This window comes from Salmonella sp. SG203, assembly GCF_013350575.1.
GTDB lineage: Bacteria > Pseudomonadota > Gammaproteobacteria > Enterobacterales > Enterobacteriaceae > Salmonella > Salmonella enterica.
The window spans coordinates 172,299-219,173 of the sequence record NZ_SNMT01000009.1 but is presented as its reverse complement, the minus strand read 5'-3'; the positions used below and the strand labels follow the sequence as shown (position 1 = coordinate 219,173).

Below are 46,875 nucleotides of genomic sequence, written 5' to 3'. Positions count from 1 at the left end.
AGCGCGGTGGTCCCACCTGACCCCATGCCGAACTCAGAAGTGAAACGCCGTAGCGCCGATGGTAGTGTGGGGTCTCCCCATGCGAGAGTAGGGAACTGCCAGGCATCAAATTAGAAGTATGGCATTAACTTTCGGGGCAGTTCACTACTCGACAGAGAGTAGGACAAAAGCGAAAGCTTTTGAACGTTGCGAAGCAACGGCCCGAAGGGTGAATCACGAAGTGATTCATAAACTGCCAGGCATCAAATTGCAGTAAACCGGGATGAAAATCCGGGTTGTGACAAAGAAATTCGGTGGAGCGGTAGTTCAGTTGGTTAGAATACCTGCCTGTCACGCAGGGGGTCGCGGGTTCGAGTCCCGTCCGTTCCGCCACTTATTAAGAGCCCTGAGCATTAGCTCAGGGCTTTTTCTTTGCCTGCGATTTAATTATTGCTCAATTCGCAAAAATCCTCTGCATTTCTCGCTCTTTTTCTACAAAGCGCTGAAGGTCATAATCCCCTCAGTTAACGAACATAGTGATTAAAAAGAGGAATTCTATGACTATCCCTGCATTCGGTTTAGGTACTTTTCGCCTGAAAGACGACGTGGTTATCGCTTCTGTGAAAACGGCGCTTGAACTGGGCTACCGTGCTGTCGACACTGCGCAAATCTATGATAATGAAGCGGCTGTTGGACAGGCGATTACTGAGAGCGGCGTACCACGTAGCGAGCTGTACATCACCACCAAGATCTGGATTGAAAACCTTAGCAAAGACAAGCTAATCCCAAGCCTGAAAGAGAGCCTGAAAAAACTGCGTACCGATTATGTCGATCTGACGCTGATCCACTGGCCATCTCCGGGTGATGCTGTGTCTGTCGAAGAATTTATGCTGGCATTGCTGGAAGCTAAAAAACAAGGGCTGACTCGCGAAATTGGCATTTCAAACTTCACCATTCCGTTGATGAAAAAGGCTATTGCCGCGGTGGGCGCAGACAATATCGCCACCAACCAGATTGAGCTATCTCCGTATCTGCAGAATCGTAAGGTGGTTGACTGGGCGAAAGCGCACGGTATCCACATCACCTCTTATATGACGCTGGCATACGGTAAGGCGCTGAAAGATGAAGTGATTGCGCGCATTGCGGCTAAACATAATGCGACCCCGGCGCAGGTTATTCTGGCATGGGCAATGGGTGAAGGTTACTCCGTGATCCCTTCATCCACCAGGCGTGAAAATCTGGCAAGCAACCTGCTGGCGCAGGATCTGCATCTGGATGCCGAAGATAAAAATGCGATCGCGGCACTGGACTGCAACGATCGTCTGGTTAGCCCGGAAGGACTGGCTCCTGCCTGGGATTAATTACCCGATCCTTTGTACCTTTACCCCTCTTTCACAGCTCCTGCGGGAGCTGTTCTTATATATTCGCTCAAAAAGTCGATAAATGCCCGAATGCGTGTGCTGACGGCGCGATCGCTGTAGTAAACGGCGCTGAAAGGCATTTCTACCGGCAGACGTTTATCGGCCAGCAGTTCCACCAGTTCTCCCCGCGCGATCTCTTTATCAATCATATAATCTGAAAGACATGCAATGCCGTTACCGTTCAGGCAAAGTTGTTTTAACGTTTCCCCGCTATTGGAAGAAATCCCACATTTGATCTCATGGAGCTGCCCGTCGCTACAGGCAATCGGCCAGGTATTGAGCGAAACAGGTTCTGAGAACCCCAGGCACAGATGCCGTTTTAACTCTTCAACGGTCTCTGGCTTGCCAAAACGGGCAATATAATCCGGTGAGGCGATAATCTTACGATAACTGGTAAATAACGGACGCGCGCGCAGACTTGAATCTGTCAACGTGCCTGCGCGTATCGCAACATCCACTTTTCGTTCAATAAGATTGATGAACGTTTCTGAGGAGACAAGAGACAACGTTATTTCCGGATACCGTTCACGAAAAGGTTTAATCAGCGGCATCAGGAAATGCAGCATTACCGGCGTTGCCGCATCGATACGCAGTAAGCCGCGCGGGGTATTACGCGACTCCATGATTTCCGTTTCTGCGGCGGCCATTTCTTGCAGTATCTGCTGCACGCGCCTGAAGTATCGCTCTCCTTCTTCAGTCAGGCTCAGCTGTCGGGTCGTACGATTAAGCAGACTGACGCCGAGCTTCATCTCCAGCTTTTTAACTGCCCGGCTGACAGCGGAATTGGCCTGTCCAAGCTGCTCTGCCGCCCGGCTGAAGCTGCCGCTTTCCACGACAGCGACAAAAATTGCGAGTTCTTCGGAGGTGGCTTTCATTTTTGCTCCTGAAGCAAAATTAAATTGATATTTTGGCTATTTTTGTCATTAAAACATCCAGGCATACTGCGTGTCATCTGATTACTGCTGTTATGGAGTTATGTATGCCTCTCGCTTTATTTGCACTGACAATAAGTGCTTTCGCTATCGGTACGACTGAGTTTGTGATTGTCGGCCTGGTGCCGACCATTGCTCAACAACTGGCTATCTCGTTACCTTCCGCCGGAATGCTGGTTTCAATCTATGCGCTGGGTGTGGCTATTGGCGCGCCGGTGCTAACCGCGCTGACCGGACGCCTGCCGCGTAAACAGTTACTGGTCGCGCTGATGGTCTTGTTTACGGCGGGGAATTTGCTGGCATGGCAGGCACCGGGCTATATGACATTAATCGTCGCCCGTCTGCTGACGGGCCTGGCGCACGGCGTGTTCTTCTCGATTGGATCTACCATCGCGACAAGTCTGGTGCCAAAAGAGAAAGCGGCTTCTGCGATCGCTATTATGTTTGGTGGTTTAACGGTAGCGCTGGTCACGGGCGTGCCGCTGGGAACATTTATCGGTCAGCATTTTGGCTGGCGTGAGACCTTCCTTGCGGTATCACTGTTAGGCGTGATTGCGCTGATGAGCAGTCAACTGCTGATCCCGGCCAACATTCCCGGTCGGGCGGCCGCCAGCATTCGTGACCAGGTGAAAGTACTGACTCATCCTCGTCTGTTGCTGATTTACGCCGTTACGGCGCTGGGCTACGGCGGGGTATTCACGGCATTCACCTTCCTGGCGCCAATGATGCAGGATCTGGCGGGATTCTCCCCGGCAGCGGTAAGCTGGATCTTACTGGGGTATGGCGTATCAGTGGCTATCGGCAATATCTGGGGCGGTAAACTGGCGGATAAGCATGGTGCCGTGCCGGCGCTGAAATTCATTTTCGCCGCGCTGTTTGTTCTGCTGATGGTCTTCCAGGTGACGGCCTCCACGCAGTATGCCGCGCTGGCTACCATCCTAGTGATGGGGATCTTTGCCTTCGGTAACGTACCGGGGTTGCAGGTCTATGTGGTACAGAAAGCGGAACAATTCACGCCTAATGCGGTAGATGTGGCGTCAGGTCTGAACATTGCGGCGTTTAACATTGGTATTGCGCTGGGCTCCGTGATTGGCGGGCAAACGGTGGAGCATTACGGTTTGGCGCAGACGCCGTGGATTGGCGCCCTCATTGTTCTGGTGGCTTTCCTGCTGATGGGTATCAGCGGACGTCTTGATAAACCTGTACGCATTGCTCTGGAGTAAATTATTGATGTAAGCGCCTACTTACAAAACAAACTGCAATTGTTCGTTGAAAGTGAGTGCTAAAATCCCTATAACAGAAGAACCAGTCCGGTTGAGGACTGGTTGACGTTACAGAGGTTTGAAAGTCAAAAGTGCGAAAAAATACCTATGCGATGCGCTATGTTGCCGGACAGCCCGCCGAGCGGATTTTGCCGCCAGGGTCGTTTGCGAGCATCGGCCAGGCATTGCCCGCCGGGGAACCGCTAAGCAGTGAAGAGCGGATCCGTATCCTCGTGTGGAATATATTCAAGCAGCAGCGAGCCGAATGGTTATCGGTGCTGAAGAACTACGGCAAAGATGCGCATCTGGTCCTGTTGCAGGAGGCGCAGACGACGCCTGAGCTGGTACAGTTTGCCACCGCTAACTATCTTGCCGCCGACCAGGTTCCCGCTTTTGTATTACCTCAGCATCCGTCTGGCGTCATGACGCTGTCTGCCGCCCATCCTGTTTACTGCTGCCCTTTACGGGAAAGAGAACCAATTTTACGTTTGGCGAAATCAGCCCTGGTGACGGTATATCCCTTGCCGGATACCCGTTTATTAATGGTAGTAAATGTTCATGCGGTAAATTTTAGTCTGGGCGTGGACGTATACAGTAAGCAGTTACTTCCGATCGGCGACCAGATTGCGCACCATAGCGGCCCTGTCATTATGGCGGGGGATTTTAATGCCTGGAGCCGCCCACGTATGAATGCGTTGTACCGCTTTGCACGTGAGATGTCGCTGCGCCAGGTGCGTTTCACTGACGATCAGCGCCGTCGTGCGTTTGGACGACCGCTGGATTTTGTTTTTTATCGTGGGTTAAACGTGAATGAAGCCTCCGTACTGGTGACGCGCGCTTCCGATCACAATCCGCTACTCGTTGAATTCAGTCCCGGCAAACCTGAGCAATAAAGGTGCGTCAGGTCTGCCGTGGGGCAGGCCTCTTCGGGTGCTGCCCTCTATTTTTCTCATAACAGAAGGGCACTACCATGACAACGCATTCCCATCATGACAATGTTGAAAAGCAGTTTGGTTCACAGGCGAACGCCTATTTACATAGCGCCGTTCACGCATCGGGTCGTGACTTAGCGCGGCTGGCGCAAAGGCTGTCTGATTTTTCCCACGCGAACGTACTGGATATGGGATGTGGAGCTGGACACGCGAGTTTTGTCGCTGCGCAACATGCCAACTCGGTCGTGGCATACGATTTATCCGCCAGCATGCTTGAGGTTGTCGCTGGAGCGGCGGAAGAAAGACATTTAAGTAATATTACTCTCCGCCAAGGCTATGCCGAAAAACTGCCCTTTGAAGATGCATCGTTTGAGGTGGTGATTAGCCGCTATTCCGCGCATCACTGGCACGACGTTGGTCAGGCATTGCGTGAGGTTTATCGTGTATTAAAACCCGGCGGCGTGCTGATTATCATGGATGTCATGTCGCCTGGACATCCTGTACGCGATATCTGGCTGCAAACGGTGGAGGCGTTACGCGACACGTCGCATGTCCGTAACTATTCCAGTGGCGAATGGCTGACGATGGTCAATAACGCGATGCTGGTAACGAATACCGTGATAACCGATCGTTTATCGCTGGAGTTTCGCTCATGGGTAACGCGGATGCGTACGCCAGCGCCGTTGGTTGAGGCGATTCGATTATATCAGGCGAGTGCCCCGGTAGAGGTGAAGCGTTATTTTGAGTTGCAGGATGACGGCTCGTTTAGCAGCGATACTATCATGCTGGAAGCGCATAAAGCGGTATAGCAATTTAAAAGGCGCCGGGGGAAGCGGCGCCTTTTGGCTTTTTCGTCGGACAATATCAGGAGTCTGGCGTGCTATTGTCCTTCACAAACAACGTAAGCTGATCGCCCGGTTGTAGATTATCCGTATCATGGTTCCAACGCATCACATCTTTGATATTCACCCCGTGACGTCTGGCGATACTGGAAAGCGAATCGCCTTTACGGACACGATAGGTAATGCTATCGCTATTGTTTGCCAGTCGTTGCGCGCTGCTGCCAGCGCCCACGGTCAGGCTTTGCCCGATTTTCAGGCGCGAACCACGCAGGTTGTTCCACTGCTGCAAGTCCTTCGTGCTTACGCCAAGCCGCGAAGCAATACCGGAAAGCGTATCGCCAGAGCGCACCTTATAGCTACGGCTATTCAACGGCGTATTGTCGGCGATCAGTTGGGACTGAACGGCGTCAATCTCACCGGAAGCCAGCGACTCACGCAACTGCTCGGCATGCTTTTTGGGCACCATAACATATTGCGGACCGCTTACGCCTAAGGTAGACCCTTTTACACCGGCATTAAACGTCTTCAGCTTGCTGATAGACATGCCCGCCATATCCGCAACCTGCGCCATTTCAACTGGACTGTTTAAACGAACTCGTGCCAGCGCTCGGCTTTCATCTGTTGTTGGCAGACGTACGCCGTAGCGTTTGCTGTTTTTGAGAATTTCACTCAATGCCAGCATCTTAGGTACGTAGAGTTTTGTTTCTCTGGGCAAAGAAAGCGACCAGAAATCCGTCGGTTTTCCACGCGCTTTGTTTGCTTTAATTGCCCGCATAACACGGCCTTCGCCGCTGTTATACGCTGCAACGGTTAACAGCCAGTCGCCGTCAAACATTTTGTTCAGACGCTGCATCATGTCTAACGCGGCGGTCGTAGAGGCTACAACATCGCGACGCGCGTCATAATTACGGGTCTGCTTTAAACCATAATTGCGCCCTGTGCTCGGTATGATCTGCCAGATGCCTGCGGCATTGGCGCCAGACGTTGCGTGAGGATCAAAAGCGCTCTCCACTATGGGTAGTAGTACCAGCTCCATAGGCATGTTACGTTTCTTAACCTGCCCCGCTATCCAGTACATATACGGCTCTGCCCGTAAAGTTACATCGTGGAGATAGCTCTTATTGCGTAAATACTTCTGTTTCTGTTCGCGAATCCGGCTGTTCTCCGGAATTCCCATCTTTAGCTCGTCGCCAATGAAAGCCCACAAGTCCTGATCTGGCGCGATAGACGTTCCGTCGTCCATCCATCGTGCCTGACTCGTAAACTTTCCTGCTTCCCCTTGACCAGCTGCAGAAAGGCTCTGTGCGTGCTGTTGGACGTTGCCAGTGTTCTGAGACGTCTGGCACCCCACAAGCAGGACAGAGGCGAGTAATATCGCTTTTGCCTTCATGTGTGTGTCAATAGTTGCTTAAAAGACGACCGATCATAACGGCGAAGTTAGCGAATGACAAGTAAGAATTATCAGAACGTGTCTTTCTTTGACCTTAACCATGCAAAACGCGCTTCTGGTTGTTGCAATATTGTTTCTTTGTTTATTTCGTTAATTAAATCAATATCTTCAGTTCTTAAAAAAAGATTAATCTTACGCTCATTTTTAAGAATAACGGGTAATGTCATTTGTTTTTTTACACGTAACTCTTTAACTTTACGATAATATTCATTTATGAACGAATCGTGCGGAAGTATGCTCAATGCGAACTTAATGTTAGCTAAAGTGTATTCGTGAGCGCAGCAAATGAGCGTGTCGTCAGGCAGAGAGTTAATTTTCATAAGTGACTGATACATCTGTGATGGCGTGCCTTCAAACAGTCGACCACAGCCGCCAGAAAACAGCGTGTCGCCGCAGAATAAGTAAGGGTGGCTAAAGTAACAGACGTGTCCTAACGTGTGACCCGGCGTGGCAAAAAGAGTAAATTTCTCGCCTAAAACGCGAATAGTATCGCCATCGCCAACAAGATGGGTTGCTCCCTTGTCTTGCGTTTCCGCCGGTCCATAAACCGTCATTTGCGGGAAGTGTTGCAACAGCTCTTTGACTCCGCCAACATGGTCGTGATGGTGATGCGTCAGAAAAATCGCCTCCGGCATCCACTTATGTTCAGCAATGGCCTTTAAGACGGGTGCCGCTTCGCCGGGATCAACAATCACACAGCGGCCTTCATCATTGGTCAGCACCCAGATGTAATTGTCCTGAAACGCGGGAATACTGTTAAGATTCATATATTACCTCTCAAATAATTAGCGGAAGGTTGCGATGAAACCGGCAAGGCTCTCTCAAACTGTCGTTGCGCCCGGATGTTGGGGTGAGTTGCCCTGGGGCAATTACTACCGTGAGGCGCTGGAACAGCAGCTAAATCCGTGGTTTGCAAAAATGTATGGTTTCCATTTGCTTAAAATCGGTAATTTAAGCGCAGAAATCAATTCCGAAGCGTGCGCGGTCTCCCATCAAGTGAATGTTTCATCGCAGGGGTCGCCGATGCAGGTTCTGGCCGATCCGCTACACCTTCCTTTTGCGGATAAATCCGTCGATGTTTGTCTGCTGGCGCATACTTTGCCGTGGTGTACTGACCCGCACCGTTTATTGCGGGAAGCCGACCGCGTATTGATTGATGACGGTTGGCTGGTCATCAGTGGATTTAACCCGCTGAGTTTGATGGGGTTACGTAAACTGGTACCCGTTTTACGTAAAACACCGCCCTATAATAGTCGGATGTTTACCCTTATGCGGCAACTGGACTGGCTGTCTTTACTCAATTTCGAAGTGCTACATTATAGCCGTTTTCATGTCTTACCCTGGAAAAAGCAGGGAGGGCGGCTTTTAAATACGCATATCCCGGCGCTGGGCTGTTTACAGCTTATTGTGGCCCGTAAGCGGACCATTCCGCTTACGCTTAATCCGCTGCGACATAATAAAAGTAAAACCCCTATCCGCCAGACCGTTGGCGCCACCCGGCAATATCGCAAACCGGATGGCTAAGCTTCTGCCTGGTAGCCACTATCTTCCTGCGTGGGATTCATTGCCGCGGCGCGCGCCAGTTCATCACAACGCTCGTTTTCGGGATGGCCTGCATGGCCTTTGACCCATACCCATTTGATCTGATGCTGGCCTAACGCAGCATCGAGACGTTTCCACAGATCGACATTTTTTACGGGTTTCTTTTCCGCTGTTTTCCAGCCGCGTTTCTTCCAGTTATGAATCCATTGGGTAATTCCTTGCCGCACATATTGGCTGTCGGTGCTCAATGTCACTTCGCAATGTTCTTTTAACGCTTCAAGCGCGACGATCGCCGCCATCAGTTCCATACGGTTATTGGTGGTCAGCGTGTAACCTTCACTAAACGTTTTTTCATGACCGCGATAGCGTAAGATAGCGCCATAACCACCAGGCCCTGGATTCCCCAGGCAAGAGCCATCGGTGAAAATTTCTACCTGTTTAAGCATCTCTGGTAGACTTCCTGTAATTGAAATCGATAACAAAACGCAAGTCTGACATAAATGACCGATATGAGCACTGCAATTACACGACAGATTGTCCTCGATACCGAAACCACCGGTATGAACCAGATAGGCGCGCACTATGAAGGTCACAAGATTATTGAGATCGGTGCGGTTGAGGTGATAAACCGTCGTCTGACCGGCAACAATTTTCATGTTTACCTGAAGCCGGATCGGCTGGTGGATCCGGAGGCGTTTGGCGTACACGGTATTGCCGATGAGTTTCTGCTGGATAAGCCGGTTTTTGCTGATGTGGTCGATGAGTTTCTTGATTATATCCGCGGCGCGGAGCTGGTCATCCATAACGCATCGTTCGATATCGGCTTTATGGATTATGAGTTTGGTCTGCTTAAACGCGATATTCCTAAAACCAATACTTTCTGCAAAGTTACCGATAGCCTGGCGTTGGCGCGGAAAATGTTCCCCGGCAAGCGTAACAGCCTTGATGCGCTGTGTTCGCGTTATGAGATAGATAATAGCAAACGTACTTTGCACGGCGCATTGCTCGATGCCCAGATCCTTGCCGAAGTGTATCTGGCGATGACGGGCGGGCAAACGTCCATGACGTTTGCGATGGAAGGAGAGACGCAACGGCAGCAAGGTGAAGCGACCATTCAGCGAATCGTTCGCCAGGCCAGCCGGTTACGGGTCGTTTTTGCCTCTGAGGAAGAGCTGGCTGCGCATGAATCGCGGCTTGATCTGGTGCAGAAAAAGGGCGGAAGTTGCCTTTGGCGGGCGTAATTTATTCCTTTTTAGGCTATAAAAATCATCCTTCGGGCGATTTTTGCAGCAACTGATTCAAAAGGTGAGAAAAAGCGTTGACGGGCGACACCGCAAACCGTAATATTCGCCTCGTTCCCAGCGGGAACATCACGGAGCGGTAGTTCAGTTGGTTAGAATACCTGCCTGTCACGCAGGGGGTCGCGGGTTCGAGTCCCGTCCGTTCCGCCAGATACAAATCTCAGGGTGTTTTTATACATCCTGTGAAGTAAAAAAAACCGTATCACTGTAAAAGGGATACGGTTTTTTTTCGTCTTCAAGAAGTTCCACCGTCTATCGTGGAATCTGGCGCAAATGGGCCTACGCCTGGATGACGAACAGGATATTACCGCCACTTCTTTCACTGTCATGGTTATTTTGTCCCACTGACATTTAAGGCGCGGCCTCATGGCGGTGCTTAACCGGGATCGGGACATGTTCAGCGCAGAAGCAGACTGCGTAATGTTGATGTCACTCAGATAATCACGGAGAACCGCCAGACATGCGCATCATCACTCCAGGGCATCCCACTTCTCCAGCAACTCCACCGGGATCTCATTGATCACCTCCGAGAACCGTTTTCCCACCAGTCTTTCAGCCTGACGTAACAGTGGGATGGTCGGGCTGCTGGGTTCACTGCTCTCAAACCAGCGACGAATGCACCGCAGGCGCTCCAGCGCATCATTACGATCGCGAATTGGCCCCGGTTCAGCATTGTGTGGGAGGGATATACCGGGTGGCGCGTTGACAGGCGGCACATCCTCTGCCCGTGCCGGAACGGCATTATCCATAACCGTGCCTGCGGGGTCTGGCACTGGCGCTGGCGACGGAGGGATTTCCGGTGTGGTTGTCTGTACCACGTCAGGCAGCAGCGCTAACAACTGCCGCAGGCGTGAAAAATCTGGAGCCAGATCGCCTAATGTCTCACGCGCCCACACTTGCAGGCGTTCTGCGCTTTCCTGCGCTTCGCGAAACGCCGCCAGCGGTAATGCCCCACGGGCTTCGAGGTCGGCCAGTTGCTGGCGGACGGATTCGGGGGCCAGCGCATCAGCCGGGCGAGGGGCGGATAACGCGCGCTCGACATCCCGTACCTGCAGGCGCAGGACGGCACTGTTTGACAGCGTGATACCGCGAATGTCTGCCATCACGCCTTCGTGATCCAGCAGCGCCGCCAGGGCATTACTGCGCGCTAGCGCCGCATCTTCAATAGATTCTGCGGGTGCGCCTTCGCCGGTAAGCAGCTGTGGATGGAGTGCATCGGACCAGATTACGCTCAGTTCTGCCAGTTGCGTGAGCATTTCCGCCAGTCCCTGTGCGCCAGCCTGCTGGATGCGACTGCGCAGCAGCAGGATCAACACCCGGATATCCTTACTGCGCGTGAGCAGACGGCGCGCATCACGCTCAATTTCCGGCCAGTTCACGGCTTCCGGCGTACTGACAAAATCACCATATTGCGCCTCCGCCTGAGGGGCGGCGCGGCTGAACAGCAGCAGGTATTCCGGGTCGTACTCCGGATCGGGGCCGCAGGGTTGTTCCGCGCTTACCGGTTTAGTCAGGGACATATCCATATCATTACTCTCAGTGGGTTAAGCCGTGTTCAGGTTCAAAAATCATGCCGGTCACCGGACGGTCATGCATGGCTTTACCTGCCCAGGCCGTCCAGCCAAGCCGCTGCGCGCCGCCGATCACCGCAGGCGGTGCGGCATGAGGCTTCAACTGCAGCTCAATTTCCCAGCAATATTCAAAACCGATGAACGTACGCACCAGTTCTGTCAGCACGGGCAGATTGTTGCCGCCGGGCAGAAAACGCAGGTAATCCTCCAGCGTGAGCGGGCCGATAATTAGCCGGAATTTGTACTGCATATCCGGTACGGCCTGGCCGATAAGCGCCCCGTTGCCCAGCACCGAAGACTGCGCGGGCGTGCCCAGACGGGTGATTTCATCGTTCGCCACCGTTATCCAGTGCAGGGCGAACTCTTTCACCGCAAAAGGTACGCTGAAATAGTGCGCCAGCGTGGCGGCCAGCCCGTCAGGATTGCGCGATTCGCGTACCAGATGGGCGGAGGCAGCCAGGCGAACATGATCTGACAGCGGGCTTTCGGCGCTTTCCCGTAGATCCTGCCCGCTGAGACTGGCGATATAAAACGCAAAACGGTCGTGTTCCGGTTTGTCCAGCCCGCCACCAGCGGACTGGGCGCTGCGCCATGCCTGCCAGAACTGCGTCAGCCAGCGGTGGTGAAAAATATTGGAAAAATGAACCAGCGTCGGATCGTGACGGCTCTCTGAGCGATTTAGCGCCAGCTCGGTATAGTGCAGCGGCAACGGGCCGTTTGGCCCCCATAGTCCGAGGCTGTACAGGCTCAGGTGCAGGCGTCCATCCTGCCAGCTGACCTGGGCGATTTCCCGTGGCGCAAAGGTCATCGTCGGCGTCTGTCCCAGACGGAATTTTTCCATCCGTGGCTGCCAGATACTGCCTGCCGGAGTATCACAGAGCTGGGCATCCACGCGCCGCATCAGGTTCAGGAATCCGTAACGCCAGGGGGTTTTCTGCGCCTGGTCGAGAGCGCCGGTCATACGCTCCCCCGTTGCCCGGTTCTGACCGGCCAGGTCATGACATGCCCGCGTTGCATCGAGTGCAGCGTCATCTGCGAGAAGGTATTAATGGAAACATGGCGGGCAATATAGTGTTCCAGCACCAGACCGAACAGGTAAGGACTGATACCGGAAAATCCTTCTTCGTCCACGGTCAGTTCGCAACTGACGCCCCGGCCATAGACCAACAGGCCGGAGCCGGGCAGGCGGCGGGTCACCGGGGTGGTTTTGCAGCCAATCAGGCTGCGCACCTGGCGCGACTGCGGGCTGTCGTGAGCCGGGATAAACAGATTCAGCAGATCGCGCAGCGCCTGGCCGCCGGTACGGTGATCCAGATCGGCCAGCGGCAGATAATTAAACGACAACTGCCGGATCAGCCGCCAGGCCATTTCGCGTTCAGCCAGCGGCGGCTGCGGCGGGCGCGGCGGTCTGATAAGACCCACGCCCGCCACCGGAATCGCCGCATCTACGGTCAGATCATCCCGGCCATTACGTGGAATAAGGCAGGGCAGATCGCGGTTAGTCACCATTGCCGTGACGGTGATATGGCGCAGATTTTCCGGGTAGGGCGCTTCATGCTGATCAACCAGCGAGAGGAAGACTTCCGAGCCGGTATAGGGGGTTCGGGTGCCATAGCGGCGGGCGCTTTCTGACGATCGGCGCGGCTCACGACGCAGTGAAAAATAACGCCCGTGGTTGCCTTCGTCATTATTACGGGTGTGATACAGCGGACGAAAAATCATCTTCCGTGTGGTTTCCGCTTCCAGGCCTTCGACTTCCTGGACAGAAAACACCTCGTAATCCAGCGGACGGGTACGATCCACCACCAGATGCTGTTCCGTCACGCTGTGAGTGACTTCAATCCGGGTGGTGGTGCGAGGAAACAGGTTGATCACCGGCGTACAGAACAGGCTGAACTGTGCAGCGTCCGTCTGATGAATCAGCCAGTCCGGCGGCAGGCGGTTAAGCAGTATGACAATTTCCGCCACATTGCCCTGCACCTTTTGTAGACCGGCAGACAATCCGGTCGGGGTGAAGAAGTAAAACCGTTCCGGACAGGCGAAAAATTCATGCAGCAGATTATGGCCGTGAAACACGTTCCAGGCGAGCGGCAGCAGCCCCTGCCCTGGCTCCAGCCCTTCGTGCGCCACCGGGTGTTGAAGATTCACATTCAGTTCGCCGTCAAAGTGTCCGGGCTCACCGGCCAGTGTGGCGACGGCGCTGGTATGCAGCAGCTCAAACAGGTGTGACGCAATGCGTTCTTCGCCGCAGAGGTAAAAGGGCAGCCGTGCCGGACCGGCCAGCTCGCTGAAAGTCAGTTCCCCGAAGGTTCGCAGGGTGATGCGCAATGCCCCGGCGACATGAATATTAGGCGGCAGATAGCGGTGCAGGGCGGGCATATCCGGCGGCGCGGCGGTCAGGCGTACCTCCTCGATGGACAGCGGCCACAGAGTGACGTCCTGGCTGCTGCGAAACTGGCAGGCGGTATTTTCACCTTCCGGGATAGGGGAAACGAACGCGGTATCGCGCGGCACGGTGACCCCTTTCGCCAGGTCGCCTTCCTGCGTATCGGGATACAGCTTTACCACTGCCATCGATGGCGTGGGGGTGACGTAATTGGGGCTGACGACTTCCAGTAACCGCTGTGTGAAGCGGGGAAACTCGGCGTCAATTTTTAGCTGAGTGCGGGCGCTCAGAAAGCTGAACGCCTCGATCATGCGTTCCACATACGGGTCGGCAATATCGGTTCCCTGCATCCCCAGCCGGGCGGCAATTTTGGGATGGAGGGTGGCGAACTCAGCACCGGTCTCCCGCAGGTAGCTCAGTTCGCGGTTGTAATACTCCAGTAGCCGTGGATCCATGAATAATGCCCTGTATTAAAAGAACGTAATGCGGCTCAGCTCCATATCCAGCGCGCTGCGTACCAGAAACTCCGTGGGATACGGCTGCGTCAGAATTTGTCCGCGAATTTCAAACTGTAGCGTGTTATAGCTACCCTGCCGGGTTTTATCGAGCAAGGGCGTGACCCTGAGTGTGGCGGCGTTCAGCCGGGGTTCGAAACGGATAATGGCGCGCCGGATCGCCTCGCTGATATCGTCCCACTTATGCTCATACATAAAGCTGCCCGCCAGCGGCGGCAGGCCATAGTTGAGCACTGACGCCGCCGCCTGCGGATAGCGCCGGGCGTCGATGTCACCTTCGTGGCTAATGGTATTGAGCAAAAAGGAGAGATCCCGACGAATGATCTCCTTCAGTTGTACCGGCGTGACGCTGATATCCCGGTCAATTTTCTGATACGGAGCATTGTCACACAGCCGATCAAATAGGGTGGGCAGCAGGTGGTTAGCGGGTGTAAAACGAGACGTGCTCATGCGCCATCGTTTTCCTGAGCATGAAAGGTACAATGGGCCATGTCCAGCAGGCTGATATCGCCGTGGCTGGTCAGCCACACTTTCTGCCCCTGCGCTCGCACGATGGTTTCGCCGGGGCCATCCTGCCAGGCGGTTTCCCGGCACAGACGCAGGGCGTCAGATGCACTTTCCGAACCGCTGTAGCGGGTAAAGAGCCAGGCGCCGTGCGTATCGCCATTCACAAGGGTGATATTAACGGGTTTCCACAGCAGATCGGTCAGGCGCGTCGGTTGCGGCGATTCCAGCGAGCGTATTTGCGAAAACGGCAGCCAGATATACACGCCGCCGGTGACCAGCTCAAGTACCGGGCCAAGGCGGGAATCGCTGTCGCTCGCCCAGTCAAATGCGCCGCCGTTCCACTGCCCGCCCGTGTCTGTTATGGCTTCCAGTGCGGTATTACGGTGTTTATCAACCTCACCGGTATCGTCATGACAGGCGAGTGCCGCCAGCAGTGACTCCACCCAAACGGGCTGCGGCAGAAGAAAACCGGGTCGTTGTTCACCCTGAAAAACGGTGTGGCGGAACATTTCGCAGCGAACCAGCTCCCGGTACAGCCGGGCCTCCTGGGTATAATTGGCCTCCATCCTGGCGCATAGCTGAAGCTGGTGTAGCGCCCGCGACCAGTCTCCGGCCACACACAGCAACTGAAACAGGCTGTGGCGGCAGAGCGCTTTCGCCGGATTTTCCCGAACCTGCTGCTCCGCCATCTGAATCCCCTCCGCAATAGAGTATTCCTGTAGCAGCGCGGACAGGGTAGCAGGAAGCGTGTCAGTTTTTTTCATGGGCGGTATTTCCATTTTTCTGTGTCGGAGTGATTCGGTAGTGGCTATCGATGCCAATAATACGATGCTCGCGGCGGGTCAGATCGGGCAGTATCTCGCTATGTGCGGTTTTCCCCGCCAGTTCCGGTGAGAGCAGTTGCAGGATATCGGGCATTGATTCCATCGCCAGCCAGTGCATTTCACCCTCACCGGTCGTGTCCAGCGTATCCAGAATGGCATCAATACCGGGCGCGCCTGCCACCATATCCTGTAACGTGTCGGTGTCGCCCTTTTTATCGTATAACGACGTCAAGTCCTGGGTGACTGCGTCTTCATTTCGGGGAAACGGTTTAGGACGGAGGGGCTTTTCCTGCCCGGAGGGCCGCAATGCCTGCTGATATTCCTGGTAAAGCTGGTGTAGCGTGCTATCCGCTTCATGGCTGGTGTAAGAGGACGCGGTTTCCCGGACGGGAATAATATCGAACGGGTTCTGCGGATTGAGCTGTTGTTGTTTAAACCAGTCCAGATCCAGGTACTCAGCAACGGATTCAGATGACTGAACCAACTGAGGAAACGAAACATCGGGACGGGACTCATCATTGGTGCGGGCAAGGCACCAGGATGACAGACCCCATTCAATCGTATCTCCATCATTCAGCCGCATACGGTGATGAGGTTCCATCACCTGCTCATTGACGGCACAGCACAGTTCATCCGAGTGATTGACAATCCACCACGCCTCTTCGTGGCGAACAAGACTGAGCGCGATATCGTCTTTCCCATGTTGCTCAAAAAGCGGAATGTAGGGGGCGGCGGCAGTAAATACGATGTATGTCCCTGCGGGATACTGTGCGTTATCCGTTATACCCTGCGACTGTATTTTCCGTAATTCCCACATGTCTTGTTTCATTATGTCCCTTAAATGTATTTATTTTTCTGGAGGAAACGTTTAGGGAGTTTTAATTCATAAATAATTTTAACTAAATTCATAGGGAGTCATTATTGATGACACCCTTTTTATTATTTTCGTCGTGAATGCATTGTTGTATGCATAGATGTCTTTTTTGAAATATTATTTCTTTTAATTCTGCAATTGCGATTTTTATCTTGCTGTTCATTGATTATTTAATATTAACGGCTTAGTTGCTAATTAGTCCCTGATCTGTATCATTGTTTTGTTTCGATATTTTTTCGAGGCTATCAATAAAGAATTGTTTATATATTTATATGCATTGATGCATTATTTTTATGAATTTTTATGTCACAAGGCATAACACATGGAAACTCCTGTTTCACGCAGTGCGTTGTATGGAAAACTGGCCGGCCCACTATTCCGGTCGCTGGAATCGGCAACGGCATTTTGCAAACTACGCTCTAATCCCTGGGTTGAGCTGACTCACTGGCTGCACCAGTTAACACAGCAGCCCGATAACGATATTCTCCACGTTCTTCGGCATTACCAGATCCCTCTTTCTGATGTGGAGAAAGCGTTGCTCCGGCAACTGGATATGCTGCCCGCCGGGGCCAGCGCCATCAGTGATTTTTCTCACCATATCGATCTCAGCGTTGAAAAGGCCTGGATGCTGGCGAGCGTCCGTTACGGCGATAACAAAATTCGCAGCGGCTGGTTGCTGCTGGCCTTGTTGACCACGCCAGAACTGCGTCGGGTACTGAGCAGTATCTGCGCGCCGCTGGCCACGCTTCCGGTTGATGAACTGACGGAAATACTGCCCTCGTTGATCGAAACATCGCCGGAAGCGCAGGAGCGCCCTTACGACGGCTCCGGTCTGGCATCAGCCATTCCCGGTGAAAGCAGCCAGGCGATTCCCAACGGCGTGCAGGACGGTAAATCCGCGCTGGCAAAATACTGTCAGGACATGACGGCACAGGCGCGCGACGGCAAAATCGACCCGGTGACGGGGCGTGAGCATGAAATCCGCACCATGACGGATATTCTGCTGCGCCGTCGCCAGAATAATCCACTACTGACTGGTGAGGCGGGCGTCGGAAAGACGGCGGTCGTCGAAGGTTTTGCCCTCGCGATTGCGCAGGGGGAAGTGCCGCCCGCGCTGCGGGAAGTACGGCTGCTGGCGCTGGACGTTGGCGCTCTGTTGGCCGGAGCCAGCATGAAAGGCGAGTTTGAATCTCGTCTGAAAGGGTTACTGGAAGAGGCCGGGCGCTCGCCGCAGCCGGTTATTCTGTTTGTCGATGAAGTTCACACTCTGGTGGGCGCGGGCGGCGCATCCGGCACGGGCGATGCCGCTAACCTGCTGAAACCGGCGCTGGCGCGCGGCACCCTGCGGACTATCGGCGCCACCACCTGGAGCGAATACAAGCGCCATATTGAGAAAGATCCGGCGCTGACCCGGCGTTTTCAGGTGTTGCAGATTGCCGAGCCGGAAGAGATCCCCGCAATGGAAATGGTGCGTGGTCTGGTGGATACGCTGGAAAAACACCATAACGTACTGATTCTGGATGAGGCGGTACGTGCGGCGGTACAGCTTTCTCACCGCTACATTCCCGCCCGGCAGTTGCCGGATAAGGCCATCAGCCTGCTGGATACCGCCGCGGCCCGCGTGGCGCTGACGCTGCACACGCCGCCTGCCAGCGTACAGTTCCTGCGCCAGCAGCTAAAAGCGGCGGAAATGGAACGGTCGCTGTTGCAGAAGCAGGAAAAAATGGGGATTCAGTCAGATGAGCGGCGCGATGCGCTGACGGCGCGAATTTTCTCGCTCAACAATGAACTGACTGCATCCGAATCTCGCTGGCAGCGGGAGCTGGAACTGGTACATACGTTGCAGGAACTGCGTGTCGCAGAGTCTGATGCTGATGACAAAACCACGCTGCAACAGGCCGAAACGGCGCTAAGGGAGTGGCAGGGCGACGCGCCGGTGGTGTTCCCGGAAGTCAGCGCGGCGGTTGTCGCGGCGATTGTCGCCGACTGGACCGGTATTCCTGCCGGGCGCATGGTGAAAGATGAGGCCAGCCAGGTGCTGGAACTGCCTGCCCGACTGGCGCAACGCGTTACCGGGCAAGACGGCGCGCTGGCGCAGATTGGTGAACGTATTCAGACCGCCAGGGCGGGACTGGGCGATCCACGCAAACCGGTGGGCGTGTTTATGCTGGCCGGGCCGTCCGGTGTCGGTAAAACCGAAACCGCGCTGGCGCTGGCGGAGGCTATCTACGGCGGTGAGCAGAACCTGGTAACCATCAATATGAGCGAGTTCCAGGAGGCTCACACCGTTTCCACGCTGAAAGGCGCGCCCCCCGGCTATGTGGGCTATGGCGAGGGTGGTGTGCTGACGGAAGCAGTGCGTCGCCACCCCTGGAGCGTAGTGCTGCTCGACGAGATCGAAAAAGCGCACCATGACGTCCATGAACTCTTCTATCAGGTGTTTGACAAGGGCGGGATGGAGGACGGTGAGGGAACACATGTCGATTTCAAAAACACCACGCTATTACTCACCACCAACGTGGGTTCCGACCTCATCAGCCAGATGTGTGAAGATCCGGCCTTAATGCCCGATGCTACGGGGCTTAAAGAGGCGCTAATGCCGGAATTGCGCAAGCATTTCCCGGCGGCATTTCTGGGCCGCGTGACGGTGATCCCTTACCTGCCGCTGGACGAAACGTCGCGTGGCGTGATTGCCCGTCTGCACCTTGACCGGCTGGTGGCGCGGATGAGTGAACAGCACGGCGTGACGCTGACGTATAGCGAGGAACTGGTCGCACATATTGTGGCGTGCTGTCCAATGCATGAAACGGGCGCGCGGTTGCTGATTGGCTACATCGAACAGCACATTCTGCCACGACTGTCGCGCTACTGGTTGCAGGCCATGACGGAAAAAGCCGCGATCAGGCAGATTGATATCGGCGTTAATGGTGATGAGCAGATTGTTTTTGAGATCGTTTGCTGAAACCGGCCGTTCGAAGTGTCCGTAGTGCGATTTTAAAAACTGTACCGGTATACCGCTCCCCTTGCGGCAACCAGTTGACTAAAAAGGAAATGAAGGATTATGGCTATCAACAATAGCGCGCAGAAATTCATCGCGCGCAACCGCGCGCCGCGCGTGCAGATTGAATATGACGTAGAGATTTACGGCTCTGAGAAAAAAATCGAGCTGCCGTTCGTGATGGCGGTGCTGGCCGATCTGGCCGGGAAACCGCGTGAAGAACTGCCGCCGGTGACGGATCGCAAATTCCTCGATATTGATATTGATAACTTCAATGAGCGCATGAAAGCCATTGCGCCGCGCGTGGCGTTCGCTGTGCCGAATACGCTGACGGGTGAAGGTCAGTTGATGGTCGATATCACGCTGGAAAATATGGACGACTTTTCGCCGGCACAGATTGCCCGCAAGGTGGACGCCCTGAACCAGTTACTGGAAGCCCGCACCCAACTGGCGAACCTCCAGACCTACATGGATGGCAAGGCCGGGGCGGAAAATCTGGTCAATAAACTGTTGCAGGACCCGACTCTGCTGAAAACGCTGGCGAATGCGCCGAAACCGGCCGCTACCCAGCAAGGTGTGTCAGCGGATAATGAATCAGCGGAATAACGTCGAATTTTTAAGGAATTTTCATGGCAAACAGTAATATGCAGGCAACCGACGCGGTTGCTCAGGATACCGTCTCCGCATCCGGTGAATTTGATGCGTTGCTGAATCAGGCCTTCCGACCCAAGACTACCCAGGCGGCAAAAGCCGTGGAAGCCGCGGTGCAGACGCTGGCGCAACAGGCGCTGGCGAACACGATCACCGTCAGCGATGACGCCTATAAAAGCATCAGCGCTATTATTGCGCAGATCGACTTTAAACTGACCGAACAGATCAAACTGATTCTGCAACATCCCGACTGGCAGAAGCTGGAATCCTCCTGGCGCGGTATGGAGCATCTGGTTTACAACACCGAGACCGACGAAAAGCTGAAAATTCGCTTCATGAATCTGTCAAAAGATGAATTGCGGCGCAACATGAAGCGTTACAAGGGCATCGCCTGGGATCAAAGCCCGATGTTCAAGAAACTGTATGAAGCCGAATACGGCCAGTTAGGTGGCGAACCTTATGGCTGTATCATTGCGGATTACTACTTCGACCATACACCGCCCGATGTGGATCTGCTTGGCTCTATCGCCAAAGTCGCCGCGTCGGCCCATGCGCCGTTTATTGCCGGGGCTTCCCCCTCGGTACTGCAAATGGACTCCTGGCAGGAGCTGGCGAATCCCCGCGACCTGACCAAAATCGTCACCCAGAACCTGGAATATGCGCCGTGGAACTCGCTGCGGGCTAGCGAAGACTCCCGTTATATTGGCCTGACGATGCCGCGTTTTCTTGCCCGCCTGCCGTATGGCGCAAAAACCAACCCGGTGGACGAGTTTGATTTTGAAGAAGATGCGGATGGTTCTGACCATACCAAATACGTCTGGAGCAACGCGGCCTACGCGATGGGCGTAAACATCAACCGTTCCTTCAAACACTACGGCTGGTGTACGTTGATTCGCGGTGTGGAATCAGGCGGTGCGGTGGAAAATCTTCCCTGCCATACCTTCCCGACTGACGATGGCGGCGTGGACATGAAATGCCCGACCGAAATCGCCATCTCTGACCGCCGCGAGGCTGAACTGGCGAAAAACGGTTTTATCCCGTTGATCCACCGTAAAAACTCAGACTATGCCGCCTTTATCGGCGCACAATCGCTGCAAAAACCACAGGAATACTACGATCCGGACGCGACGGCCAACGCCAACCTGTCCGCCCGTCTGCCGTACCTGTTCGCCTGCTCGCGCTTCGCTCACTTCCTCAAATGTATCGTCCGCGACAAAATCGGTTCCTTTAAAGAGCGTGAGGATATGCAGCGCTGGCTAAATGAATGGATTATGAATTATGTCGACGCCGATCCGGTGAACTCCTCGCAAGAAACCAAAGCCCGTCGTCCGCTGGCTGCCGCAGAGGTAGTGGTGGAAGAGGTGGAAGGCAATCCAGGTTATTACGACGCGAAATTCTTCCTGCGTCCGCATTTCCAGCTTGAAGGGCTGACGGGATCGCTGCGCCTGGTGACAAAACTGCCGTCAGTGAAGCAGGGCAATGCCTGATATATATTTTGTGAATGTTTAAGCGAGTGAAGTCAGAGAAGATAGAGAATATAAAGAGGGATATGAAGAAAAGAATTTCGTCTCGCCCACGGTCTCGTAAAGGTGGGGTACGTAATGATGACACATATCCGAATGCCAGTAACAATGCCGAAGCTTTTTATATCATTGAGTAGGAAATACATATTATGACCATAACCCCAACTTTTCATCTGTTACCTGGTATTGTTCTGCTCTTTTCACAATATGCTGTAGCCTGGGAAGTCAGTTGTCCGGCTGTTATTGATACTCAGTCTTCTGCTGTGAGCCTGAAGTCTGATGTCCCAGCGCCGTGGCAGCTTTCTCCTCGATATATGTCGCGTTTATGGTTAAGTAGTATTGGGGTAACGCAGGGTAAACCTGAAAACCTGATGGATCTCAAACCAGAGACTAAAAAAGTAAACGGTGAAAATTGGTCTGTATGGGAAACAGAACGTGTTAGCGATAAAGAAACCGATCGCTATTGGGTTTCGTGTATTTATGGTCATGAACAGATATGGTTGACGCAACCAATACCTGCTTCTTCTACTCGCTGTAAGACTCATAATTTTGAGGGATCGCCAGAAGACCAGTCTGTATCTTTTATCTGTAATTAGCGATTTGAGACGTGAAAATTTCAGTACAGGTTATGGTTTTTATTATCGGAAGTTATGAAGCATTATTCATATGCATTAAATAATGCAAATTCATAAAATAACTAAATACATTATCGGTACCGAAAAAAATATACAGTCTTCTGTTCTCCTGAAGTTATTGGAGAAGGATTCTGTACGGCAATGATTTATCTATAAACAAAAAGATATAGATAAAATCAGGTTTATTTTAAGTAAAACTTAATAAGGATATAAAAATGGCTTATGACATTTTTTTGAAAATTGACGGCATTGATGGCGAGTCAATGGATGACAAACACAAAAATGAAATTGAAGTACTGAGCTGGCGCTGGAATATTCATCAGGAATCCACCATGCACGCCGGTAGCGGCCTCGGCTCCGGTAAGGTCTCCGTCACCAACCTGGATTTTGATCACTATATCGACCGCGCCAGCCCGAACCTGTTCAAATACTGCGCCTCCGGCAAGCACATTCCACAGGCCATTCTGGTTATGCGTAAGGCTGGCGGCAATCCGCTGGAGTACCTCAAGTATACCTTCACCGACCTGATTGTCGCCGTGGTTTCCCCGAGCGGCAGCCACGATGGTGAAATCGCCTCCCGTGAAACAGTAGAGCTTTCTTTCAGCACCGTGAAGCAGGAATACGTGGTGCAGAACCAGCAGGGCGGCAGCGGCGGCACCATCACCGCAGGCTACGACTTCAAGGCCAACAAAGAAATTTAACGGCTGTTTTTCCGGCCAGATGTTATGTCTGGCTGGTTTTATTGTTTTGATTTTAAAGGGATTTACAGTGAATAAATGGCGTAACCCCACTGGGTGGTTATGTGCGGTAGCTATGCCTTTTGCACTGCTCCTGCTTTCCGGATGCAGTCGCTACCTGACCCCTAATCGCAGCGGCCTGGCCTGAGCGTGAAAGCGTTTTACAAGGTGAATTCTGACAATCAGAAGAAAGCGGCGTCCATGAAGATACGTGTTGAGAATTAATGACCTACACAGAATTTTTAGAGGTTAAGCAAAATGAACAGACCTTCATTCAATGAAGCGTGGTTAGCTTTTAGGAAGGTGAATCATTCCGTCGCTGATGTGGGTAGCATTATTGGTGGAAACGTTGGGAAAAATATAACTGGTGGTTATTTTCAAAATGCCTGCCCTATTCGAATGAGCTATGTTTTGAATGCGACAGGGTTCCCAATAGCCCGTAACTCTCCGTATGCAAAGGTTAGTGGTGCCGATAATAAATTCTATATTTATCGCGTGAATGATATGATTGATTATCTTACTCATACTATGGGCAAGCCTGATCTTATTGTTAATAATCCGAAACAGAGTGACTTTATCGGGAAGAAAGGAATTATCGTAGTAAAAGGGCATGGCTGGAGCAATGCCAGAGGACACGTTACATTATGGAATGGCAGTATCTGTTCAGATCAGTGCCACTTATTAAATGACCCAGATAATGGACCATTTGTTCCTGAAGTTGGGACTCTGTGGATACTGCCGTGAAATGGTTAATATTAGTTACTTTCAGCATAAGTGGAATGCTGGTATGGCAGCCATCCTTTGCACAAGAAGCATTGACCACACAATATTCACAGTCGGAACTCTTAAAAAATTGGGCGCTGAGTCATTGTCTGGCATTAGTATACAAAGATGATGTCGTTAAAAACGATGCCAGAGCTACGGCCAGTGCTTACCTTGAATATGGTAAACAATCTGTGGAGATTTACCATGAAATTGATGAGATTGCGAAAAAATATTCAGGGTTGAAATATAACGGTTCGATATCATCAGATTTTAATACCATGAAGTGCATAGATTTTATCCATGACAGGGAATTAAATGAATTAATTAAAAGGCGTGTCGAGAAGTAAAATTCAAAGATATTAAAAGCATACGTTCTCTTGCTCTGATGAATTTATGGGTAAGAAAGAGCTGTACAGGAATAGTTAATCTGTTCACCTAATAAAGCAGATAAATCAGGGCTTAATTTAGGTAGTTAAAAGGATAGTAGATATGTCTTATGACATTTTTCTGAAAATTGACGGCATTGACGGCGAGTCAATGGATGACAAACACAAAAATGAAATTGAAGTACTGAGCTGGCGCTGGAATATTCATCAGGAATCCACCATGCACGCCGGTAGCGGTCTCGGTTCCGGTAAGGTCTCCGTCACTAATCTTTCATTTGAACATTACATCGATCGCGCCAGCCCGAACCTGTTCAAATACTGCTCTTCCGGTAAGCACATTCCGCAGGCCATTCTGGTTATGCGTAAGGCTGGCGGCAATCCGCTGGAGTACCTCAAGTACACTTTCACAGATCTGATTATTGCAATGGTATCGCCCAGCGGAAGCCAGGGAGGGGAAATTGCGTCTCGCGAATCAATTGAACTCTCCTTCAGCACCGTGAAGCAGGAATACGTGGTGCAGAACCAGCAGGGCGGCAGCGGCGGCACCATCACCGCAGGCTACGACTTCAAGGCCAACAAAGAAATTTAACGGCTGTTTTTCCGGCCAGATTTATATCTGGCCGGATTTATTATTTTGATTTTAAAGGAGTTTACAGTGAATGAATGGCGTAACCCCACTCGGTGGTTATGTGCGGTAGCTATGCCTTTTGCACTGCTCCTGCTTTCCGGATGCGGCAGTAGCGATGCGTTACCTGACCTCGAATCACAGCGACTCGACCTGAGCGTGAAAGCCTCCGATAAGGTGAATCCTGACAATCAGAAGAAGGCCGCGCCCATTGAGATACGTGTGTATGAACTAAAAAATGACGCCGCTTTCACGACAGCTGATTACTGGTCGCTCCATGACAACGACAAATCCGTCCTTACCGACGATTTAGTGCGTCGCGACAGCTTTATTTTGCGTCCCGGCGAAGAGAAAAAACTGCGTCGCCCGCTGAATGCGCAGACCACGGCAATCGGCGTACTGGCCGGATACCGTAACCTGGCCAAATCGGTCTGGCGGGTAACCTACAAAATCCCGGAAGCCCCGGAAAAAGCCTGGTACAGCAGCTTCATACCGGGGAAAGGAAAAGTGCAGTTGGAGGCGGAACTGGAACAAAGCGCCATTGTAATTACGGAACGGGATAAATGAATTATGAGCTGGAATGACCGCGTAGTCTGGAGTGAAGGACAATTTTTACTGCCGCAGATGTTTCAGCAGCAAGAGCGTTATCTGGAACACGTCATGCATTACCGCAGCCTGCCGCTGACCCCCTTTTTCTGGGGATTCAGCCACTACAATATTGATGGCGAAGCGCTGAACATCGGTAAACTGATACTGAAAGAGGCATCAGGGATTTTTCCTGACGGCACGCCGTTTAACGCACCGGACCACACCCCGCTGCCGCCGCCGCTGACCATCCTGCCGGAGCACCTGAACCAGCAGATTTGTCTGGCGGTACCGGTACGCGCGCCGAACAGCGAAGAAACTACGTTTGACAATAACCCGGAATCACTGGCGCGTTTCTCGGTACATGAACACGACATCCGCGACGCCAACTCGCTGGGACGTGGCGCGCAGTTATTACAGCTCAGTCACCTGCGCCTGCGGCTGCTGCCGGAAAAGGCGGTGACGGGCGCCTGGATTGGCCTGCCGTTGACCCGCATCACCGGGTTGAACCCTGACGGGCGGATAGATATCGACCACGACCTGATCCCGCCCATCATTAATTATCAGGCCAGTTCACTGATGTGTACCTGGCTGTCGTGGATCAACGATCTCATCCGGATGCGGGCCGATTCGCTGGCGGAACGGCTGACCGGCAGCGACAACCACGGCCATGAAGCAGCGGAGGTCTCCGATTACCTGCTGCTGCAAATTCTCAATCGCTTTGAGCCGCTGCTGACTCACCTGGCGAAAACCCCGCTGGCCCCGGAAGTGTTGTATCGCTACCTGTCCGAACTGGCCGGGGAACTCTCCACCTATGTGCGTCCACAAACGCGACGGCCCGCTGAATACAAAGAGTACAAACACCTGACGCCCTATGCCGGGTTGAAATCGCTGGTTGATGAGGTGCAGTTCCTGCTGAATGCGGTACTGATCCGGGGCGCGCAGCGCATCGAACTGAAAGAGGGGACTTACGGCATCCTGAATGCGGTGGTGGCCCCTTCCGATCTTGCCGATTTCAGCACGCTGGTACTGGCGATAAAGGCTTCAATGCCGACCGATGTGCTACTGCAACATTTTGCCGCCCAGACCAAAATCGGGCCATCCGATCGCCTGCCGGAACTGATCCGCTCGCATCTGCCGGGGCTGGCTTTGCAGGTTCTGCCTGTACCACCCCGCCAAATCCCGTTTCAGGCCGGATACATCTATTACGACATCCGCCGCGAGGGAGCATTGTGGGAACACATTGCCCGTTACGGCGGGATGGCCATGCATACCGCCGGGGAATTTCCGGGGCTGGAGACAGAACTGTGGGGAGTGCGCGATAAATGACAGACAGTACCCTGACGCCGCCAGCGGCGGACATGATGTCCTTTTTGTCCACCACGCCGGAACATAAGGACAGTGAATATGAAATGTCGGTACACACCAGCCAGCGCACGGAACTCAATGTCATCGTTGAAGACGGTCCGGACAGCAAACTCCGGCTGGCTGAAATCAGCGCGGCGGCTAACCCGTTGCTCGCCGCTGCCCGGCCTTTATTGTGCGCTCTCGCAGCCATGCCCGCTAAACTGGATGCGGCCCTGGTAGAGCCTTACCGTAATCTGTTGGTACGCGAGATGCATCTGTACCAGACATTATGCGATCAGGCGAACCTGCGGCGCGAGCACGTACTGGCGGTACGTTACTGCCTGTGTACAGCGCTTGATGAAGCCGCCAATAACACAACCTGGGGACGGCGCGGCGTCTGGGCCGGAAAAAGCCTGCTGGTAACATTTCATGGTGAAAGCGAAGGCGGGATAAAACTTTTCCAGATCATCGGGCGTCTGGCGGCCAGCTTCCAGGAGCATGGCAACGTACTGGAGGTTATCTACCACCTGCTGGGGTTGGGATTTGAAGGCCGCTACAGCGTGCAGCCAGACGGGCGTAAGCAACTGGACAATATTCGCCAGCAACTGCTGACACAGCTTTCACAGCGTCGCGATCCGGTTATGCCCGCGCTCTCGCCTGACTTTCAGGGGGCGATAAGCGGACGACTGCGGCGGATGCGCCGGGTGCCGGTCTGGCTGAGCGCCGGGATAGCCCTGTTGGCGATGCTGACGCTGTTTGGCCTTTACAGCCACCGGATGGATGTGCAGACCGTCACCGTACAACAGCATATTGATGCGATTGGTATAAAACTGCCGCCGCCGCCCGTGCCGGTTCATAAGCTGCGGCTGAAAATCCTGCTGGCAAACGAAATCGCCCGTGGCCTGCTGACCGTGGACGAAGATGACCAGCACAGTAGGGTGGTCTTCCGTGGCGACGCCATGTTTGTGCCGGGACAGAAAACGGTGAGTGACGCAATCCGGCCAGTGATTAACAAAGCGGCGCGGGAAATCGCCCGCGTGGGCGGCGCAGTCACTGTAACGGGTCACACTGACAGCCAGCCCATTCATTCGGCTGAATTCCCATCCAACCTGGTACTGTCGGAAAAACGGGCGGCGGAAGTTGCGGCGTTGCTGACCTCCGGCGGCGTACCTGCCGGACGGGTACATATCGTCGGCAAGGGCGATACGGTGCCGGTGGCGGATAACGGCAGTAAAGCCGGGCGGGCGAAAAACCGTCGGGTGGAAATTCTGGTAGTGGAGTGAATGAATGATGAAAAAATCAACCTATGATGTGTCTCATCATTCGGCAGTATGTGGCGTGACGGGGGATTATTATCGGATCTCAGCGACATATCACATAAAACGATCTATCCGTGTTTTTTTGATCATTTTATGTTGTTTATTACCCGGTGGCGTTTTTGCTGGGTCCCTGATTAACGCAGGATTCATTTCCCCCGATAATGTCAACCTCAGTATACGGGATTTTCTGGGGTTTTATGCCAGTGATAACTTACAGGAAAAAGATAATACACTGATGTATGTGTTGGGGGTAGCGGATGCCACAGAAGGTAAGACGTGGTGTGGATATGGTCAGGTTGACAGTATAACAATAAACCATACTGTGCTGGCCTGGCTTGATCGGTACTCTGTGAAAAAGCCTGATGCAAGAGCTTCGGTGCTGATAGAGGAAGCATTAGTTAAAAATTTCCCCTGTCAGGGGACTGAACCCTCCGTAAAAATTGCTTCCCGGTCATCTCCTGTGTTATCCCTGACGCCGGATGCGCTTAATCTTTCAGGTAATGACTTTTTTAAATTTTGGGTATCTGGTAATCAACTGGATAAACTCAGGGCGGGTATCTATCTGCTTGGCGTGGAGGATGCAACGGAGAAAAAACTATGGTGTGGATACGATTTATTTAAGACGCTAACATTAAATGAAATTGTCTATGTTTCTCTTAAAAATAAAACCAATGAGGAACTGAATTCTCGCGCGGCTGAACTTATCATAAATAAATTAATAGAGTATCCCTGTAATATATAAAATCATTCAAGTTGCATCAAGGCGGCAAGGGAGTGAATCCCCAGGAACGTACATTAGTTCGTGACTGGGGTGAGCGAGGAAAGCCAACGCACATGCAGCCTGAAGTATGACAGGTATACCCTGTGATAATGTTATCGCTGCCAGTTCAGATAAGTATTGGTGGTAAAGTCTTGGTAGTAAGGGATTGATATGTTTAAGATAATGGTCTGTCTGTTGGTGGGTATTCCTGCCATTTCTTATGCGCACGATTATGGGTGTGCTACGGTTGGAGCATCAATGGAGTCATCATTATTTGATGCCATAAAAAATGACCTGAATATAGATGTCGCTACTATTATAAAGGATAAAACAAAGGTAGAGATTCTTGATATCTCACTTGTATCTAAGGTCTATGCAGAATCTCTGGCCAGGATGGATTACGAAAAAGATAAGGCCAAAAATAAAGTGGCAATATTAGATAAAAAATCCTATTTCGATAGTTACTATGAAAATCAGGTTAAATCTATCGTGGCAAAATATACCTATATTAACAAAGATAAAGAAAAAGATATTTTCATTGCATCCAGCTTCATGAATGCTGATGAGTGTTCTGTAAGATTTAATGGTTATATTACTTTATCCAGGGAATTTTAAAATATTGATTATTGGGTGGCGAGTCGAAATATAATGCAAAAATTTCTTAGTCTGCTTTTTTCCCGGCGCGCGCTGGCAGTTGTGGCCGTTCTGGTTCTGGCGCTGCTGGTCTGGTTTGTCGGGCCGCTGGTGTCATTTGATACCCTGCGCCCGCTGGCCTCCGTGGGTAGCCGGGTAGTGACCATTGCCCTGTTACTGATGCTGCTGGTACTGTGGCTGGTCAACTGGTCGATGAGTATCATCGGCATCAGTGTCCTGTGCCTGGCGATTGGCTTCGTCACACCGCTGCTGGCCCTGGGCGATGTCCATCCGTTTGCACCGCTGTGGGTCCGCCTGACATTAATTGGTTTCATCCTGCTGATGTACGCGCTGTACGGCCTGTACCGGCTGTGGCGTGCGCTGCGTATGGATGAACAACTGCTGCGTCGCTTCCTGCATCCGCGCGGGGAAGAGGTACCGGTGGCAGGCGAGATCAAAGCCGACCTGCGCACCGTCAACCATATTGTCACGCAGGCCATCCGGCAACTGCGGCAGTTGCGGGTGGACATGCCCGGCTGGCGTAAAATCTTCGAGGGGAAACGCTTTCTGTATGAGCTGCCGTGGTTCATGGTGGTCGGCAGTCCCGGTGACGGAAAAACCACGGCCCTGCTGAACACCGGATTGCAGTTCCCGCTGGCGGAGCAAATGGAGCAGACCTCGCGTATCCTGACAGTGCCGGGTGGCGGCACGCTACACTGCGACTGGTGGTTTACCAACGAAGCGGTGTTGATTGATACCGCCGGACGCTACGCGCGCCACGATGACGGAGGCGAAGCGAGCGCCGCGCAGCGCAACGCCGGAGAGTGGCAGGGGTTTCTCGGTCTGCTGCGTAAACATCGCCCCGGCGCGCCGCTTAACGGCGTGATCCTGACGCTAAACGTGGCGGATTTAACCGCACAGTCACCGGCGGAACGCCTGGCGGCCTGCGCCGCTCTGCGGGCGCGACTGGCAGAACTGCGCGAGACCCTGGGGATTCGCTTTCCGGTCTATCTGGTGGTCACCAAAATGGATTTGTTGCCGGGGTTCAGCGAGTATTTTCGCACGCTGACCAGCCATCTTCGCGCACAAATCTGGGGCTTCACGTTGCCGTACAGCCGCAGGCGAAAAACGGGCGACCCGCAGGCGCTGCATGCCGCCTGCGCGCAGGAGCTGGCGCGCCTGACGCTGCGGCTGGATCAGGGACTGGATACCCGGTTACAGGAAGAGTACGACCTTAAAAGCCGCCAGCGGCTGTATACCTTCCCGCGTGAGTTCGCCGCCCTCGGCGAGCCGTTGCTGGAGGCTATTGAACAGATCTTCCTCGATTCAAAATTCGATGCCACGCAACTGAATAACACGCTGCGCGGGGTGTTTTTCACCAGTGCCGCGCAGGCGCAGGCCGACGCCGTGGCCGACCAGTTGAGTATCTGGCAGCGCTTTGTCCGGGCGATAAAAACCGCCCGTGGCGAATCCTCCGCCTCTCTCCCACACGCTCTGCCGGACGGCAACCGCAGCTACTTCCTGCATGACCTGCTGACACAGTTTATTTTCCGTGAAGCGCACCTGGTGGAGCCAAACCTCCAGTGGGGCTGGCGTTACCGCCTGCTGCGCCTCGGCGGGCACCTGCTGGTACTGGTGCTGGCATTCCTGTTGTGGCAGGGGATGCAGACCAGCCAGCAGACCAACGGCGACTATCTGAATGAAATCAGCGCCCGCGCGACCCGGCTGGACGGCGAGGTGAAAGCCTACACCGGTAAACCGGCGATGGCTCCCGTCCCGGCACTGCTGGACAGCGCAAGGGAACTGTCCGCCTGGCCGGAACTGGACCCGGACGCGCCGCCGCTGACCTGGCGCTACGGCCTGTACAGCGTACCGCCGGTAACCGACAGTGTGGCGTCGCTGTACAACCGTCTGCTGGATCAACTGCTGCTACCGCCGCTGGTGAAACGGATGGAGTATGTGCTGGCGGATGCCATTGCCCGTCAGGACAGTAAAGCAGCCTACGATGCCCTGCGCATCTATCTGCTGCTGAATCTGGATAAAGATCACGAAGATAAATACAACGCGGCGGAGATCCAGTCGTGGGTGATTAACGATCTGGGGAACAGCGACAGCGTGGCCGGGTTCGGCGGGCGCGCCGCCGTGCTGACGCATATCGAAGCGCTGTTTGACGGCAGCCGGGTGGTGCATTCACCGTATGAGAAAGATGAGGCGCTGATCCGCCAGGCGCGGGCATTCCTCGACGGTCACACCAGTACCGAGCGTATCTATGCGCGGGCGCTGGCGGCAATGGAGAGCGAAGCGCCGCAGGAGTTCACGCTGGTACGCGCTGTGGGCGCGGATGCGGGAACGGTGTTTGTGCGTAGCAACGGCGCGCCGCTGGATCGGGGCGTGCCGGGTATTTTTACCCGTGAAGGTTACCGGGAGCTGTTCGACAAACGATTACCGGAATTTGTGGCGGCGGCGACGGCGAACGATGGCTGGGTGATGGGCCGGGAGAGTACGCCAAAAAAGCTGACTGACAGCCTGCGCAGCCAGATACCGGGGCAGGAGCAGTCTGTCGCCCGCGAAGTCCGCCGTTTGTACCTGACAGAATATGCCCGCCGCTGGCAGGATTTTCTGGACAGTATCCATAGTATCAACAGTGCCGGGGAAGAGGGCAGTTCCGGCCTGGCGTATGATTTACAGGTGCTGCGCACCCTGGCGTCGCCGGACTCACCGCTGATGCGGCTGGGAAAAGCGGTGGTGGAGCAGACCACGCTGGTGCCGCCGCCGGACCCGCAGGCCAGACAGAAACAACTGGCGCAGCGCGCGTCCGGTAACGCGGGGAAAGTGGTACAGACGGCAAAACTGTTCCAGGATATTCACCCGGAAGAGCGGCTGGAAAAAACGCTGGTGGATGACCGTTTCGCCGCGCTGCGCGAGGTCATTGCCGGGCGGACGGACGGCGGACAGAGCGGCGGTGGGACGATGCAGATCGCTTCGCTGCTGACCATGCTCAACGAGTATTACACCCAACTGACCATTGCTGACAGCGCGCTGGCGGCGGGGACGTTGCCAGCGCGCATTACTGCCGCAGACAAGTTGCAACTGGAGGCGGCGAAACTGCCTGCGCCGCTGAAAAACATCCTGCTGGATCTGACGAAGCAGGGAACGCGCAAAATCAACGCCGGGACCGGCGATGTGCTGAACACCCAGATGGAGGCGATGATGGGCGACGACTGCCGTGACGCCATCGACGGGCGCTATCCGTTCGCCGACAGTCCGCAGGAGGTCAGCGCCGAGGACTTTAACCGCATCTTCGCCAGCGGTGGCGTACTGGATGCTTTCTGGAGCAAACAACTGGCTCCGCTGGCGGACACCGCCAGCGACCCGTGGCGCTACAAACCGACCGAAGGCAACATGACATTGCAGGGGCCGGATCTGACGCCGTTTCAGCAGGCGAAGCAGATCCGCAGCGTGTTTTTTAACAGCGAGGGCGGGAAAAAATTTTCCTGGTCGATGCAGATTAGCGTGGTGGATATGGACCCGGCCATCACGGAACTGGTGATTGATATCGATGGTCAGGTGCTGCGCTACGCCCATGGTCCGGACCGGCCCCTGAAAGTGACGTGGCCGGGACCGCGCAACGGCTCGATGGCGGAAATCACCGCCAGCCCGCGAATTCGCCAGGACACCTCAACGCTACTGACCGGCGGGCCGTGGGCGCTGTTTCATCTGCTGGACGCCGGAAAGGTACAGGAAACGGCGGTGCGGGGGCGCCAACTGGTGGAATATGATTTTGACGGTCGCCGGGTAGTGCTGGAAATCACTGCCGGGCGGGATTTTAACCCGGTCAGCCGGGAGCTGTTGCAGAACTTCAGTTGTCCGGCGAGGGCGTTGTAATGCGCCGGCCAGCGGTGGTATCAGCCCCGGCGATGTTCGGCAGGCTGCCGGACCAGCGCGACTATGTGCGCTGGCGGGTGGGCGCTGAAGAGGGACGAATATGGCAGGACTGGCTGAACCGCCAGACATGGGTGGGCAGCGGGCGGCATATCGTGTTGCCGGAAGGCCAGACGACCGATGAAGAGCGTGACGGCTGGATGCACCTGTCGCCGCGTGGCGAACATGATATGCCCGCGCCGGAACACCATCCGCTGCCGTGGAGCTTTGTGATGTCGCCGGGATTTTTGCCGATGGGTGGGACGACTGACTGGCTGACCGGAGTGCTGATGGCGTCACGGGATAGCGTGGGACGCCCGTGGCCGCTGGTGATTTACCAGCGCTGCGGTCGGGAGTGGCTGGACGAGAGTTTGCAGGAGACGCAGGGCTGGCTGTACTGGCTGGCGAGGCTGGCGGCGCAGCATATCACGCCGGACACGATGCGGCGCGGGCGGCTGACGGAGCAGGTGGACCAGCTATGGGCGATGTGGCAGCCGGGGCCGTGGTGGGCGCAGTGGCTGCGTGGGTTACGACGTACATCGCAGCGCAGCCGGGAATTGACCGGGCTGCCGGATGAAGCACCGGTAGTAGAACTGCCGGGCGTGCGTTATCTGCCGTGGCCGGGCTGGCCGGGTAAGACGCTGGGGCAGGCAACACCGGGGCAAGGCTGGTTCTGGCAGCAGAACAGTGAAGGGCGGTATGTGGATGCGCTGCGACTGGTGGATGAAAAAAATAGAGGTCAGATGCTGTGAAAAAGTACGCTGTAGAGGTTCTGTTTATGTCTGCCTGTGCAGGAATGTTCCTGCCCGTATTTGCCTGGGGCGGAACAGATGTAAACATTGATAACCCGCTGGCGGAGTGTGTGGATATCCATCCCGTTCATCGTCAGGAAATGGATAACCTTACCATTCTGAAAACAACGGTCACACTGAAAAAAAGTACCGGTGAATGTGGCTGTTTCTCAGCATTAATCAGCTATACCAGCTTACTGGCGCAGGATGTTGAGGGTTACGGACGCGGAAGTGCATATTCCCTTCAGGAGGGGAATATCTCACTGGCGAAGATGCAGGGACGTTATCCTTTCAGCTTTGTATTATCGGTGGATAACCAGTCTGTACGGGATCAGAAGCTGGCGCTAATGATACGTTGTACACCACCGCTGTAATACACAGAATAGTCAGGGAGAAGATGATGGCAGTAAGACTGACTTTTGACGGGCAAAAGCTGACATGGCCTGGTATCGGGATATTCAAGGCGACCACGGGGTTACCGGATTTACAGTGGCCAGATAAACAGTGTGTGCCGGATGCGGCGATACCGGAAGGGAATTATAAATTGTTTATTCAGTTTCAGGGGGAGGCACCGATAAGAAATGCTGCGGATTGTGATCTGGGACCATCATGGGGCTGGAGTACCATTCCGCGAGGCCAGGCTGCCGGAACATGTGAGATATACTGGGCGAACTGGGGATATAACCGTATCCGGCTGGAATCAGCGGATGAGAAGACCCGAAAAGCCTGTGGGGGCAAGCGGGGTGGTTTTTATATCCATGATTCCACCAAAGGTTACAGTCATGGTTGTATTGAAGTGGAACCGGTGTTTTTCCGTATTCTGAAACAGGAGACGGAAAAAGAAAATGGTGAAAAGACATTTACGGTTAATGTTAAGTATGTTTCTGGTCAGCAAACGAATGGTGGAACAAAACAATAATACCGTTAAAACCGGCTGAAATTATCGTGTCTGGACGTGCTGTGGTGGTCAATGATTACAATGGTGGCCAGATAAGTAATGAGCACCAATGATAAAGTATATGACTGGCGGTGTGCTGGTTATTAATCAAATTTCTATAAAATGCAATGCGAATCTGGTAAGCGTAATAAAAATAAAATCATAATATTGTTATGTTCATTTCCTTATTTATGTAATTCAGTATTTATGTTATGTGCTAATTTTTGTGTCTTTATTTTCATGGCTCTTGTCAGCAATATACCCTGTTCTTCTGGTAAATATTCAAATATAACAGGCTGGTTGCATTATAAAGTGCGGGGCACTGTTTCCTGACGGTGAGTCTATTTATTTTAATCCGGTATTAAAGGAGTCACTACCATGAGTTTTGTATCCACAAATAATAAATCCGGTATGGGAGGGCTGACGACAACCACGCCGCCGATAACCGGAGAAAGTGGCGGTGTCACCGCAGATTCAGTCGCCGGAAGCGTGGCAGATGCGGCGGAAGCCGCCGTGGAACAGGCTGCGGGATCGCTGTTTGGCGCATTGCCGGAGCCATCAGGACTGGTGAAAGCCGCGGTGGCAGCGGCGCAGGCTGCCGCCGCCGCAGGTATGGCGCAGGATGCGGTATCGGCCATCGTCTCTGCTGTTGCAGGCGGGCCGGGGGCGCATAATGTGACGGTCAGCGGCAGCGCCGTACCGCCGGGCGCATTACTGTTCGCCAGCCTGGACGGCGGCGAAACATTAAGTGAACTGTTCAGTTATGTGGTACAGCTAAAAACGCCCGACACCCTGAATCTGGGCTATGTCTCCCCGGCGGCCAACCTGCCGCTCAAACCGATGGTGGGCAAAGATCTGTGCGTCAACATCGAACTGGATGGTGGCGGTAAACGACATATCAGCGGGCTGGTCACGGCGGCGCGGGTGGTGGGCCATGAAGGGCGTTCGGTTACCTATGAGCTGCGTATGGAGCCGTGGGTAAAACTGCTGACCCATACCAGCGACTACAAAGCATTCCAGAATAAAACCGTGGTGGATATTCTGGATGAAGTGCTGGCGGAATACCCCTACCCGGTGGAAAAGCGGCTGGTGGAAAGCTACCCGGTACGCACCTGGCAGGTGCAGTACGGTGAAACTGATTTTGATTTTCTTCAGCGACTGATGCAGGAGTGGGGCATCTACTGGTGGTTTGAGCACAGCGAGGACAGCCACACGCTGGTGCTGGCGGATGCCATCAGCGCCCACAAAGCATGTCCGGACTCGCCGCTGGTCGAGTGGCACCAGGAAGGGCTGAAGCTGGACAAGGAGTTTATCCACACTATCACGGCAAACGAGAGTCTGCGGACTGGCCAGTGGGTGCTGGATGATTTCGATTTTACGAAGCCACGTTCATTGCTGGCAAACACCGTGGCAAACCCGCGTGAAACCGGTCATGCCACCTACGAGCATTATGAGTGGCCGGGAGACTACTTCGACAAGAGTGAAGGCGAGATGCTGACGCGCATTCGTATGGAAGCGCAGCGCAGCCCCGGCAGTCGGGGGCTGGGGGGAGGGAATATCCGCACACTCATGACCGGTTATACCTTCACGCTGGAAAACTATCCCACTGCCGAAGTCAATCAGGAATACCTGCTGATGCAGACCTTGCTGTTTGTGCAGGACAACGCGCAGCACAGCGGGCAGGACCAGCACTTTACCTTTTCCACCCGTTTTGAACTGCACCCCACCCGCGAGGTGTTCCGCCCGCAGCGGACGGTGAGCAAACCCCACACCAAAGGGCCGCAGAGCGCCATCGTCACCGGCCCGGCGGGCCAGGAAATCTGGACGGATCAGTACGGGCGGGTAAAGGTACAGTTTGGTTGGGATCGCTACGGCAAAATGGATGAAAACAGCTCCTGCTGGATACGCGTCAGCTACCCGTGGGCGGGCAAAGGCTTCGGGATGATCCAGATCCCGCGTATCGGCCAGGAAGTGCTGGTGGATTTCAAAAACGGCGATCCGGATCTGCCGATCATCGTGGGGCGTACCTACAACCAGGACACCATGCCGCCGTGGGGACTGCCGGGCGCGGCAACACAGAGCGGGATATACAGCCACACTATCGGCGGCGGACCGACCAATGCCAACGCTCTGCGTTTTGAAGATAAACCCGGTAGTGAAGAGGTCTGGCTACATGCTGAAAAAGATCAGCGTATTGAAGTTAATAATAATGAAAGTCACTGGGTGGGGAATAATCGGGTTAAGGTCATTGATCAGTCAGAAATAGCCACTATTGGCGCTGTCCGCGACCATAAAGTTCAGTATGACGATACCTCTCTGGCCGGAGGAAATAAAACCATTCAGACAGTAAAAGAGTTATATCTGGCAGCGGGTGATTCTATTACTCTGAGTTGTGGTGACACCGTTCTGTACATGAGCAGTAAGGGGGAATTTTACGTAACCTGTAAAACGTTCAATATTACTGCAACAGATGCCGATGGTCAGATTAATACTATAAAAGGGCAGCTGGATTTAAATATGGATAAAAGAGAACCCAAAGTGGGAACATTTGGTGAGTCAGAAAAAACAGCAATGGCAGCAGTAATTAAGGAAACTTTCCCACCCAAAGAATAGTTTTTATTTTAGTGCCGGACTTATCAACACTTTCAGACCAAAAAGGATTTTATATAATCATGACGAACTATTATATCAACGAAGCCATCTTGAGTTTCTCCGGTAATATATCCCAGGACAGCACCCTCAATATGATCCGCCTGAGCGATCCGGATGCGGCGCTGATTATCAGCCGCGGCAAAATGCAGGACGGTGATGAGCTGGCGTCCCAGGTTGAACAACAGATGAAAAAACTGGAAAAGCAGGTTAAGGAACTGCGTTATACGCCAGCACAGGTTGTCCGGCTGGGTATTGACGGGAAAATGGAAGGGCTGGAAATACAGAGTCAGTTTATCCGGGGTAATGAGCATGTATATCAGTACCAGGCGGTATTTGTGCTACAGAGCAGCCGGGTAATGATGGCCCTGACCTATGCCCGCTCAACAGCGTTAACCGAAGCGGATAGGGGGCGCTGGGCGGATATCAAAAAGAATCTGCGTTTCAGGTTGGACCCGGAAAACACGGCAACCGGACAATAACACAGGGAGTGTGGTATGGGAGAAGCATTCTGGGCGGCAAGGGAAGGCGACGCGCTGCTGCATACGTCCTTTCTGGCAGATCTGGTGGGCAGTGCGCTGGAATTCGCCATCAATGCGGTTATTGATTTTGCGGCACTGGCTGTTGTGGCGCTGGCGACGGGGGCTACGGTGGCAACGCTGGGATGCAGCGCCGTATTACTTGTGGGGACCGTGGTCGGCGCGACGATGTTGCTGAGTGGCGCCGGGGAGAAAATCAGTAAAGCCTGTGAAGACATAGCCAACAGCCTTTTTCCGCCGAAAATTGAGGGATATATCCTGACCGGCTCAGGCGATACCCGGATTAACAGCAAACGGGCGGCGCGGGCGGCGGCAACGGCATTATCACGCCATGATGTAGAAACCCTGGATGCGCAGGCGCAGGCGCAGGCAGAGGCAGAAGAAGAAAAACGCAGGCAGGACGCCAAATCAATGTGGGATGTGGCCGGGGAATATCTGGATGCAGTAAAAGGCCGGGCAGAGAATATGGCTAAGGGCGTCGTTTCCGTGGTGAGCCGGATGGGATCAGCAGAAGGATGGGCCTCGCTGGGAAATGATGCTCTGGCGGAGGCGGGCGATATGCTTTCCGACACGGGCCACTTTATTTCAGAGATGTGGCAGCCCACGGTGGCAACGGCATATCCGGGGTCTGACCCGAAACAGGATGATAAAATCGACTGCCACAAACATCCCTCTTCATTCACCCAGTTTATGGCACAGAAACTGCAGGCGCTGACGGATGACCCGGTGGGGACGGTACTGGGGGCGATGAACACTTTCGATGTGCTGGAAGCCGGTTTTCAGGCGGCAAGCGCGCTTATCGGCAGCGTGTCGAACCTGTTCAAAGGCGACGATGAGCCGCCCGCAGCAGAATATATCGCCGAAGGGACGCGGGATGTGCGTATCAACAGCCAGCCTGCGGCGCGCAGCGGGGTACGCTGTACCTGCGAGGCAAAAGTGGTGGATGAGCCTGAGAACGGCGTACATGTATCCGGTGATGTACGTATCGGCGGGCCGCTTCTGGTGGTACGGGATATCAAAAGCGGTAAGTCACAAATAACCCTGGTGACCACTATTGCGCTGACGTTCATGCAGCCCGGACGGGCGTCAGCTAAAAGTGCCTGCTTTATGATGGGATTGGGCATTAACATGATGGTTCAGAAGGCGGGGAGTGCGCTGAACCGCCCGGTAAACGCCGCCACCGGAGCCAAGTACCTGGCAGGCGATGATGACGTTGATTTCAGTCTGCCCGGCCACTTCCCGCTGGAGTGGCAGCGGACCTACAGCAGCCGTGATGAACGGACGGAGGGGATGTTCGGGCGGGGCTGGAGCGTGCTGTATGAAGTGTGCCTGGAGCGTACGCCGGACAACCCGGATGAAAACTGCATGACGTATATATCCCCAATGGGACGGCGAATTGACCTGCAGGCGGTGGAGCCGGGGAGCGGTTTTTACAGCCCCGGCGAGGGGCTGGCGGTACGGCGCAGCGAACAGGGCCACTGGCTTATCAGCAGTGATGACGGCGTGTACAGGCTGTTTGAAGCGGACCCGTTCAGCCCACAGCGTCGGCGGCTGAAAATGCTGGGCGACCGCAACAGTAACTGCCAGCACCTGACCTACGACAACCACGGGCGTCTGGTGGAAATCAGCGGCGATCGGCAGCGCCCCTGCATCCGGCTGCACTATGAGCTGGCAGCGCACCCGCAGCGCGTGACGCGCATCTTCCGCCATTACCCGGAAGGGGAGCCGGAGCTGCTGCGGCGTTACCGCTACGATGAGGCGGGGCGGCTGAACGGGGTGGTGGACAACGCAGGTCAGTATCAGCGCGAGTTTGCGTACGACGACAACGACTGCATGACGATGCACCGGGAGCCGGGCGGCGAACGGTATTACTACACCTGGGCGTGGTTTGAAGGCCCGGACGATGCGGCGTGGCGGGTGACGGGCCATCATACGGACAGCGGCGAGCAGTACCGTCTGGACTGGAATCTGGCAGAACGCTCGCTGTGCGTGACGGATAGCCTGGGGCGTACGCGCTGCCACTGGTGGGATGCGCAGGGCCTGGTGACGGCGTACCGGGACGAGGCCGGGCAGATGACCACTTTCCGCTGGAGCGATGAAGAGCGGTTACTGCTGGGGATGACGGACGCGCAGGGCGGCAAATGGCGTTATGTCTATGACCGTCTCGGCCACCTGACGGAGACGCATGACCCGCTGGGCCGGGTTGAGCAGACGCAGTGGCATCCGGTGTGGCACCAGCCGGAAACGGAGGTGGATGCCGCGGGGGCGGCGTGGCGTTATGAGTATGATGAGCGGGGCAACCTGCAGGCGGTCAGCGACCCGCTGCACCAGCGCACGGTATACGGGTATGACCGGCACGGCCAGGTGGTGCGGATAACCGACGCGCGGGGCGGAGATAAATACCTGCAGTGGAACGAAGCCGGGCAGCTTATGCGCCACACGGACTGTTCTGGCTCGCAGACGGCATGGTTTTATGATGAACGCACGCGGCTGGAAAGGGTGACGGACGCGGAGAGTAACAGTACGCGTTACAGCTATGACGGCAACGGACATCTGACGGAGGTCATGTTCGCGGACGGGCGTACGGAGCGTTACCAGCCGGATGCGGCGGGACGGCTGGTGAAATACACCAGCCCGGCGGGGCAGATAACACGCTGGCAGCGGGACGGCCAGGGGCGGGTGCGCAGGCAGACGGATGCGACGGGTCGCAGGACGGCGTATGAGTACGACGCTTACGGGCGGCTGACCACGCTCACGAACGAGAACGGGGAAAGCTACCGGTTCCGGTACGATGTTCTGGACCGGTTGACTGAACAGACGGACCCCGGCGGCAGCCGCCGGGCATACGGGTATAGCGCGCTGAATGCGGTGACGGCAGTGATATACGGCGGGGAGCGCGGGGGCGAAATCCGCCACGGTCTGGAGCGTGATGCGGCGGGGAGGCTGACGGCGAAAATCACGCCGGAGACGCGCACGGAATACCGGTACGACGCGGCGGACCGTCTGCTGGAAATCCGCCGCAGGCAGCATGATGCGGCGGAAGGCGGAGAGCCGGAAGTTATCCGGTTCAGCTACGACAGTGCGGGTAACCTGCTGAGCGAGGAGACGGCGCAGGGCGTGCTGCAGAACCGGTACGATGTTCAGGGCAACCGCACAGAAACGCAGATGCCGGACGGGCGGACGCTGCGGTACCTGTACTACGGGAGCGGCCATCTCCAGCAAATCAACCTGGGGCGTGATGTCATCAGCGAGTTCACGCGCGACCACCTGCACCGTGAGGTGCAGCGGAGCCAGGGGCGGCTGGACACGCGGCGGATGTACGACCGGACGGGCCGGTTAACGCGGAAACTGACCTGTAAAGGAATGCGCGGTGTGGTGCCGGAGACGTTTATTGACCGGGAATATGCGTACAGCGGCCAGGATGAGCTGCTGAAAAAGCGGCACAGCCGGCAGGGGGTGACGGATTATTTTTACGACACGACGGGGCGCATCACGGCGTGCCGGAATGAGGCATACCTGGACAGCTGGCAGTACGACGCGGCGGCGAACCTGCTGGACAGGCGGCAGGGAGAGACCGCGCAGGCGGGTGCAGGCAGCGTGGTGCCGTTCAACCGGATAACGTCATACCGTGGGCTGCATTACCGTTACGATGAATATGGCCGGGTTGTGGAAAAGCGGGGCCGCAACGGTACGCAGCACTACCGCTGGGATGCGGAGCACCGGCTGACGGAAGTGGCGGTCATCCGGGGGAGCACCGTACGGCGTTACGGGTACGTGTACGACGCGCCGGGCAGGCGGGTGGAGAAGCACGAACTGGACGCGGAAGGAAAGCCGTATAACCGGACGACGTTTTTATGGGACGGAATGCGGCTGGCGCAGGAGTGCAGGCTGGGAAGAAGCAGCAGCCTGTATATCTACAGCGACCAGGGGAGCCACGAGCCGCTGGCGCGGGTGGACAGGGCGGCGCCGGGCGAAGCGGATGAGGTGCTGTATTACCATACGGACGTAAACGGCGCGCCGGAGGAGATGACGGACGGCGGGGGCAATATTGTCTGGGAAGCGGGCTATCAGGTATGGGGGAACCTGACGCATGAAAAAGAAACCCGGCCCGTACAGCAGAACCTGCGTTTCCAGGGGCAATATCTGGACAGGGAAACGGGGCTGCATTACAATTTGTACAGATTTTATGATCCGGATATCGGGAAGTTTATATCGGGCGACCCTATTTCGATCCGGGGCGGGATAAATCTTTATCAGTATGCGCCTAATCCGCTGTCATGGATAGATCCGTTAGGCCTTGCTGGATGTAATGCCCAACAACGGCGCAATATATCTGATTTACGAAATGGTAAAGATGTCACGGTTAGAAGTATTGACGAAGCAAGAGCATTATTAGATAACATGCCGGATCTTAGACCTCATGTTGACAATTTTCCTGCAAGGTCTGGAGAGCTTTATATTGGCACTAAATTCAGCGATGTATGGAAACAACCAGCGGGAACATATCGGGGTGATTTATATAATGTGAAAAATCCATTATCTAATGTTGTTCATAATTCTAAAAATCCATTACACGATAATAATCCGCACTATAATATTATCTTTGGTGATGGTACTAAAGCTGGGATAATTATCGTTCCTTAGTGAGGTTTGCATGAGAAATACAATAGATAATAGGATGTTAGATTCAATTCCATTAGTGGAAAGAACCATTGAATCGTCTGGAAATGAACTGCTTATTACATACAATATAATTGGTGATTTAGACTTCGATATTACACTCAGGAAAACTTATCAATCTTATGAACAATTAGAAAATTCAATTTTGGTTTTTTTATCTGATGAAAAAAAACATAATGAAGATATATTAAATTGGGATGATGATTTTTCCATTAAGCAGAAAAAATCAAAAAAAGAACTATTTTTAAGATTTGCTACTGGTCAGTTATTCTTGCCCGATAATGGAGAAGGATTTGTTTTTGATGGTGATATAAATCACATGAGATCGTGGATGGATAAATTATAAAATCTTTGTGAGGTTTATTTTTATAAGTTGGGGAAATATTGAATTTCCTCAACTCTTTATTATTTAACCTCTCAAATCCCGTCTTCGAGTCTGCTCCGGTTTATCAACGGAATATCCCCGGTATTATTCAGTAAGCCGGGAAAATCTTTTAACCATGTCTTAACTTTCCAGTGATTAATATATGTCACGCTCATACCTTCAATACAGCCCCACAGTTCACGGGTATTATGCGGCGTGATCACGATGCAGTCTTTCATCACCCGAATTTTCACAGGCATCCCGTTAATAAATCTGGCCTGCGCCATCCAGTCGCCGCATAAACGAACCGAGCGTCCTTCAACGCATGAATAAAACTCACAGTGGGTAAAATCCGGCACAGTATCAGGATCGCGTATCGATCTCGCTTTTTTAGTGGGTTTCAGCAGATTGGCATTTTCTGCTGATGTTCATCGTGATCAACTGAGACTGGAAAAGAAACATCAGTATTACAGGGAACAGAAAGCGAATGCTACAACCGACTTGGGTTGCCGGAGACGGTGAACTCACCGGGGAAACAGCAGGACAGGTATACCTGGAATGCGCTGGGGCTGATGAGCAGCCACCGGCGCATCACGGGGAGCGTGGAGAGCTGGCGGTATACGCCGCGCGGTCTGCTGGCGGCGCACACGGATGAGGAGAAGCGTGAGACGCGCTGGCAGTACACGCCGGAAGGCCGGGTGGCAGCGCTGACCAACGGCAACGGGGCGCAGTACCGGTTCAGTCACGATGCGGACGGCAGGCTGGTGCGTGAGGTGCGCCCGGACGGACTGAGCCGTACTTTTATCCTGGACGACAGCGGTTATCTGACGGCGATACAGACCACGGGCACGCAGGGCGGCGTGCGGCGGGAGACGCAGCAGCGGGATGCGCTGGGCCGTCTGCTACGGACGGAGAATGAACACGGCCAGCGGACGTTCAGCTACAACCGGCTGGACCAGATAACGGCAGTGACGCTCACGCCCACGGAGGCGGGGCAACAGCAGCACCGGATGCAGGCCGACACGGTGCGTTTTGAGTATGACCGCAGCGGCTGGCTGACGGCGGAGCACGCGGGGAACGGTAGCATATGTTATCAGCGCGACGCGCTGGGCAACCCGACGGACATCACGCTGCCGGACGGGCAGCACCTGACGCATCTGTATTACGGGAGCGGGCATCTGTTACAGACGGCGCTGGATGGCCTGACGGTGAGCGAGTATGAGCGCGACAGCCTGCACCGTCAGATAATGCGCACGCAGGGGCAGCTTGCGACGTACAGCGGCTATGACGACGACGGGCTGCTGAGCTGGCAGCGCAGCCTGGCGTCCGGCAGTGCCCCTGTTCTTCCCGGCCAGCGCCCAGCGCGGCAGGGCTGCGTGACGTCGAGGGACTATTACTGGAACAACCACGGCGAGGTGGGCACGATTGACGACGGCCTGCGTGGCAGCGTGGTGTACAGCTATGACAGAAGCGGTTACCTGACCGGACGCTCAGGTCAGATGTATGACCACGACCGTTATTATTACGATAAGGCGGGCAACCTGCTGGATAACGAAGGGCAGGGAGCGGTGATGAGCAACCGGCTGCCGGGCTGTGGTCGTGACCGTTACGGCTATAACGAGTGGGGCGAGCTGACCACGCGGCGCGACCAGCAACTGGAGTGGAACGCGCAGGGGCAGCTGACGCGGGTCATCAGCGGCAACACGGAGACGCACTACGGCTACGATGCGCTGGGGAGGCGAATCCGCAAGGCGACGTACGGGCGGCACACGGGTCATACGGCGCGGAGCCGGACGGACTTTGTGTGGGAGGGGTTCAGGCTGTTGCAGGAGAACGTGCAGCAGCAGGGCTGGCGGACATATCTGTACGATGCGGAACAGCCGTACACGCCGGTGGCGAGCGTGACGGGAAAGGGAGAAAGCAGGCAGGTGTGGTATTACCACACGGATGTGACGGGCACGCCGCAGGAGGTGACGGCGGCGGACGGAACGCTGGTGTGGGCGGGGTATATCAGGGGGTTTGGAGAGAATGCGGCGGACATCAGCAACAGCGGGGCGTACTTTCACCAGCCGCTGCGGCTGCCGGGGCAGTATTTTGACGACGAGACGGGGTTGCATTACAATCTGTTCAGATATTATGCACCGGAGTGTGGCAGGTTCGTCAGTCAGGACCCGATAGGGTTAAAAGGCGGGATAAACCTTTATCAGTATGCGCCTAATCCGATTAGATGGATCGATCCATTAGGACTTGATTATACAACCTGGCAAATTCATTCCCCTGGTTATGGTGATGTTGTTCAAAAAGGACTTCATTTTTATGCCCCTGGTGGTGTTGAATTATCTGTAAGACCTGATAATAAAGGTGGTATAACATTTACAAATGCAATCCCAAATGAAGCAGGAAGTCCAAAAGTAACAAAAGCAATTGCATTGGCTAAAGAACATTTTGAAAAAGATGTCAGATTCAGAAATGATATACTGAATAAGGCAAATGAAGCGGTGCAATCTGTTCTTGATCATGCAAAAAGAGAAACTGGATCTTTGCGTGATTTGGCTAATGGTCGATCAAGAGAGTTTCGTGATATTGCCCGAAACGTGGAAAGACATAATACACGTGGAGGGTGTGTATGAAACATAATAAATGGAATCCTGCATTTAAATTGGATGTAATGAATGTTATTAAAGATCTTTCTATTAAAGGTTTATGTGTTGGCTCATCTATTGCTCAACTTCATGAAATAATGGGAGAGCCAGAACTACCAGTGGCAAGAATGGGTAAGAAATCAAAAATATATTATTGGCTTTATGGTAATGTTAGTTTCCTTTCCGAAGGAGACTATGTGATAGCTATAGATATTGATTTTCATAGCAATAGAGAACGGGTGATTACGTTTGATAAGACAATGAATTGGGAGATCAATGATTGGTTAAATTTAGCGAATGAAAATGAATTTGACATAAATAATGATAATAAATTGTTTTATTTAACTCATGATGGCATTTCAATTTGTTTATCTCAAAATGGTAGGCTGGGCATGGTTTCTCTTCGGTGAGAATAAGAGGTGATATTTTATTTTTTAAATATGCCGGGAGATTTAAATTCCCGGCTTTTATTATTTAACCCCCATCAAATCCCGCCTTCGAGCCTGCTCCGCTTAATCACCGGAATATCCCCGGTATCGTTCAGCGCCCCCGGAAAGGTTTTTAGCCACGCTTTCACCTTCTTTTGATTAATAAAAGTCACGCCCATCCCTTCAATACAGACAAAGAGTCCGCGGGTATGCTGCGGCGTGATCACGATGCAATCCCTCATTACCCGCACCTTGACGGGCATCCCGTTAATAAACCCCGCCTGCGGCATCCATTCACCGTACAAACGAACTGAAAGTCTCTCAACGCGTGAGTATGTAAGTATCCCGCATAATCGAGCCATTCACATTTAGAGATCATCCGACATAATCAATCTGCCAACGCAGGAGATCGCTATGCGTAAAGCCCGTATTACTGCGCACCAGATCATCGCTGTGATTAGATCAGTCGAATCCGGACGGACTGTTAAAGATGCCTGCCGGGAGGCCGGTATTTCTAAAGCCACCAGGGACAACTGGAAGTCTGGATACGGCGGCAGGGATACGCGTGGAATCACAAAAGGCTCCACCGTATTTACTGTCTGCTCAAGCTGAATTTTCGCCG

At 53.9% G+C, this 46,875-nt stretch carries 42 protein-coding genes, 2 tRNA genes, 1 rRNA gene and 3 pseudogenes (1 of these 48 cut by a window edge); 36 read left to right on the top strand and 12 right to left on the bottom strand.

The window, feature by feature from the left end; genetic code table 11:
* The 3 genes from rrf to dkgB form a co-directional block, all read left to right on the top strand.
* A 5S ribosomal RNA gene (rrf, locus tag HV477_RS15130) occupies nucleotides 1-104 on the top strand; the annotation flags it as partial.
* Nucleotides 105-295: 191 nt separating this feature from the next.
* A tRNA-Asp gene (locus tag HV477_RS15125) sits at nucleotides 296-372 on the top strand.
* Between the two features lie 164 nt (nucleotides 373-536).
* Nucleotides 537-1,340 carry a 2,5-didehydrogluconate reductase DkgB gene (gene dkgB, locus HV477_RS15120; RefSeq protein ID WP_000154885.1) on the top strand — a complete coding sequence of 268 codons (804 nt, stop codon included), beginning with the start codon at nucleotides 537-539 and terminating at the stop codon, nucleotides 1,338-1,340.
* A 20-nt stretch (nucleotides 1,341-1,360) separates the two neighbouring features.
* On the opposite strand, the gene yafC is transcribed toward dkgB, so the two are convergent.
* Nucleotides 1,361-2,275 carry a DNA-binding transcriptional regulator YafC gene (yafC, locus tag HV477_RS15115; protein ID WP_000648534.1) on the bottom strand — a complete coding sequence of 305 codons (915 nt, stop codon included), beginning with the start codon at nucleotides 2,273-2,275 and terminating at the stop codon, nucleotides 1,361-1,363.
* Between the two features lie 104 nt (nucleotides 2,276-2,379).
* Between yafC and HV477_RS15110 the strand changes: the two genes are divergently transcribed.
* From HV477_RS15110 to HV477_RS15100, 3 genes are all read left to right on the top strand, one after another.
* The gene (locus HV477_RS15110) at nucleotides 2,380-3,555 is read left to right on the top strand and encodes an MFS transporter (RefSeq protein WP_175065154.1); all 1,176 of its coding nucleotides are present in this window, start codon (nucleotides 2,380-2,382) and stop codon (nucleotides 3,553-3,555) included.
* A 131-nt stretch (nucleotides 3,556-3,686) separates the two neighbouring features.
* Entirely contained in the window at nucleotides 3,687-4,487 is an 801-nt protein-coding gene (locus HV477_RS15105) for an endonuclease/exonuclease/phosphatase family protein (RefSeq protein WP_001230970.1), read from the top strand.
* 77 nt (nucleotides 4,488-4,564) lie between these two features.
* Nucleotides 4,565-5,335: a class I SAM-dependent methyltransferase gene (locus HV477_RS15100; protein ID WP_000207237.1), complete on the top strand. Its 771-nt coding sequence runs from the start codon at nucleotides 4,565-4,567 to the stop codon at nucleotides 5,333-5,335.
* 55 nt (nucleotides 5,336-5,390) lie between these two features.
* Here HV477_RS15100 and mltD read toward each other — a convergent pair whose 3' ends face one another.
* Nucleotides 5,391-6,758: a murein transglycosylase D gene (mltD, locus tag HV477_RS15095; protein ID WP_000644706.1), complete on the bottom strand. Its 1,368-nt coding sequence runs from the start codon at nucleotides 6,756-6,758 to the stop codon at nucleotides 5,391-5,393.
* Nucleotides 6,759-6,829: 71 nt separating this feature from the next.
* Nucleotides 6,830-7,585, bottom strand: coding sequence for a hydroxyacylglutathione hydrolase (gene gloB, locus HV477_RS15090; protein WP_001052773.1), 756 nt, complete (start codon nucleotides 7,583-7,585; stop codon nucleotides 6,830-6,832).
* A 34-nt stretch (nucleotides 7,586-7,619) separates the two neighbouring features.
* Between gloB and HV477_RS15085 the strand changes: the two genes are divergently transcribed.
* Nucleotides 7,620-8,342 (top strand): class I SAM-dependent methyltransferase, encoded by a 723-nt coding sequence (locus HV477_RS15085; RefSeq protein WP_000801238.1) that lies wholly within the window; start codon nucleotides 7,620-7,622, stop codon nucleotides 8,340-8,342.
* Here the strand turns inward: HV477_RS15085 and rnhA are convergent.
* Entirely contained in the window at nucleotides 8,339-8,806 is a 468-nt protein-coding gene (rnhA, locus tag HV477_RS15080; RefSeq protein WP_000917872.1) for a ribonuclease HI, read from the bottom strand. The two genes, HV477_RS15085 and rnhA, sit on opposite strands and share 4 nt — an antisense overlap.
* 63 nt (nucleotides 8,807-8,869) lie before the next feature.
* Between rnhA and dnaQ the strand changes: the two genes are divergently transcribed.
* Nucleotides 8,870-9,601 carry a DNA polymerase III subunit epsilon gene (gene dnaQ / locus HV477_RS15075; RefSeq protein ID WP_001670675.1) on the top strand — a complete coding sequence of 244 codons (732 nt, stop codon included), beginning with the start codon at nucleotides 8,870-8,872 and terminating at the stop codon, nucleotides 9,599-9,601.
* Nucleotides 9,602-9,734: 133 nt separating this feature from the next.
* Nucleotides 9,735-9,811, top strand: a tRNA-Asp gene (locus HV477_RS15070).
* 320 nt (nucleotides 9,812-10,131) lie between these two features.
* On the opposite strand, the gene HV477_RS15065 is transcribed toward HV477_RS15070, so the two are convergent.
* The 6 genes from HV477_RS15065 to tagK are packed head-to-tail and all read right to left on the bottom strand — an operon-like array spanning nucleotide 10,132 to nucleotide 16,293.
* The gene (locus HV477_RS15065; RefSeq protein ID WP_000367614.1) at nucleotides 10,132-11,187 is read right to left on the bottom strand and encodes an ImpA family type VI secretion system protein; all 1,056 of its coding nucleotides are present in this window, start codon (nucleotides 11,185-11,187) and stop codon (nucleotides 10,132-10,134) included.
* Between the two features lie 10 nt (nucleotides 11,188-11,197).
* Entirely contained in the window at nucleotides 11,198-12,193 is a 996-nt protein-coding gene (gene tssG / locus HV477_RS15060) for a type VI secretion system baseplate subunit TssG (protein WP_000145239.1), read from the bottom strand.
* Nucleotides 12,190-14,073, bottom strand: a complete 1,884-nt coding sequence (tssF, locus tag HV477_RS15055; protein ID WP_023238769.1) for a type VI secretion system baseplate subunit TssF — start codon at nucleotides 14,071-14,073, stop codon at nucleotides 12,190-12,192. Before tssF ends, tssG begins: the two co-directional genes overlap by 4 nt.
* 15 nt (nucleotides 14,074-14,088) lie before the next feature.
* The gene (gene tssE / locus HV477_RS15050) at nucleotides 14,089-14,583 is read right to left on the bottom strand and encodes a type VI secretion system baseplate subunit TssE (RefSeq protein ID WP_000108007.1); all 495 of its coding nucleotides are present in this window, start codon (nucleotides 14,581-14,583) and stop codon (nucleotides 14,089-14,091) included.
* Nucleotides 14,580-15,404: a type VI secretion system accessory protein TagJ gene (locus tag HV477_RS15045; protein ID WP_079899322.1), complete on the bottom strand. Its 825-nt coding sequence runs from the start codon at nucleotides 15,402-15,404 to the stop codon at nucleotides 14,580-14,582. Before HV477_RS15045 ends, tssE begins: the two co-directional genes overlap by 4 nt.
* Complete coding sequence (tagK, locus tag HV477_RS15040) at nucleotides 15,391-16,293, bottom strand: type VI secretion system-associated protein TagK (RefSeq protein ID WP_079899323.1); 903 nt, start codon at nucleotides 16,291-16,293, stop codon at nucleotides 15,391-15,393. Before tagK ends, HV477_RS15045 begins: the two co-directional genes overlap by 14 nt.
* A 367-nt stretch (nucleotides 16,294-16,660) precedes the next feature.
* Between tagK and tssH the strand changes: the two genes are divergently transcribed.
* The 23 genes and pseudogenes from tssH to HV477_RS14930 all read left to right on the top strand — a co-directional run bounded on the left by tssH (nucleotide 16,661) and on the right by HV477_RS14930 (nucleotide 43,165).
* A complete protein-coding gene (gene tssH, locus HV477_RS15035; RefSeq protein WP_079899324.1) occupies nucleotides 16,661-19,300 on the top strand; it encodes a type VI secretion system ATPase TssH in 2,640 nt (879 codons plus the stop codon).
* A 99-nt stretch (nucleotides 19,301-19,399) separates the two neighbouring features.
* Nucleotides 19,400-19,942 (top strand): type VI secretion system contractile sheath small subunit, encoded by a 543-nt coding sequence (gene tssB, locus HV477_RS15030; RefSeq protein WP_000996815.1) that lies wholly within the window; start codon nucleotides 19,400-19,402, stop codon nucleotides 19,940-19,942.
* Nucleotides 19,943-19,965: 23 nt separating this feature from the next.
* Entirely contained in the window at nucleotides 19,966-21,474 is a 1,509-nt protein-coding gene (gene tssC / locus HV477_RS15025; protein WP_000013884.1) for a type VI secretion system contractile sheath large subunit, read from the top strand.
* A gap of 14 nt (nucleotides 21,475-21,488) precedes the next feature.
* Nucleotides 21,489-21,647 (top strand): BPSL0067 family protein, encoded by a 159-nt coding sequence (locus HV477_RS15020; protein ID WP_001584850.1) that lies wholly within the window; start codon nucleotides 21,489-21,491, stop codon nucleotides 21,645-21,647.
* Nucleotides 21,648-21,659: 12 nt separating this feature from the next.
* A complete protein-coding gene (locus HV477_RS28910) occupies nucleotides 21,660-22,106 on the top strand; it encodes an STY0301 family protein (protein WP_309224818.1) in 447 nt (148 codons plus the stop codon).
* A 254-nt stretch (nucleotides 22,107-22,360) separates the two neighbouring features.
* Nucleotides 22,361-22,846, top strand: a complete 486-nt coding sequence (locus HV477_RS15010; RefSeq protein ID WP_000312802.1) for an Hcp family type VI secretion system effector — start codon at nucleotides 22,361-22,363, stop codon at nucleotides 22,844-22,846.
* 67 nt (nucleotides 22,847-22,913) lie between these two features.
* A pseudogene (locus HV477_RS28455) lies at nucleotides 22,914-23,098 on the top strand (type VI secretion system lipoprotein TssJ); the annotation flags it as partial.
* 42 nt (nucleotides 23,099-23,140) lie between these two features.
* On the top strand, nucleotides 23,141-23,626 hold the full coding sequence (locus tag HV477_RS15005; protein WP_001081550.1) for a type VI secretion system amidase effector protein Tae4: 486 nt from the start codon (nucleotides 23,141-23,143) through the stop codon (nucleotides 23,624-23,626).
* On the top strand, nucleotides 23,611-23,994 hold the full coding sequence (locus HV477_RS15000) for a type VI secretion system amidase immunity protein Tai4 (RefSeq protein ID WP_000379146.1): 384 nt from the start codon (nucleotides 23,611-23,613) through the stop codon (nucleotides 23,992-23,994). Before HV477_RS15005 ends, HV477_RS15000 begins: the two co-directional genes overlap by 16 nt.
* Before the next feature lie 142 nt (nucleotides 23,995-24,136).
* On the top strand, nucleotides 24,137-24,622 hold the full coding sequence (locus HV477_RS14995; RefSeq protein ID WP_000119443.1) for an Hcp family type VI secretion system effector: 486 nt from the start codon (nucleotides 24,137-24,139) through the stop codon (nucleotides 24,620-24,622).
* A 66-nt stretch (nucleotides 24,623-24,688) separates the two neighbouring features.
* The gene (tssJ, locus tag HV477_RS14990; RefSeq protein ID WP_001007105.1) at nucleotides 24,689-25,225 is read left to right on the top strand and encodes a type VI secretion system lipoprotein TssJ; all 537 of its coding nucleotides are present in this window, start codon (nucleotides 24,689-24,691) and stop codon (nucleotides 25,223-25,225) included.
* 3 nt (nucleotides 25,226-25,228) lie between these two features.
* Nucleotides 25,229-26,572 (top strand): type VI secretion system baseplate subunit TssK, encoded by a 1,344-nt coding sequence (gene tssK, locus HV477_RS14985; RefSeq protein ID WP_000118732.1) that lies wholly within the window; start codon nucleotides 25,229-25,231, stop codon nucleotides 26,570-26,572.
* Entirely contained in the window at nucleotides 26,569-27,873 is a 1,305-nt protein-coding gene (tssL, locus tag HV477_RS14980; protein WP_001577195.1) for a type VI secretion system protein TssL, long form, read from the top strand. The genes tssK and tssL overlap by 4 nt, the downstream gene beginning before the upstream one ends.
* 4 nt (nucleotides 27,874-27,877) lie before the next feature.
* On the top strand, nucleotides 27,878-28,651 hold the full coding sequence (locus HV477_RS14975; protein WP_114063888.1) for a Rap1a/Tai family immunity protein: 774 nt from the start codon (nucleotides 27,878-27,880) through the stop codon (nucleotides 28,649-28,651).
* A 201-nt stretch (nucleotides 28,652-28,852) separates the two neighbouring features.
* Nucleotides 28,853-29,284, top strand: a complete 432-nt coding sequence (locus HV477_RS14970) for a hypothetical protein (protein WP_011233132.1) — start codon at nucleotides 28,853-28,855, stop codon at nucleotides 29,282-29,284.
* 33 nt (nucleotides 29,285-29,317) lie between these two features.
* A complete protein-coding gene (tssM, locus tag HV477_RS14965) occupies nucleotides 29,318-33,187 on the top strand; it encodes a type VI secretion system membrane subunit TssM (protein ID WP_175065153.1) in 3,870 nt (1,289 codons plus the stop codon).
* Nucleotides 33,187-33,975 carry a TagF domain-containing protein gene (locus HV477_RS14960; protein ID WP_001254129.1) on the top strand — a complete coding sequence of 263 codons (789 nt, stop codon included), beginning with the start codon at nucleotides 33,187-33,189 and terminating at the stop codon, nucleotides 33,973-33,975. Before tssM ends, HV477_RS14960 begins: the two co-directional genes overlap by 1 nt.
* Entirely contained in the window at nucleotides 33,972-34,388 is a 417-nt protein-coding gene (locus HV477_RS14955) for a DUF2195 family protein (RefSeq protein ID WP_000759645.1), read from the top strand. Before HV477_RS14960 ends, HV477_RS14955 begins: the two co-directional genes overlap by 4 nt.
* Before the next feature lie 23 nt (nucleotides 34,389-34,411).
* A complete protein-coding gene (locus tag HV477_RS14950; RefSeq protein WP_000968384.1) occupies nucleotides 34,412-34,933 on the top strand; it encodes a DUF2778 domain-containing protein in 522 nt (173 codons plus the stop codon).
* A 396-nt stretch (nucleotides 34,934-35,329) separates the two neighbouring features.
* Entirely contained in the window at nucleotides 35,330-37,564 is a 2,235-nt protein-coding gene (locus HV477_RS14945; RefSeq protein ID WP_079899327.1) for a type VI secretion system Vgr family protein, read from the top strand.
* A 59-nt stretch (nucleotides 37,565-37,623) separates the two neighbouring features.
* Complete coding sequence (locus HV477_RS14940; protein WP_000186513.1) at nucleotides 37,624-38,082, top strand: DcrB-related protein; 459 nt, start codon at nucleotides 37,624-37,626, stop codon at nucleotides 38,080-38,082.
* A 15-nt stretch (nucleotides 38,083-38,097) separates the two neighbouring features.
* Nucleotides 38,098-42,783 carry an RHS repeat-associated core domain-containing protein gene (locus tag HV477_RS14935; protein ID WP_254621671.1) on the top strand — a complete coding sequence of 1,562 codons (4,686 nt, stop codon included), beginning with the start codon at nucleotides 38,098-38,100 and terminating at the stop codon, nucleotides 42,781-42,783.
* Nucleotides 42,784-42,817: 34 nt separating this feature from the next.
* Nucleotides 42,818-43,165 carry a hypothetical protein gene (locus tag HV477_RS14930; RefSeq protein ID WP_000887296.1) on the top strand — a complete coding sequence of 116 codons (348 nt, stop codon included), beginning with the start codon at nucleotides 42,818-42,820 and terminating at the stop codon, nucleotides 43,163-43,165.
* Nucleotides 43,166-43,236: 71 nt separating this feature from the next.
* Here HV477_RS14930 and HV477_RS14925 read toward each other — a convergent pair whose 3' ends face one another.
* Complete coding sequence (locus tag HV477_RS14925) at nucleotides 43,237-43,470, bottom strand: type I toxin-antitoxin system SymE family toxin (RefSeq protein WP_240195190.1); 234 nt, start codon at nucleotides 43,468-43,470, stop codon at nucleotides 43,237-43,239.
* Nucleotides 43,471-43,674: 204 nt separating this feature from the next.
* On the opposite strand from HV477_RS14925, the pseudogene HV477_RS14920 reads away from it, so the two are divergent.
* Nucleotides 43,675-45,442, top strand: a pseudogene (locus tag HV477_RS14920) (RHS repeat-associated core domain-containing protein); the annotation flags it as partial.
* Nucleotides 45,443-45,809: 367 nt separating this feature from the next.
* A complete protein-coding gene (locus tag HV477_RS14915; protein ID WP_000682228.1) occupies nucleotides 45,810-46,235 on the top strand; it encodes a hypothetical protein in 426 nt (141 codons plus the stop codon).
* A gap of 74 nt (nucleotides 46,236-46,309) precedes the next feature.
* Here the strand turns inward: HV477_RS14915 and HV477_RS14910 are convergent, their stop codons facing one another.
* Complete coding sequence (locus tag HV477_RS14910) at nucleotides 46,310-46,615, bottom strand: SymE family type I addiction module toxin (RefSeq protein WP_010989118.1); 306 nt, start codon at nucleotides 46,613-46,615, stop codon at nucleotides 46,310-46,312.
* Between the two features lie 52 nt (nucleotides 46,616-46,667).
* On the opposite strand from HV477_RS14910, the gene HV477_RS29045 reads away from it, so the two are divergent.
* Together HV477_RS29045 and HV477_RS14905 are read left to right on the top strand one after the other, a co-directional pair.
* Nucleotides 46,668-46,865 (top strand): transposase, encoded by a 198-nt coding sequence (locus HV477_RS29045; RefSeq protein ID WP_079899330.1) that lies wholly within the window; start codon nucleotides 46,668-46,670, stop codon nucleotides 46,863-46,865.
* Nucleotides 46,799-46,875, top strand: a pseudogene (locus HV477_RS14905) (integrase core domain-containing protein); its annotated part runs 494 nt beyond the window's last position; the annotation flags it as partial. The gene HV477_RS29045 and the pseudogene HV477_RS14905, both read left to right, overlap by 67 nt.

Coding starts and splice junctions, on each gene's coding strand:
- dkgB (WP_000154885.1), top strand. CDS start 537: ATGACTATCCCTGCATTCGGTTTAGGTACTTTTCGCCTGAAAGACGAC.
- yafC (WP_000648534.1), bottom strand. CDS start 2,275: ATGAAAGCCACCTCCGAAGAACTCGCAATTTTTGTCGCTGTCGTGGAA.
- HV477_RS15110 (WP_175065154.1), top strand. CDS start 2,380: ATGCCTCTCGCTTTATTTGCACTGACAATAAGTGCTTTCGCTATCGGT.
- HV477_RS15100 (WP_000207237.1), top strand. CDS start 4,565: ATGACAACGCATTCCCATCATGACAATGTTGAAAAGCAGTTTGGTTCA.
- mltD (WP_000644706.1), bottom strand. CDS start 6,758: ATGAAGGCAAAAGCGATATTACTCGCCTCTGTCCTGCTTGTGGGGTGC.
- gloB (WP_001052773.1), bottom strand. CDS start 7,585: ATGAATCTTAACAGTATTCCCGCGTTTCAGGACAATTACATCTGGGTG.
- HV477_RS15085 (WP_000801238.1), top strand. CDS start 7,620: ATGAAACCGGCAAGGCTCTCTCAAACTGTCGTTGCGCCCGGATGTTGG.
- rnhA (WP_000917872.1), bottom strand. CDS start 8,806: ATGCTTAAACAGGTAGAAATTTTCACCGATGGCTCTTGCCTGGGGAAT.
- dnaQ (WP_001670675.1), top strand. CDS start 8,870: ATGAGCACTGCAATTACACGACAGATTGTCCTCGATACCGAAACCACC.
- HV477_RS15065 (WP_000367614.1), bottom strand. CDS start 11,187: ATGGATATGTCCCTGACTAAACCGGTAAGCGCGGAACAACCCTGCGGC.
- tssG (WP_000145239.1), bottom strand. CDS start 12,193: ATGACCGGCGCTCTCGACCAGGCGCAGAAAACCCCCTGGCGTTACGGA.
- tssF (WP_023238769.1), bottom strand. CDS start 14,073: ATGGATCCACGGCTACTGGAGTATTACAACCGCGAACTGAGCTACCTG.
- tssE (WP_000108007.1), bottom strand. CDS start 14,583: ATGAGCACGTCTCGTTTTACACCCGCTAACCACCTGCTGCCCACCCTA.
- HV477_RS15045 (WP_079899322.1), bottom strand. CDS start 15,404: ATGAAAAAAACTGACACGCTTCCTGCTACCCTGTCCGCGCTGCTACAG.
- tagK (WP_079899323.1), bottom strand. CDS start 16,293: ATGAAACAAGACATGTGGGAATTACGGAAAATACAGTCGCAGGGTATA.
- tssH (WP_079899324.1), top strand. CDS start 16,661: ATGGAAACTCCTGTTTCACGCAGTGCGTTGTATGGAAAACTGGCCGGC.
- tssB (WP_000996815.1), top strand. CDS start 19,400: ATGGCTATCAACAATAGCGCGCAGAAATTCATCGCGCGCAACCGCGCG.
- tssC (WP_000013884.1), top strand. CDS start 19,966: ATGGCAAACAGTAATATGCAGGCAACCGACGCGGTTGCTCAGGATACC.
- HV477_RS15020 (WP_001584850.1), top strand. CDS start 21,489: ATGTTTAAGCGAGTGAAGTCAGAGAAGATAGAGAATATAAAGAGGGAT.
- HV477_RS28910 (WP_309224818.1), top strand. CDS start 21,660: ATGACCATAACCCCAACTTTTCATCTGTTACCTGGTATTGTTCTGCTC.
- HV477_RS15010 (WP_000312802.1), top strand. CDS start 22,361: ATGGCTTATGACATTTTTTTGAAAATTGACGGCATTGATGGCGAGTCA.
- HV477_RS15005 (WP_001081550.1), top strand. CDS start 23,141: ATGAACAGACCTTCATTCAATGAAGCGTGGTTAGCTTTTAGGAAGGTG.
- HV477_RS14995 (WP_000119443.1), top strand. CDS start 24,137: ATGTCTTATGACATTTTTCTGAAAATTGACGGCATTGACGGCGAGTCA.
- tssK (WP_000118732.1), top strand. CDS start 25,229: ATGAGCTGGAATGACCGCGTAGTCTGGAGTGAAGGACAATTTTTACTG.
- tssL (WP_001577195.1), top strand. CDS start 26,569: ATGACAGACAGTACCCTGACGCCGCCAGCGGCGGACATGATGTCCTTT.
- HV477_RS14975 (WP_114063888.1), top strand. CDS start 27,878: ATGATGAAAAAATCAACCTATGATGTGTCTCATCATTCGGCAGTATGT.
- HV477_RS14970 (WP_011233132.1), top strand. CDS start 28,853: ATGGTCTGTCTGTTGGTGGGTATTCCTGCCATTTCTTATGCGCACGAT.
- tssM (WP_175065153.1), top strand. CDS start 29,318: ATGCAAAAATTTCTTAGTCTGCTTTTTTCCCGGCGCGCGCTGGCAGTT.
- HV477_RS14960 (WP_001254129.1), top strand. CDS start 33,187: ATGCGCCGGCCAGCGGTGGTATCAGCCCCGGCGATGTTCGGCAGGCTG.
- HV477_RS14950 (WP_000968384.1), top strand. CDS start 34,412: ATGATGGCAGTAAGACTGACTTTTGACGGGCAAAAGCTGACATGGCCT.
- HV477_RS14945 (WP_079899327.1), top strand. CDS start 35,330: ATGAGTTTTGTATCCACAAATAATAAATCCGGTATGGGAGGGCTGACG.
- HV477_RS14940 (WP_000186513.1), top strand. CDS start 37,624: ATGACGAACTATTATATCAACGAAGCCATCTTGAGTTTCTCCGGTAAT.
- HV477_RS14935 (WP_254621671.1), top strand. CDS start 38,098: ATGGGAGAAGCATTCTGGGCGGCAAGGGAAGGCGACGCGCTGCTGCAT.
- HV477_RS14930 (WP_000887296.1), top strand. CDS start 42,818: ATGTTAGATTCAATTCCATTAGTGGAAAGAACCATTGAATCGTCTGGA.
- HV477_RS14925 (WP_240195190.1), bottom strand. CDS start 43,470: ATGGCGCAGGCCAGATTTATTAACGGGATGCCTGTGAAAATTCGGGTG.
- HV477_RS14915 (WP_000682228.1), top strand. CDS start 45,810: ATGAAACATAATAAATGGAATCCTGCATTTAAATTGGATGTAATGAAT.
- HV477_RS14910 (WP_010989118.1), bottom strand. CDS start 46,615: ATGGCTCGATTATGCGGGATACTTACATACTCACGCGTTGAGAGACTT.
- HV477_RS29045 (WP_079899330.1), top strand. CDS start 46,668: ATGCGTAAAGCCCGTATTACTGCGCACCAGATCATCGCTGTGATTAGA.